This is a genomic window from Paenibacillus tritici, from assembly GCF_018207515.1.
Classification (GTDB): domain Bacteria; phylum Bacillota; class Bacilli; order Paenibacillales; family Paenibacillaceae; genus Paenibacillus_AQ; species Paenibacillus_AQ tritici.
Window position 1 is genome coordinate 346,027 of the sequence record NZ_CP073365.1, and the last position, 57,352, is coordinate 403,378.

General features: G+C 54.0%; 56 protein-coding genes (2 of these 56 running past the window's edge). 41 read left to right on the forward strand and 15 right to left on the reverse strand.

Annotation, left to right across the window (positions count from 1 at the left end; all coding sequences use genetic code 11):
* The 3 genes in view from KDC22_RS01560 to KDC22_RS01570 are tightly spaced (each overlapping or abutting the next) and all read left to right on the forward strand, a layout consistent with a single transcriptional unit that may run on beyond the window.
* Nucleotides 1-305 carry the 3' portion of a bifunctional transcriptional activator/DNA repair enzyme AdaA gene (locus KDC22_RS01560; RefSeq protein ID WP_211721852.1) on the forward strand. It extends 286 nt beyond the left edge of the window, so the window shows 305 of its 591 coding nt (coding positions 287-591); its start codon lies beyond the left edge, outside the window; the stop codon is at nt 303-305.
* Entirely contained in the window at nt 286-870 is a 585-nt protein-coding gene (locus KDC22_RS33700; RefSeq protein ID WP_211721853.1) for a methylated-DNA--[protein]-cysteine S-methyltransferase, read from the forward strand. Before KDC22_RS01560 ends, KDC22_RS33700 begins: the two co-directional genes overlap by 20 nt.
* Complete coding sequence (locus KDC22_RS01570; RefSeq protein WP_211721854.1) at nt 851-1,750, forward strand: DNA-3-methyladenine glycosylase family protein; 900 nt, start codon at nt 851-853, stop codon at nt 1,748-1,750. The genes KDC22_RS33700 and KDC22_RS01570 overlap by 20 nt, the downstream gene beginning before the upstream one ends.
* Before the next feature lie 113 nt (nt 1,751-1,863).
* On the opposite strand, the gene KDC22_RS01575 is transcribed toward KDC22_RS01570, so the two are convergent.
* Nucleotides 1,864-2,289: a VOC family protein gene (locus KDC22_RS01575; RefSeq protein WP_211721855.1), complete on the reverse strand. Its 426-nt coding sequence runs from the start codon at nt 2,287-2,289 to the stop codon at nt 1,864-1,866.
* A 115-nt stretch (nt 2,290-2,404) separates the two neighbouring features.
* Here KDC22_RS01575 and KDC22_RS01580 point away from each other — a divergent pair, with 115 nt between their 5' ends.
* Nucleotides 2,405-3,364, forward strand: a complete 960-nt coding sequence (locus KDC22_RS01580) for a helix-turn-helix transcriptional regulator (protein WP_211721856.1) — start codon at nt 2,405-2,407, stop codon at nt 3,362-3,364.
* Between the two features lie 197 nt (nt 3,365-3,561).
* On the opposite strand, the gene pdxR is transcribed toward KDC22_RS01580, so the two are convergent.
* Nucleotides 3,562-4,980 carry a MocR-like pyridoxine biosynthesis transcription factor PdxR gene (pdxR, locus tag KDC22_RS01585; RefSeq protein WP_343221903.1) on the reverse strand — a complete coding sequence of 473 codons (1,419 nt, stop codon included), beginning with the start codon at nt 4,978-4,980 and terminating at the stop codon, nt 3,562-3,564.
* Between the two features lie 124 nt (nt 4,981-5,104).
* Here pdxR and KDC22_RS01590 point away from each other — a divergent pair, with 124 nt between their 5' ends.
* From KDC22_RS01590 to clpB, 4 genes are all read left to right on the forward strand, one after another.
* On the forward strand, nt 5,105-5,656 hold the full coding sequence (locus KDC22_RS01590; protein WP_211721858.1) for a GNAT family N-acetyltransferase: 552 nt from the start codon (nt 5,105-5,107) through the stop codon (nt 5,654-5,656).
* Between the two features lie 214 nt (nt 5,657-5,870).
* Nucleotides 5,871-6,344, forward strand: a complete 474-nt coding sequence (locus KDC22_RS01595) for an Hsp20/alpha crystallin family protein (RefSeq protein WP_173135243.1) — start codon at nt 5,871-5,873, stop codon at nt 6,342-6,344.
* Nucleotides 6,345-6,637: 293 nt separating this feature from the next.
* Nucleotides 6,638-7,642, forward strand: coding sequence for a DnaJ C-terminal domain-containing protein (locus KDC22_RS01600; RefSeq protein ID WP_211721859.1), 1,005 nt, complete (start codon nt 6,638-6,640; stop codon nt 7,640-7,642).
* A gap of 102 nt (nt 7,643-7,744) precedes the next feature.
* Nucleotides 7,745-10,387, forward strand: coding sequence for an ATP-dependent chaperone ClpB (gene clpB / locus KDC22_RS01605; protein WP_211721860.1), 2,643 nt, complete (start codon nt 7,745-7,747; stop codon nt 10,385-10,387).
* 110 nt (nt 10,388-10,497) lie between these two features.
* On the opposite strand, the gene KDC22_RS01610 is transcribed toward clpB, so the two are convergent.
* The gene (locus tag KDC22_RS01610; RefSeq protein ID WP_246553233.1) at nt 10,498-12,414 is read right to left on the reverse strand and encodes a glycosyltransferase family 2 protein; all 1,917 of its coding nucleotides are present in this window, start codon (nt 12,412-12,414) and stop codon (nt 10,498-10,500) included.
* Nucleotides 12,415-12,621: 207 nt separating this feature from the next.
* Between KDC22_RS01610 and KDC22_RS01615 the strand changes: the two genes are divergently transcribed.
* Nucleotides 12,622-13,068, forward strand: coding sequence for a hypothetical protein (locus tag KDC22_RS01615; protein WP_173135219.1), 447 nt, complete (start codon nt 12,622-12,624; stop codon nt 13,066-13,068).
* Nucleotides 13,069-13,170: 102 nt separating this feature from the next.
* On the opposite strand, the gene KDC22_RS01620 is transcribed toward KDC22_RS01615, so the two are convergent.
* Nucleotides 13,171-14,010 (reverse strand): SDR family oxidoreductase, encoded by an 840-nt coding sequence (locus KDC22_RS01620; RefSeq protein ID WP_173135216.1) that lies wholly within the window; start codon nt 14,008-14,010, stop codon nt 13,171-13,173.
* 277 nt (nt 14,011-14,287) lie between these two features.
* Here KDC22_RS01620 and KDC22_RS01625 point away from each other — a divergent pair, with 277 nt between their 5' ends.
* The 8 genes from KDC22_RS01625 (at nt 14,288) to KDC22_RS01660 (ending at nt 20,568) form a co-directional block, all read left to right on the forward strand.
* Entirely contained in the window at nt 14,288-15,262 is a 975-nt protein-coding gene (locus KDC22_RS01625; RefSeq protein WP_425516984.1) for an AI-2E family transporter, read from the forward strand.
* 91 nt (nt 15,263-15,353) lie between these two features.
* Nucleotides 15,354-16,391: a S66 family peptidase gene (locus KDC22_RS01630; RefSeq protein ID WP_211721861.1), complete on the forward strand. Its 1,038-nt coding sequence runs from the start codon at nt 15,354-15,356 to the stop codon at nt 16,389-16,391.
* A 24-nt stretch (nt 16,392-16,415) separates the two neighbouring features.
* Nucleotides 16,416-16,808, forward strand: coding sequence for a hypothetical protein (locus KDC22_RS01635; RefSeq protein ID WP_211721862.1), 393 nt, complete (start codon nt 16,416-16,418; stop codon nt 16,806-16,808).
* Complete coding sequence (locus KDC22_RS01640) at nt 16,808-17,200, forward strand: hypothetical protein (protein ID WP_246553630.1); 393 nt, start codon at nt 16,808-16,810, stop codon at nt 17,198-17,200. Before KDC22_RS01635 ends, KDC22_RS01640 begins: the two co-directional genes overlap by 1 nt.
* Nucleotides 17,201-17,254: 54 nt before the next feature.
* A complete protein-coding gene (locus KDC22_RS01645) occupies nt 17,255-18,079 on the forward strand; it encodes a MerR family transcriptional regulator (protein WP_173135204.1) in 825 nt (274 codons plus the stop codon).
* An 85-nt stretch (nt 18,080-18,164) separates the two neighbouring features.
* A complete protein-coding gene (locus KDC22_RS01650) occupies nt 18,165-18,935 on the forward strand; it encodes an SDR family oxidoreductase (RefSeq protein WP_211721863.1) in 771 nt (256 codons plus the stop codon).
* Between the two features lie 194 nt (nt 18,936-19,129).
* A complete protein-coding gene (locus tag KDC22_RS01655; RefSeq protein WP_211721864.1) occupies nt 19,130-19,510 on the forward strand; it encodes a hypothetical protein in 381 nt (126 codons plus the stop codon).
* 497 nt (nt 19,511-20,007) lie between these two features.
* Entirely contained in the window at nt 20,008-20,568 is a 561-nt protein-coding gene (locus KDC22_RS01660) for a hypothetical protein (RefSeq protein ID WP_211721865.1), read from the forward strand.
* Here KDC22_RS01660 and KDC22_RS01665 read toward each other — a convergent pair.
* Nucleotides 20,531-21,688 carry an MFS transporter gene (locus KDC22_RS01665; protein WP_211723858.1) on the reverse strand — a complete coding sequence of 386 codons (1,158 nt, stop codon included), beginning with the start codon at nt 21,686-21,688 and terminating at the stop codon, nt 20,531-20,533. The genes KDC22_RS01660 and KDC22_RS01665 overlap by 38 nt on opposite strands.
* A gap of 267 nt (nt 21,689-21,955) precedes the next feature.
* On the opposite strand from KDC22_RS01665, the gene KDC22_RS01670 reads away from it, so the two are divergent.
* The gene (locus KDC22_RS01670; protein WP_211721866.1) at nt 21,956-22,537 is read left to right on the forward strand and encodes a TetR/AcrR family transcriptional regulator; all 582 of its coding nucleotides are present in this window, start codon (nt 21,956-21,958) and stop codon (nt 22,535-22,537) included.
* 12 nt (nt 22,538-22,549) lie between these two features.
* On the opposite strand, the gene KDC22_RS01675 is transcribed toward KDC22_RS01670, so the two are convergent.
* Nucleotides 22,550-22,993 carry an SMI1/KNR4 family protein gene (locus tag KDC22_RS01675; protein WP_211721867.1) on the reverse strand — a complete coding sequence of 148 codons (444 nt, stop codon included), beginning with the start codon at nt 22,991-22,993 and terminating at the stop codon, nt 22,550-22,552.
* A 328-nt stretch (nt 22,994-23,321) separates the two neighbouring features.
* Between KDC22_RS01675 and KDC22_RS01680 the strand changes: the two genes are divergently transcribed.
* The 5 genes from KDC22_RS01680 (at nt 23,322) to KDC22_RS01700 (ending at nt 28,918) form a co-directional block, all read left to right on the forward strand.
* Nucleotides 23,322-24,368: a LacI family DNA-binding transcriptional regulator gene (locus KDC22_RS01680; RefSeq protein ID WP_211721868.1), complete on the forward strand. Its 1,047-nt coding sequence runs from the start codon at nt 23,322-23,324 to the stop codon at nt 24,366-24,368.
* Nucleotides 24,365-25,774, forward strand: coding sequence for an extracellular solute-binding protein (locus tag KDC22_RS01685; RefSeq protein ID WP_211721869.1), 1,410 nt, complete (start codon nt 24,365-24,367; stop codon nt 25,772-25,774). The genes KDC22_RS01680 and KDC22_RS01685 overlap by 4 nt, the downstream gene beginning before the upstream one ends.
* A 100-nt stretch (nt 25,775-25,874) precedes the next feature.
* Nucleotides 25,875-26,750: an ABC transporter permease subunit gene (locus KDC22_RS01690; protein WP_211721870.1), complete on the forward strand. Its 876-nt coding sequence runs from the start codon at nt 25,875-25,877 to the stop codon at nt 26,748-26,750.
* 2 nt (nt 26,751-26,752) lie between these two features.
* Nucleotides 26,753-27,625, forward strand: coding sequence for a carbohydrate ABC transporter permease (locus KDC22_RS01695; RefSeq protein WP_246553235.1), 873 nt, complete (start codon nt 26,753-26,755; stop codon nt 27,623-27,625).
* 15 nt (nt 27,626-27,640) lie between these two features.
* Entirely contained in the window at nt 27,641-28,918 is a 1,278-nt protein-coding gene (locus KDC22_RS01700) for a CehA/McbA family metallohydrolase (RefSeq protein WP_211721871.1), read from the forward strand.
* 109 nt (nt 28,919-29,027) lie between these two features.
* Here the strand turns inward: KDC22_RS01700 and KDC22_RS01705 are convergent, their stop codons facing one another.
* The gene (locus KDC22_RS01705; RefSeq protein WP_246553237.1) at nt 29,028-29,438 is read right to left on the reverse strand and encodes a hypothetical protein; all 411 of its coding nucleotides are present in this window, start codon (nt 29,436-29,438) and stop codon (nt 29,028-29,030) included.
* 338 nt (nt 29,439-29,776) lie between these two features.
* Here KDC22_RS01705 and KDC22_RS01710 point away from each other — a divergent pair, with 338 nt between their 5' ends.
* The 9 genes from KDC22_RS01710 (at nt 29,777) to KDC22_RS01750 (ending at nt 38,523) form a co-directional block, all read left to right on the forward strand.
* Nucleotides 29,777-30,469, forward strand: a complete 693-nt coding sequence (locus KDC22_RS01710) for a response regulator transcription factor (protein ID WP_211721872.1) — start codon at nt 29,777-29,779, stop codon at nt 30,467-30,469.
* The gene (locus KDC22_RS01715) at nt 30,466-31,935 is read left to right on the forward strand and encodes a sensor histidine kinase (RefSeq protein ID WP_211721873.1); all 1,470 of its coding nucleotides are present in this window, start codon (nt 30,466-30,468) and stop codon (nt 31,933-31,935) included. Before KDC22_RS01710 ends, KDC22_RS01715 begins: the two co-directional genes overlap by 4 nt.
* A gap of 104 nt (nt 31,936-32,039) precedes the next feature.
* On the forward strand, nt 32,040-33,161 hold the full coding sequence (locus tag KDC22_RS01720; protein WP_211721874.1) for a TolB family protein: 1,122 nt from the start codon (nt 32,040-32,042) through the stop codon (nt 33,159-33,161).
* Between the two features lie 228 nt (nt 33,162-33,389).
* On the forward strand, nt 33,390-33,932 hold the full coding sequence (locus KDC22_RS01725; protein ID WP_211721875.1) for a MarR family winged helix-turn-helix transcriptional regulator: 543 nt from the start codon (nt 33,390-33,392) through the stop codon (nt 33,930-33,932).
* A 111-nt stretch (nt 33,933-34,043) separates the two neighbouring features.
* Complete coding sequence (locus KDC22_RS01730; RefSeq protein ID WP_211721876.1) at nt 34,044-35,498, forward strand: aryl-sulfate sulfotransferase; 1,455 nt, start codon at nt 34,044-34,046, stop codon at nt 35,496-35,498.
* 47 nt (nt 35,499-35,545) lie between these two features.
* Nucleotides 35,546-36,574, forward strand: a complete 1,029-nt coding sequence (locus KDC22_RS01735) for an ABC transporter substrate-binding protein (protein ID WP_246553239.1) — start codon at nt 35,546-35,548, stop codon at nt 36,572-36,574.
* A gap of 22 nt (nt 36,575-36,596) precedes the next feature.
* Nucleotides 36,597-37,373, forward strand: a complete 777-nt coding sequence (locus tag KDC22_RS01740; protein WP_211721878.1) for an ABC transporter ATP-binding protein — start codon at nt 36,597-36,599, stop codon at nt 37,371-37,373.
* Between the two features lie 16 nt (nt 37,374-37,389).
* Nucleotides 37,390-38,169 (forward strand): ABC transporter permease, encoded by a 780-nt coding sequence (locus KDC22_RS01745; RefSeq protein WP_211721879.1) that lies wholly within the window; start codon nt 37,390-37,392, stop codon nt 38,167-38,169.
* Nucleotides 38,170-38,286: 117 nt separating this feature from the next.
* Nucleotides 38,287-38,523 carry a DUF6953 family protein gene (locus KDC22_RS01750; protein ID WP_039300082.1) on the forward strand — a complete coding sequence of 79 codons (237 nt, stop codon included), beginning with the start codon at nt 38,287-38,289 and terminating at the stop codon, nt 38,521-38,523.
* Between the two features lie 430 nt (nt 38,524-38,953).
* On the opposite strand, the gene KDC22_RS01755 is transcribed toward KDC22_RS01750, so the two are convergent.
* The 3 genes from KDC22_RS01755 to KDC22_RS01765 are packed head-to-tail and all read right to left on the reverse strand — an operon-like array spanning nt 38,954 to nt 42,316.
* Complete coding sequence (locus KDC22_RS01755) at nt 38,954-40,036, reverse strand: mannose-1-phosphate guanylyltransferase (protein ID WP_173135154.1); 1,083 nt, start codon at nt 40,034-40,036, stop codon at nt 38,954-38,956.
* Entirely contained in the window at nt 40,029-41,135 is a 1,107-nt protein-coding gene (locus KDC22_RS01760; protein WP_211721880.1) for a glycosyltransferase, read from the reverse strand. The genes KDC22_RS01755 and KDC22_RS01760 overlap by 8 nt, the downstream gene beginning before the upstream one ends.
* Nucleotides 41,135-42,316 (reverse strand): glycosyltransferase family 4 protein, encoded by a 1,182-nt coding sequence (locus KDC22_RS01765; protein WP_211721881.1) that lies wholly within the window; start codon nt 42,314-42,316, stop codon nt 41,135-41,137. Before KDC22_RS01765 ends, KDC22_RS01760 begins: the two co-directional genes overlap by 1 nt.
* A gap of 200 nt (nt 42,317-42,516) precedes the next feature.
* Between KDC22_RS01765 and KDC22_RS01770 the strand changes: the two genes are divergently transcribed.
* The 3 genes from KDC22_RS01770 to KDC22_RS01780 all read left to right on the forward strand — a co-directional run bounded on the left by KDC22_RS01770 (nt 42,517) and on the right by KDC22_RS01780 (nt 44,395).
* Entirely contained in the window at nt 42,517-42,813 is a 297-nt protein-coding gene (locus KDC22_RS01770) for a helix-turn-helix domain-containing protein (protein ID WP_211721882.1), read from the forward strand.
* Nucleotides 42,779-43,726, forward strand: a complete 948-nt coding sequence (locus KDC22_RS01775) for a DUF1861 family protein (RefSeq protein ID WP_211721883.1) — start codon at nt 42,779-42,781, stop codon at nt 43,724-43,726. Before KDC22_RS01770 ends, KDC22_RS01775 begins: the two co-directional genes overlap by 35 nt.
* 84 nt (nt 43,727-43,810) lie before the next feature.
* On the forward strand, nt 43,811-44,395 hold the full coding sequence (locus tag KDC22_RS01780; RefSeq protein WP_211721884.1) for a 50S ribosomal protein L25: 585 nt from the start codon (nt 43,811-43,813) through the stop codon (nt 44,393-44,395).
* A 139-nt stretch (nt 44,396-44,534) separates the two neighbouring features.
* On the opposite strand, the gene KDC22_RS01785 is transcribed toward KDC22_RS01780, so the two are convergent.
* The 3 genes from KDC22_RS01785 to KDC22_RS01795 all read right to left on the reverse strand — a co-directional run bounded on the left by KDC22_RS01785 (nt 44,535) and on the right by KDC22_RS01795 (nt 48,543).
* Nucleotides 44,535-46,883, reverse strand: a complete 2,349-nt coding sequence (locus tag KDC22_RS01785; protein WP_211721885.1) for an ATP-dependent helicase — start codon at nt 46,881-46,883, stop codon at nt 44,535-44,537.
* 51 nt (nt 46,884-46,934) lie between these two features.
* Nucleotides 46,935-47,390: an Imm30 family immunity protein gene (locus KDC22_RS01790; RefSeq protein WP_173135133.1), complete on the reverse strand. Its 456-nt coding sequence runs from the start codon at nt 47,388-47,390 to the stop codon at nt 46,935-46,937.
* A 289-nt stretch (nt 47,391-47,679) separates the two neighbouring features.
* Nucleotides 47,680-48,543 (reverse strand): Cof-type HAD-IIB family hydrolase, encoded by an 864-nt coding sequence (locus tag KDC22_RS01795; protein ID WP_211721886.1) that lies wholly within the window; start codon nt 48,541-48,543, stop codon nt 47,680-47,682.
* 300 nt (nt 48,544-48,843) lie between these two features.
* Here KDC22_RS01795 and KDC22_RS01800 point away from each other — a divergent pair, with 300 nt between their 5' ends.
* The gene (locus KDC22_RS01800) at nt 48,844-50,085 is read left to right on the forward strand and encodes a DUF445 domain-containing protein (RefSeq protein WP_211721887.1); all 1,242 of its coding nucleotides are present in this window, start codon (nt 48,844-48,846) and stop codon (nt 50,083-50,085) included.
* Nucleotides 50,086-50,227: 142 nt separating this feature from the next.
* Here KDC22_RS01800 and KDC22_RS01805 read toward each other — a convergent pair whose 3' ends face one another.
* Entirely contained in the window at nt 50,228-51,334 is a 1,107-nt protein-coding gene (locus tag KDC22_RS01805; RefSeq protein WP_211721888.1) for a glycosyltransferase family 4 protein, read from the reverse strand.
* A gap of 102 nt (nt 51,335-51,436) precedes the next feature.
* A complete protein-coding gene (locus KDC22_RS01810; protein WP_211721889.1) occupies nt 51,437-52,258 on the reverse strand; it encodes a hypothetical protein in 822 nt (273 codons plus the stop codon).
* Between the two features lie 221 nt (nt 52,259-52,479).
* Here KDC22_RS01810 and KDC22_RS01815 point away from each other — a divergent pair, with 221 nt between their 5' ends.
* The 5 genes from KDC22_RS01815 to KDC22_RS01835 all read left to right on the forward strand — a co-directional run.
* Nucleotides 52,480-53,232, forward strand: a complete 753-nt coding sequence (locus KDC22_RS01815) for a C39 family peptidase (RefSeq protein WP_211721890.1) — start codon at nt 52,480-52,482, stop codon at nt 53,230-53,232.
* Nucleotides 53,233-53,471: 239 nt separating this feature from the next.
* Nucleotides 53,472-55,427, forward strand: coding sequence for a type I pullulanase (gene pulA, locus KDC22_RS01820; protein ID WP_211721891.1), 1,956 nt, complete (start codon nt 53,472-53,474; stop codon nt 55,425-55,427).
* 159 nt (nt 55,428-55,586) lie between these two features.
* Entirely contained in the window at nt 55,587-55,913 is a 327-nt protein-coding gene (locus tag KDC22_RS01825) for a PadR family transcriptional regulator (protein WP_076243519.1), read from the forward strand.
* Nucleotides 55,914-55,918: 5 nt separating this feature from the next.
* On the forward strand, nt 55,919-56,908 hold the full coding sequence (locus tag KDC22_RS01830; protein WP_211721892.1) for a permease prefix domain 1-containing protein: 990 nt from the start codon (nt 55,919-55,921) through the stop codon (nt 56,906-56,908).
* Between the two features lie 297 nt (nt 56,909-57,205).
* Nucleotides 57,206-57,352: the beginning of a glutamate synthase subunit beta gene (locus KDC22_RS01835; protein WP_211721893.1), read on the forward strand. The gene runs 1,338 nt beyond the window's last position; 147 of the gene's 1,485 nt are visible here — the first part of the coding sequence; the start codon lies at nt 57,206-57,208; its stop codon lies off the right edge, out of view.

Here is a 57,352-nt window from a genome sequence, read left to right on the forward strand (position 1 = left end):
GCAGCAAGCTGACTCTGCAGTCCATGGCCGCAGAGCTGAAGGTCAGCCCGTTCCATCTGCAGCGGACCTACAAGCGGGTAACGGGCCAGTCGCCTGCGGCCAGACTGGATGCCCTGCGCGCGGAAGAAGCCAGCAGGCTGTTGACGGAGACAGAGACGGGAATGGCTGAAGTAGCCGGGGCCGTGGGATTTCGTACACCCTCCCATTTTGCCGCCTGGTTCGTGAAGAAGACGGGGCTGACCCCTACAGACTACCGCATGAAGCATAACGAAGGAGGAAGACCGCATGAACCCAAGCCGGAATAAAAGTCAAAGTCAAAGCAAAACCGTGATCTATCATCATACCCTGAACCTGGGGAATAGAGAGTGGACCCTATGGGCCAGTGAGAAAGGGCTTATCCGTATCTCTTATCAGGCGGATGAAAGACGCCTGCCGGCTCCCTGGCTGAACCAATATGCTCCGCACAGCGAGTTCCTTGAAGATGCTGTAAGGTTTGAACAGCTTGGCGCCGTGCAACTGCTCCAGCGTTATTTTGCCGGAGAACCGGTAGATTTCAGCAGTGTGGAGCTAGACTTGTGGGGCACACCCTTTCAGCAGGAGGTCTGGCGCGGGCTGCTCACGATCCCGCATGGAGAGGTTGCCAGCTACAAGGAATTGGCTGAACGGATCGGAAGACCGCTCGCCGTCCGGGCTGTCGGCACAGCCAACGGGCAGAACCCGGTGCCGGTTATTGTGCCCTGCCACCGGGTCATCGGCGCGAACGGCACCTTAACCGGTTACCGGGGCGGATTGCAGCTCAAGCAGGAGCTGCTTCAGCTGGAAGGGATTCTAAATGTGAAGGCGGCGGGCCATGAACGATTTGCTTTTTGAGCTGCCGCTGCCGGAGGATTTCAGCCTGGACGCCTGTCTGGAGTACATGAACCGTTCGCCGCTGGAATGCCTGTTCCGCACGGATGAGGCGGGAGTGACCCGGATGTTCAAGCTGGAGGACGGCCCGGTCCTGATCCGGCTTAACGTGTCTGAAGAGAACAGGCTGAGCGTAACTCTGCTCCATGGGTCTGTTCCCGGCGTCCTGGAGCAGGAATGGCTGGCCCGTTATATTGTAGAGTGGTTCGATCTGGACCGCGATCTTACCCCGTTCTACCGGCTGGCGGAAGCAGATCCGCTGCTCCGGCCGCTGGTCAGCCAGCACCGGGGGCTGCGGATTATCGGCATCCCGGATCTGTTCGAGGCATTATGCTGGGCGATACTGGGCCAGCAGGTCAATCTGGCTTTTGCCTACAGGCTCAAGCATCGCCTAACCGAGGTGTATGGAGAATCTCTGGAGCAGGGAGGGCAGACCTATTACCGGTTCCCCGGACCGGAGGTCTTCGCGGAGGTGCAGATCGAGGAATTATGTGCCTTGCAGCTCACCCGCAGCAAAGCGCAGACGATCCTCACGGTCGCCTCGCTGATCGCAAGCGGAGAGCTAAGCCGGGAGGAGCTGCTGGCGCTCCCGTCCCCGGCAGACGCCGAGCAACGGCTGCTGAAGATCCGCGGGATCGGCCCGTGGACCTCGCAGTATGTCCGGATGCGCTGCCTGCGGGACAGCTCTTCATTCCCTGTCGGCGATGTCGGTCTGCAGAACGTGATCAAGTTCCTCACCGGCATGGACCGCAAGCCTACGCCTGCGGAACTGCTCGTCCTGGCCCGGCCCTGGCAGGGCTGGGAGGCATACGCCACCTTCTATTTGTGGCGGGCATTATATTAGCGTGCGCCAAGAATATTGCCGCACACGGCAGCAAGCACTGTCTCACCGGAGATTCCGGGAGACAGTGCTTTTTGTATCCTGCACCTGAAGAATTCACCCGGCCCGACGGAGCTTTATTGCGCCCGCTTCGTGAAGATCTGGAAGCATACACCGTACTTGTCGGTAACCATGCCGAAGGCGGGGCTGAAATAAGCCGGAGCCAGCTCGATATCCACCGTTCCGCCTGCCTTAAGCGAGTCGTACAGCTGCTGCGCTTCATCTGCGGTATCCGCTGTGATACAGATGGTGATGGCATTGCCATAGCTCAGCGGCTGGCCAACCTCCTGATCTGCAACAAAAAACTTGGTTTCGCCCACCAGCAGGACGGAATGGGCAATACGCGCTTTTTCCTGATCGGTCATGGGGGAGTCGGGGTTCTGCGGGCCTTCGCCCACGGTTTGCTTGAAGAGCAGCTCAGCGCCTAGTGCCTCTTGATAAAAGGCAATGGCATCGCTTGCTGTACCGTCCACGAGAATAAAAGGGTTGATTTGCAGGGTCATGTCTAATTCGCTCCTTAGGATGTTCAATTTGCCTTAGCTAACCGGCTTGATTATAGTGTAGTCTATGATAGTGACAGGTATTGTCATAGTTAGAATAATAAATGGAGTGAAGCCTATGTCTAAGTCCAAAAGGCTGCTGGATCTGATGATGACCGTCAACCGCAAGCGGAAATTCACCGTCAAAGAGCTGGCCGACGAATTCAATGTCTCCTCCCGGACCATTCTCAGGGATTTGCAGGAGCTGGGGGAGCTGGGCGTCCCGCTCTATTCCGAAGTGGGGCCGCATGGAGGTTATCAGGTGCTGAACGAAAGAATACTGCCGCCGATTGCGTTCACGGAGGAGGAGGCGGTGGCGATATTTTTCGCCAGTCATGCCCTGCGCCACTACAAGTATCTCCCCTTCAAGCAGGAATCATTATCCGCCCAACATAAATTCTATAACTATATGTCCGGCGATGTCCGCGACCGGATTGACGAGATGAAGAACCGGATTGACTTCCTGACTCCGGTGAGACAGGCGGAATTCCCTTATCTGTCGCTCTTGCTGGAAGCGGCCACCGGGCAAAAGGTGCTGCTGATCCATTATGAATCGAAGGGGCAGAGCAAGGAAAGATGGATTCAGCCGGTAGGCATCTACGCCCATAACGGCTTATGGTATTGTCCGGCGTACTGCTTCCTGCGCGGGGATATCCGTGTATTCCGCTGTGACCGGATTCGCTCTGCCGGATATGACAGTTCGGGGCCGGCAGCACGTGATCTGCGGCATGTTCACCTGGGCAACAAGGAGGTTTACAGCAGCCATGCGGGGCAGGGGGATGAAAGTCTTGTGCGGATGTGGGTTGAATTGGGACATGGAGGCGTTCAAGCCTGCGAAGCCGAGCTATGGTCCTCTCCGCTGCTGCATATCCGCGCGGATGGAACGGGCTGGCTGGAGGGGGAGATCCAGAAGAGTGATCTGGGCTTCTTCGCACGTTTTGCGATCGGCCTCTGCGACGAGGCTACGGTACAAGAGCCGCCTGAGCTGGTGGCGGAGGTAAAGCGGACGCTTACGGGAATGCTGGCGAGATATAAGTAGCTATATAAGAAGCACTAAAGAAATAAACAAAAAGCAAAAGAAGCGGAGGGGAAATTTGGAACTGTAGGAGCGGTAGTGTCCGCCTTTGTCACCGGATTTCATCCGCGAACAGCGGAATAAATCAAGAAATCTGGTGACAACAGCGGCCGGAAGTCCAAATGTTCACCGCAGTGACGATGAAGCTTCAAGTTTAAATCTTAAGTGCGTCTTATATAGTTCAGCCATATCTCCGCCAGCCTGCGGATGCCTTCATCAATCAGATCCTCGGCGATGCCGCCGAATCCCAGAATGAATTCCGGCTCATCGTAATCCGGCTTATCCCACCACGTATATGACATAGGCGTAACACGGATACCTCCGGCTTCCGCTGCTGCTGCGGCCAGCTCCCTTGCTCTGCCCGCTGCGGGAGAGGTCAGGGTCAGGAGAAGATGAAACCCGGCATCCGCTCCGCTGGCGGCTGCGGCATCGCCGAAATGCTGCCTGATCGAGCGCAGCAGCAGGTCATGCTTGCGCTGATAGAGCAGCCGCATCCTGCGCAGGTGTCTCTCGAAATGTCCCCGTTCCATGAAATAATGCAGGGCAATCTGATGCAGCCGCGAAGCCGAATGCTCCAGGTACAGCTCACTTCTCAGGCTGTGATAGAGCGGCAGCAGCTCCTCCGGCAGAACCATATAGTGAATGCACAGGGCGGGGGCCACCGACTGCGCGAAGCTGCACATGTAGATGACTGGACTGTCCGCTATAAGCCCTTGAAGCGCAGGAATAGGCCGTCCATGATAGCGGAACTCCCCGTCATAATCATCTTCTATAATGTAACCGCCCGTGGACCGGGCCCAGTCCAGCAATGCAAGGCGTCTGGCTATCGGCATCGCCATGCCCCGGGGGAACTGATGGGAAGGGGAGATGTATACGGCGTCAGCCCCGCTTGCATACAAATTCTCTACTTGCAGACCGTCTTCGTCCAGCGGAATGGGCATGACCATATAACCGCTGCGTTTGAATGCTGCGGGCAGCAGGTGATACCCCGGATCTTCAATTCCCAGCCCGCTCACCCGTTCTTTAAGCATCAGGCACAGCAGGGAACACAGCGTATACTGGTCGCCGCCGACTACGATTTGCTTCTCTGTGCAGCGCAGTCCGCGGAATTGCCGCAGATGGGCGGCAATGCTCTGACGCAGCGCCGGCTCCCCCTGCGGATCGCCGTACTGGAGCAGGTCCGGATTCGTAAGCTGCTCCTGATAGAGGCTGCGCCATATTTTGTGCGGGAACAGGGAGAAATCATTACGTGATATATGGAAATCATAAGTATACTGCCGCGAATCGCGGGGAGTGATCGGGCGGGCTGCCGGACGTAAGCGTTCACCGTCTTCCGCAGGGCTGTTGCCCTTGTGCACCGGCAGAATATAGTAGCCGCTGCGCGGTTTGCTGGCGATGAAGCCTTCCGCGAGCAACTGCTGATAGGCAAGCTCCACAGGAGTTGCGCTGATTCCGCATAGCGTTGCAAGACGGCGGATCGAAGGCAGGCGTGCGCCGCTCTCCAGGGAGCCGCCAAGAATCGCTTTTGACAAATAATTATAGAGCTGTATGTAGTAAGGCAGCTCACTGTGTTCATTCAAATCGGGGACAAGCAGCATCCTTCACCTTCATTCTGTCCTTCGGAATTAGACGTTTTTGTATATTTTATAGTATGCAGTTCTGGTTTACCATAGGAGCTATTACAACAGGCAGGAGATGACGGGAATGAACAGGCATTCGGGGCTGTTAACAGGAGACAAGGTATATCTGCGCCCGCTTAACGGGGAAGACGCTGAGATGTATTACCATATGTTCTATGGCACGGAAGTCCGCAGATTAACAGGGACGAAGAAGCATGTCACCAAAGAGCAGATTGAGCAATATATCACGCATAAATCAGGAGATGACAGTACGGTGCTGCTGCTTATTGCTCTGAAGGAGAATGATGAGGTCATCGGTGATATCGCCATGGATATAGATGCGGACAACCGCAGCGCTAATCTGCGGATCGCCATCGGGGATGAGCGGCATCAGGGACAAGGGTACGGGCGTGAGGCGCTGCTGCTGATGCTGGAGTACGGCTTCGGCATTCTGAATCTGCATAGAATTGAGCTCGAGGTCTACAGTTATAATGCCCGTGCTGCGCATGTGTATGAGTCTATTGGTTTTGTGCATGAGGGGGTGCGGCGCCAGACGCTGTTCTATAACCATGAATACCATGATGTCGTTATGATGGGGATGCTGGAGAGTGAATACCGGGAACGTTATATAAAGTAAAGCCGAATAAAGGTCAAATAAGGTCAAATATTTAAAAATGCTAAAATTTAACCTAAAAAGTGAGCCGAAACGCCGGATTTTCCCGGATTTTCGGCTTATACCGGTTTTGTCATCCCGGTGGATGCAGACTATAATAAAGCCATAGGTCAGACAAAGTCAAAGTCGAACCCATGACCAAACTAAAACTACAAGTCAAATGAGAGGAGAATGGATGATGTTTGATTTAGTTCCTTTTGGTAAACGCAGAGATGATGCATTTGGTGCGCTGGCTAAATCGCTGAATGAAGTGTTCAATGATGATTTCTTCGCACCGCTGACAAGCTCCACGTTGTCCTTCCGGACGGATATCCGCGAGAGTGAAGGGGCTTATCTGATCGAGGCCGAGCTTCCGGGCTTCCGGAAAGAAGAAATCGACATTGATTATTCCAGCCCTTACTTGACGATCAAGGCCGTGCGCAAAGAAGAAAAGAACGAAGAGAACAAGGAGCATCAGACCGTGCGCCGGGAACGGCGGTATGGTGAATATGTGCGCCGCTTCTACGTTCAGGATATCGCTGAAGAGAGTATCCGCGCGTCTCTGAAGGACGGGGTGCTGAGTCTGGAGGTTCCGAAGCGGCAGAAGCCGCAGGGCAAACGGATTGAGATTCAGGATGGCGGGAATGCTTCAGATCCGCAGCAGCTGGAGTAAGCTGTAGAGGAAGGTTGACTTCCAAGTCTGGTTGGAGCAGCCGCTTTACGCGGGAATCCCGGGCTGAGCGGCCGCCGCCGCTGGCCTATCCGGTTCCTTAGTCGGCAGCAGGATTCCGCCGGGCTTTTCATATAGCACTATCATATCAAGGCGCATTGTAGTGGGGTTACCGGCTATAATGCGTCTTTTCCCCGGAGGAAGGATAGGGCGAATAATCGTCCAGGCCAGGAATAGGCTTGATACAGGACGATATGCAGTAAGAGGTTCCCATTATACGAAAGGAGGAGGTACCGGTGGCGGCAAATTACTATGAGCATCTGGGCGTAGACAGGCAGGCCTCGAAGCAGGAGATCAAGAAGGCCTATCAGAGGCTGGCCAAAAAATGGCATCCCGATGTCAACAAGGCCCCGGAGGCAGAGGCGAGGTTCAAGGAAGCGGCGGAAGCCTATGAGGTGCTGGGTGACGAAGAGAAGCGCAGAAGCTATGATGAGGAGCTTCGCTATGGAACCGGCTACGCAGGGTCGCGGGGGCAGCGGAATCACGGGGCAGCCTCCTCTGCGTCATGGGAATCGCCGTTTGGCCCGGACTGGGGCAGCGGAGCCTCTGCTTCCGGCGGCATCCCCGAGGAGGATCTGTTCGGGATGTTCTTCGGCAGCCGGGGAGCCGCTGAACGCAGCGGCTTCGACTTCTTCTCCGGGAGCGGAGAGGGCCGTTCCGGGGGCAGTTCATGGGCTGATGAGTTCAGTACGATGCAGGCCCAGCTTGAGATTACCCTGGAGCAGGCCTACAGAGGCGGCAATATCAGCGTACAGGCGGCCGGCAAGGACCTGAATGTGCAGATTCCGGCACGTTCAGCCGAAGGGACAGTGATCCGGGTGCCCGGCGGCGGAAGCGGGGCGGGCCAGGGAGGCGATCTGCTGATCTCGCTGCGTCTCCTGCCCCATGATATCTATGAACCGGACGGCGGGGATCTGCTCGGCACAGTTGAGATTGCCCCCTGGCAGGCTGTGCTTGGCGGGGAAGCCAAGGTAGCGCTGCCGGATGGCAGCAGCGTTAAGCTGAAGATCCCCGCAGGTATGGCGAACGGCAGAACGCTGCGCCTCTCCGGCAAGGGTCTGAGACGTTCTGACGGGACGAACGGTGATATCCTGTTCCGGATTGAGATTGTCGTTCCGGCAGAGACATCGGAGGCGGAGAAGAAGCTGTACCGGCAGCTTGCCGATTCCGGCAGCTTCCAGGCCGGGGCGAAACGCCACCCTTCAGGCGGGGCGCAGCGGCGTAGGGCGACAACAGGGTAATCATGAATATAAACGCGCCGGTTTGTTATCCGGCTGAACTGACATATGGAATGCTGCGGCTGGGGCTGCAGCAGCATAAATGAATGGAAAGGCGATGATCCTATGGATTTCAATAAGCTTACCCAGAAGCTGCAGGAAGCTGTTGCAGACGCCCAGTCGCTGGCTGCTTCCGGCGGGCATCAGGAGATTGACAATCTCCATCTGCTGAAGGCGCTGCTTCAGCAGCATGAAGGTCTGCTGCCGCGGCTGCTGCAGAAGATGAATATTCCCGCTGCCGGACTGCTGCAGGATACGGAGACGCTGCTGCAGCGGAAGCCCAGTGTAAGCGGAAGCGGGGCGGGCACGATGCGGCGTTATGCTTCGCCCGCGCTGATCGCTATGCTGGAGCAGGCAGAGCAGGAAGCGGCGAAGATGCAGGACGAATTCGTGGCCGTAGAGCATGCCGTGCTGGCGATGGTCTCGGACTCCGGCAGCGGGAACCGCGAGCTGCGCGGCTTGTTCACAAGCCGGGGGATTACCCGGGAGAAGCTATTAGAGGTGCTGGCGGAGATCCGCGGGCACCAGCGGGTGACCAGCCGCGAGCCGGAAGCCACCTATGAGGTGCTGGAGAAGTACGGCCGCGATCTTGTAGCCGAGGTGCGGGCAGGCAAGATTGATCCGGTGATCGGACGCGATGCCGAGATCCGCCGGGTGATCCGTATCCTCTCCCGCAAGACCAAGAACAACCCCGTGCTGATCGGGGAACCGGGTGTCGGCAAAACTGCGATTGTCGAAGGGCTGGCCCACCGGATTGTCCGCCGGGATGTGCCGGAGGGGCTGAAGGACAAGACCATTTTCTCGCTGGATATGAGTGCCCTGATTGCTGGGGCCAAATACCGCGGGGAATTCGAGGAGCGGCTCCAGGCCGTGCTGAAGGAAATCCGCGAGAGCGACGGACGGATTATTCTGTTCATTGATGAGCTGCATACGATTGTCGGTGCGGGCAAGACCGAGGGAGCCATGGACGCGGGCAACATGCTGAAGCCCATGCTGGCCCGGGGAGAGCTGCACTGTATCGGGGCGACGACGCTGGATGAATACCGCAAATACATCGAGAAAGACCCGGCGCTCGAACGCCGCTTCCAGCAGGTGCTGGTCAGCGAGCCGGATGTGGAGGATACCATTTCGATCCTGCGCGGCCTCAAGGAACGCTTCGAGGTGCATCACGGGGTCAAAATCCATGACAGCGCCCTGGTCGCAGCGGGCGTATTATCGAACCGCTATATTACGGACCGGTTCCTGCCGGATAAGGCGATTGACCTGGTGGATGAAGCCTGTGCGATGATCCGCACGGAGATTGACTCCATGCCAGGTGAGATGGACGAGGTGACCCGCCGTCTGATGCAGATGGAGATTGAGGAAGCCGCGCTCAAGAAAGAAACCGACGAGGCCAGCGGACGCCGTCTGGAGCTTCTCCAGCGGGAGCTGGCGGACCTCAAGGAGAAGCATCTGGGCATGACCGTCCGCTGGGAGAAGGAGAAGTCGGCGATTCAGGGCATCCGCGAGCTGAAAAAGATGTTAGAGCAGGCCCGCAAAGACCTGGTCGATGCCCAGGAGATCTACGATCTTAATAAGTCAGCAGAATTAAGCTACGGCATTATTCCTGATCTGGAGCGGCAGCTGAAGGCTGCGGAGGAAGCGGCACAGCAGGATCAGGAGACCCGGCTGCTGCGTGAAGCGGTGACAGAGGAGGAGATCGCCGATATTGTCTCCCGCTGGACCGGAGTTCCGGTAAGCAGACTGGTGGAAGGCGAGCGCGATAAGCTGCTGCGGCTGGAGGATACGCTGCATGAACGGGTGGTCGGGCAGGAGGAGGCCGTCCGGCTGGTGGCGGACGCTGTACTCCGGGCAAGAGCCGGGATCAAGGACCCGAACCGCCCCATTGGCTCGTTCCTGTTCCTGGGGCCGACCGGTGTCGGGAAGACCGAGCTGGCCAAAGCGCTGGCGGTATCGCTATTCGACCGCGAGGACGGCATGATCCGTATCGACATGTCCGAGTATATGGAGAAGCATAGTGTCTCCCGCCTGGTGGGCGCGCCTCCGGGATATGTCGGCTATGAAGAAGGAGGCCAGCTGACGGAAGCGGTACGCCGCCAGCCCTACACGGTGGTACTGCTCGATGAGGTGGAGAAGGCTCATCCCGATGTGTTCAATATTCTTCTGCAGCTGCTGGATGACGGGCGGCTGACCGACTCGCAGGGCCGGGTGGTTGACTTCAAGAATACGATCATCATTATGACCTCCAATATCGGCTCGCCGCATCTGATTCAAGGCACGGACGACAATGGCGAACTGACGGAAGCCGTCAAGGACCGGGTGATGAAGGAGCTTAGCGGCCACTTCCGTCCAGAGTTCCTCAACCGGGTAGACGATATTGTAATGTTCAAGCCGCTGACGCTGGATGAGACCCAGCAGATCGTGGTGAAGCTGGCGAACGGCCTGCGCCTGCGATTGGCAGAGCGGAATATCGGCCTCACGCTGAGTGACCGGGCGGTCCGCTTCATTGCCGAGGAAGGCTTCGATTCCGTCTACGGTGCCAGACCGCTGAAGCGGTTCATCCAGCGCAGCCTGGAGACCCGGGTGGCGCGGGCGCTGATTGCCGGAGAAGCAGAGGAAGGCTCAGTGATGGCGGTGGATGAAACTGGCGGCGAATTGACCGTGCAGATCACGAGACCGGAGCCCGCGGAGACAGTAAGCTCCGTGTAACCTGGGGTCAGACCACTGTCTCCACAGCAGAGGGCTGCTGCAAATCCAAGAAAAAGCGTTCCGCCTTAAGCTTAAGGCTGGAGCGCTTTTTCTTTGAAATATAAGGGATTTTATTCTTTCCAGGGCACCAGATAAGGCTGCGGGTCAAGGATAGACTCATACTGCTCCTTCCAGCCGTATTGTCCGTTCGGGTCCAGCTGCATATAGCGTAAATATTTCTGCTCGCGGTATTCCGGCTTCGACCAGCCGAGATGCTTCAGACGCAGGTTGCTTAACTGATGGCGCAACTCAAAAATATTCTCCGGCAGCCGCCCGCAATGCTGCGGGAGGTTGTTCCATAGATAGTTGAAGTTCTCCCGGTAGCGGAGCAGGAACGGCCGGTAGCTGAAGTGTGCCCGCCAGTAGAGATCCTCACGGTAATGGGTCTCACTCCAGAAATCGTAGAGCCGGAAGCAGAATAATTCGCAATTGTCCGTGCGCAGCAGAGAATCCACTTCTTCCGGGAACCGGTCTTCAAACATCTCATCCGCATCCAGATTGAGAATCCACTCTGGACGGGTGGCTACCACCGCATCCCACTGCTGCTTGCGCAGCTCCGATTCATGGTGGAATTTGGAGACAGGATTGCAGATCAGATGAAGCGGAATACCCTGAAGGACCTCGCGGCAGATGTCTGCCGTGTCATCCGTACTACCGTCGTCGATGATGACCGCTTCATCAATATATTTGCGGTGTTCCAGAAGGACCTGCCGCAGAAACCGTGAGCCTTCATTCTTGACAATCATGGTGAGGGTCAGCTTGGGCCGGGGGGCAGCAGCGGCCAGGGCTATGGCCGGTGCCACTGCCGGGGCGGCAACCTCTCGGGGAGCGGCTTGCAGTCTCTCAGAGGCTGCTTCCCCGGAGCCGTCCCCGCCTGCTGCCGGATCTGGCTTCTCTGCCCTGTCTGCTTCAGCAGCTTCCAGAGCCGCACCGCCAGTATCGTCGTCCCCGTCCGGCTCCTTGGACAAGCGCCGCCGGGCCTCGGCCTGCGTCCAGAGTGCTTCCCACTCTGCTCCTGCCTCCTGCACCCTTTTGTCAGCGGGTGCAGCCTCTGCATCGCCGGTCAGATCCGCGCCGGCTGCCCCGTGCGCTCCGGCTGGCTCCGCTCCAGCCTGACCCCCCGGTGCTTCGGAGTCGTCAGCGGACTCCTCCTCAGCTATAGCGGTCTCCGCGTCCGATGTCAGCCGGATGAACTCTGCCACCAGGTCCAGATCGCTGTCTCTGTAGAGATGCAGCGCTGGGAAATGGGTGTCCACGAACAGCGGAAGGCCGAGGGCCGCTGCACGGATGCAGAAATGGCGGTCCTCTCCCCAGTAGGAGATGTTGGGGACCCGGTCGTAGCTGACGCCGGACCCGATGGCCCGGCTGCTGATCAGCGTGCAGGCGCCAAGTCCGCCGACCTCGTAGACTCCGGGCTGCTGCATTCTCAGCAGAAATGCGTAGAAGCGGCGCCGGATCTCTTCAGGCGAGAGTTGTTCTCCTGGGAGAACTTCCCACTGGTTGTATTCGTCATGCATCCAGACCTGCGGCTGCATAAGCGTATTAGGCTGCCACTTAGTCCAGAATATTTCGGAGATAATGTCCTTACCTGTACTGATCAGATGCAGCAGCGTACCCGGATGAAGAATGAGATCGGAATCGATCAGGAACAGGTAGTCATAGCCGAAGGCCTCCGCCCGCCGGATCATCAGATTCTTGAAGCCGGCCACCTTCCAGACCAGACTGGAATGCCAGACATGGGTGTTCTCATCCCGGATATAGTCATCACGATAGCCGGAGGCTTGCAGGAAGACGGAACGGCCGCTTTGGCTGGCGAACTGCTGCAGCAGCTCACTGGAGGCTTCATCCTGGTTATCGTCTATAAGATAGTAATCCAGATCAATATGCCCTAAGTTCAGGCGCAGCAGAGAGTTCAGGAATTGCTCCAGGATTGCCGGTTTCTGATGGATCGGGCTGCCCAGCAGCACCCGGATTCTTTTTGAATTCATAGCAGGCCACTCCAGAATAAGCTCAACATGATAGAACATCCCCTTGGATTCGTGAATAGTTGATATGAATTATATGTATTCAATATATTTAGAGAAGTAACTGATTAACCCTCATTCCCCGAAATAAATAGCTGCTTGCGTGAGAACACCTGGATTGCTGTCTGCCCGAAGGCTGTTGTACAATACCGCTTAAAGGGAGGTTATATCATGGGAGATGTACAGAATAAGGTGAAGCTATCGCAATGGGATGCCCTGCTGCTGGAATCGCTGCGTTCGCTGAGCGGGTCTGACGAAGAACTGCTGCGCCGGGTAGGGGAAAAGGATCTGCCGGCGGATGAGAGTGAATACGGGTTCGACTATGGGCAGCTTTCTGCACTTGCCGATGAACAGCCGGAATTGTTCCGCCAGGCTGTCTTGGAGGGCTATCAGATCAAATATAATACCATCCGTGGTATCCGCACCTGGATTGCTGTTGCACTCGGAATCGAAGCGAAGCTGGAGCTTGCGGAAGGCCAGGAAGCCGTGGAGGCAGAATTGACGGAGGCTGAGAGCATCCGGCTGCAGAAGGTATTGTCCTACGGCTGGGAGATTACCGGCGGTTCTGCCTCGGATGGCAGCGCTGGAACGTACTTGATCAAGCCCATTCAGCGTTAGGAGCCGAGAAGGGGTGAAGGATATTCCGGTTCCCCATATATAGAAGAAGCCCTGTCGCTAGGTGGACAGGGCTTCTTCTATATTCTATAGGGGCCGTAGTGATTACATATTCAACTGGATTCGGCGGGTGCTCAGCACTCCGTCCAGTCCGGTAGGGTCTGTGCTGACCTTGCGCGCGACGAATTCTTCGGCCCGCTCCGAGGTGCGCAGGCGCAGCGGCTTGGTCTCCAGCCGGACCAGCTCCCACATGACATCCGCTACGGATTCCGCAGTCTGCGGCTCTACATTCCGCTCCAGGAACGTTCCTCTATAGGCATCGAGGACCGCCTTATATTCGTCTTCGAGGATGCCGCCGGTGCTAGCCACATGCCCCAGCACGGTGTTGTTGAATTCAGTAGCGATGGCCCCGGGTTCAAGCAGAGTGATGTCGATATTGAACTGCGGCTTGTAATAGGTTGCCAGACTCTCCAGCAGCCCTTCCACCGCGAATTTGCTGGCACAGTAGATCTCATTCATCGGTTGGCCAATCAGTCCGCCGACACTGGAGGTCGCCACAATATGGCCGTAACCGGTCTTGCGCAGCAGTGGCAGTGCGGCCCTGATCGTATGCATAACCCCGTACACGTTGGTGTCGAAGACATCCTGGATCTCAGGGAACGGCGCCTGCCCGAGCGCTCTAAGGTAGCCGAACCCCGCATTGCAGAACAAGACATCAAGCTTGCCCTGTTCCTGTTCAATCCGGTCCATGACCTGCTGAATGCTCTCCGGCTGAGTGACCTCCAGCTCTACGAACTGCAGACCGTCCACATCACGGTACCGCTCCTGCTCGCGCTCCAGATGGCGGGTCCCGGCATAGACGGCCCAGCCTTCCTGTGCGAACTTCATGGCGGTTGCGAGGCCGATGCCCGAGGAAGCCCCGGTAATACAGATAACTTGTTTCATAAGAATACAGCCTCCATTTATTTGAAATCTATAGCCTTCACACGTTAAACTTATACAATTTTGCCCATATTATAGCATATAGCAGAGGAAATTCCGGTAAGATGACATAAAGTTTGTTTTTTCGCAGAATTGGGCGGTGCCGAAGTTGCTATATTTGTTTTCGGTACGGTACACTATAATAAAAAATCCTAATCGCCAGCGAATGGAGAGGAACAAGGGAACAATGGATGTATTCAAGCGTTATATTGCAAATTTAACAGTCCGTCGCTTCTTGATTTTGGCACTGATAGGACTGCTGCTGTACAGTATTAGAGACATGCTTAATCTCGTGCTGCTGACCTTCCTGATCGCCTACGTAATGAACAGTTTTCAGGTGCTGCTGAGCAAACGGATCGGCAAATTTGTGAAGGTGAACAGCAAGGTCATTATCATTATATTGTATCTGGCGCTCATCACCATGATTGTACTTGCGCTGGTCAAATATCTGCCCAAGGTATTCTCGCAGATCAAGCAGTTAACCGCATTTCTCGGCACACTAACCTCTGATGATATTCCGCAGAATGAGATTATGCAGTATTTGTTCAATACGGTCAAGGAACTGAACTACCAGAGCTACCTGAATCAAGGGATCGAATACATCTTCAAGATCAGCAACTGGGGAACGACCTTCGTCTTATCGACGATTCTAAGTCTGGTGTTCATCCTGGAGAAGAACAGAATCGTCAGCTTCACCTCACGCCTGAGAGACAGCAAGATCTCCTGGTTCTATGTAGAACTGGAGTACTTCGGCAGGAAATTTATAGCCTCCTTCGGCAAAGTGATTGAAGCACAGATCCTGATTGCGTTGTTCAATACCTTGTTTACAGTTGTGGGGTTATGGATTCTGGGCTTCTTCTTCGAACCCTTCCCGTATCTCTTTGCCCTCTCCATTATGATCTTCATGCTCAGCTTAATTCCGGTCGTCGGCTTCGTTATTTCGCTGATTCCGCTATGCATCATCGGCTACAGCACCGGCGGACTGATCATGACGGTCTATATTCTGGCGATGATTGCTGTACTGCATGTCATAGAGGGATACTTCCTTAACCCGAAGCTGATGTCCTCCAAAATGAACCTGCCGATGTTCTACACCTTAGTCGTGCTGCTGTTCTCCGAGCATTATATCGGCGTATGGGGACTGATTCTGGGGATTCCTATCTTTGTCTTCTTCCTGGATATTCTGGATATCAACCGGGATAAGGAAAAAGCCTGATTCTACATCTATAAACAGCATAAGTGATATTCAGACTGCTAAGGTTTGGGTATCACTTTTTTAATATTAAACAAGCAGGAGGAACTACAAGATGATCAGATATCCGGTTTTAGACAAAAAGACAGTAATTGGTGTAACAGCCCCTTCATCGGGAGTGGGGGAGGAGCTTCGTGAACTGCTTGAGCTTGCCTGTGTGCGGCTGCAGAAGCAAGGTTATGGCGTAGAGTGCGGAGCCACGGCATGGACGCAGGAGAAGGCCAAGTCTGCCCCGGCCAGCGTGCGTGCGGCTGAATTCAACGGGATGATGGCTGACGAGCGCATCGGGCTGGTAGCCCCTCCATGGGGCGGAGAGCTGCTGATCGAGATGCTGGAGCAGGTGGACTTCGGGCAGATGAAATGTAAATGGATTCTAGGCTATTCCGATATCAGTGTGCTGCTGCTGGCGGTAACTCTGCAGACAGGCATTGCTACTGCCCACGGCACGAACTTCATTGATCTGCGTGGAGCAGAGACGGACAGCGTGACGGCCATGTGGGAACAAGTATTGTCTACCCCAAGCGGCGGGTCCGTCGTTCAGCATTCCTCGGAACAGTATCAGCTGGAATGGGGGGGCGGCGAGCCTTCACCCCATGTGTTCAATCTTACCGAAACAACTAGCTGGAAGACGGTAGGCCGTCAGACAATAACCATGCAGGGCCGCCTGCTGGGCGGCTGCATCGACGTGATCCGGCATCTCATCGGCACGCCGTATGGGGATGTGCAGCATTTCCAGCAGCATTTCATCCAGAATGAGCCTATCCTGTGGTATCTGGAGAACTGTGAGCTGGCGGTGACGGATCTGCGCAGATCTCTGGTGCAGATGAAGCTGGCCGGATGGTTCGAGCATTGCTCGGGCCTGATGTTCGGCCGCAGCGCAGCTAACCGCCCTGTGGAGAATTACACCGTAGAGGATGTGTACCAGGAGCTGGCTGTCGAGCTGGGACTGCCGATTGTGTATGACATCGACTGCGGCCATCTGCCGCCGCAGGTTACGCTGGTGAATGGAGCTTTTGCAGAGGTGGAAGTAGCTGGATCAGAGAGCGGGGACCAGAGCGGCAGAGGAAGGATTACACAGTATTTTCGGAGTTGACTAATCGACCTAGGAGGACTTCATATGAGCTATGATCTGATAATTTTTGAGCCGTCCAGTGCACCAAGGGACAAGAAAGAGTTTATGGCTTGGTTCGAGCAGCAAGTACAGTGGTCGGAAGATCATGAATATAATAATCCGTTGGTCTGCTCGGAGCCGCTGCAGCGCATGTACAGTAAGCTATCGGAGCATTTTCCCAATATGAATGTGGATGAGGAAGTTTTTGAAGCTATGGAGGAAGCCGGAACGGACAACCGGTTAACCGACTACTCGCTGGGCACCGACGTCATCTATGCGGCTTTCGCTTATTCTGTAGCCGAAGAAGCCTATACTACCATGCGAAGTTTGGCTGTAGAGTACAAGGTGGGATTTTTTAATGTTAGCAGCGATGACGGCGAAATCATTTTCCCTGATTGATGAAGCTTAAGGAACAGGATGAGTACATGGACAATAAACGGACATACCAACCACTCGATAACCTCTCGTCTGAAGAAGTTATGAACGTTCTAAATAGAAATCAACTGGAGGAGCTTCTCATCCTTCCGCTATCAGTAGGTGAGAATCACCCCAACTGGAAATTTGCCCAAGACGTTTGCGTTCAACTTTCGAACCACGAATCTTCAGGCGTTAGAGCCAATGCTGTTTTGGGGTTTGCGTATATCGCGAGAACCAAAGGACAGCTGGAAAAACACATCGTTAAACCCATTGTACTTAGAGAACTCAGAGAAAATCACGAGTATAGCTGGAGAATAACCGATTCGATTGAGGATATTAATCTGTTTATGAAGTGGAACATGGCTTCTAAATAATGCTCGGAGAAATAAGAATCAACTGGGAAAATAATTCACATAAGGGGATTTAGGATGTTCAAAATTGGGGCGTTTGCGAAACTGAGCGGCGTGACTGTGAAGACATTACGCCACTATGATGAACTCAGCTTGTTAAAGCCCGCTCATGTGGACGAAGAATCGGGATACCGTTTTTATACTGCGGAGCAACTGCTAACGATCCGTCGTATCGCCGGTTTCAAAGAGCAGGGTTTAACCCTTGAGAAGATACGGCCGATGCTCACCGGAACCGACTCTCTGACTAAAGCGGAGCGCACGTTGCTTGAGAAACGAAAGGAGCTGGAGCGCCAGATCCAAGAGGCTCAGCGACAAATTACGGTGATCGATGAACGACTCGTACGGATTGAACGGAATGAGGCGGTTGCGGAGGAAGGAACGTTCTTGGTGCGTAGCGTTGATCCGGTTCTCGTCGCTTACGTCCGCGAGACTCTTCCCAAAAACCAACTGTGTCTGTTGCTCGATGAACTGAAGCAGTATGTCCGCTCACATGGGGAAGAGCCGGACGGTGAGATGACAATTGTCTGGCATCGGAGGAGCGATCGCGATGAAGACCCCTCGGACATTGAGGTCGCTATGCCTGTCTCAAAATCGCTTCCTAATAGCGGCAGGGTGAAGATTCACCAAATGCCTGGCATAAAGGAAGCAGCCTCTTACACGCATCAATGTGACCCGTATAAGGATAATTGCAGGGCAAGCGAGACGCTGCGGGCTTGGATTGCTGGTACGGGTTACCGGCCACTTGAGACGATACCGGTTCGGGAGATTTATCTGACGTCGGACAAAGATATGTATGGTCAGCTACGTTTAGCAGAGGCGATCGTGCCGGTTGAACGAGTCTGAAGAATAGAGTAGAGTCCATTCCTTGACTCTCCCCTTATGAGGAGGGTTTATGATGGGATCAACCCATTATAAGGAGTGGATCTACATGAAATTAAAGCGTTTGGAAGGTCGAATCGCAGTCGTTACAGGAGCCAGCCGAGGGATAGGGAGAGCGATCGCGCTGCGTCTCGCCGCTGAAGGTGCTCTAGTCGCTGTACATTATGGTACACGGAAGGATGCGGCGGCAGAGACGGTTTCTACGATCGAAGCAGCGGGAGGTACGGCTTTTGCCATTTGTGCCGAGTTGGATTCTCTGGAGGGGGTCGATCGGCTTCTTCAGGGTTTGGATGAGGAACTTATCCGCAGAACTGGCATTAACCATTTTGATATCTTAATTAACAATGCCGGTATCGGCACATCCCCATCATTTGAAGAGACGGGTGAAGAGGACTTTGATCGGCTGTTCGCTGTCAACGTCAAGGCGCCGTTCTTCCTCGTCCAGCAATCGATCGGACGTCTTAGAGACGGAGGGCGCATTATCAATATCTCATCTGGAGTGACACGAATTGCCTATCCGCATATCATGGCCTACAACCTAACCAAAGGTGCACTAAATACATTCACCCTACACCTGGCTCAGCTTCTGGGTCCGCGGGGTATTACTGTCAACGCTGTCTTGCCCGGTATAATTGATACTGAAGTCAATTCGTCGTGGCTGCACACGCCCGATGGCCGTTTGTCTGCGGTAGAGATGTCGGCACTTGGTCGGGTCGGCGAGCCTTCGGATATCGCAGACATTGTCGCCTTCACGGCGTCACCTGACGGCCGGTGGATAACGGGACAAATGATCGATGCGACCGGTGGATCACATTTGTAAAACTGATCTAATTTTGTTTTCCGGGTAGGTCTTTGGTATGGCAGAACAAACGGCCGAATGAGACTATACGACGATTATTATTCAATATGGGTTCTGACTGTTGTCATTGCCGGGCCGAATGGGTAATAGAAATGATTAGAACTTTGGAATTGGCTTAATTTGGAACGGGAGCCAAGGAAACGGAGGGGCCAATCATGGCGGCACAGACAGTATCAGGAGTCAGCGGGGTACAGGCTATTCAAGCTTACGGCAGCACACAGAGCGATGTCAGTTCTCTGGAGAAGCAGCGGAACCGGCTGCTGATGGAGCTGGACAAGGTGAATGCGGCGCAGGGCGGAGAGATGCAGACTCCGTATCGCCGGGAGCAGCTACAGCGGCAAATACGGCAGCTGGAGGCCCACCTGGTACAGAAAAGCGGGAGTACCGCCTCGGCTTCATTGGTACCCGCTCCCCCGCTCCAAGACCATACCCCGCCCTGGCAGGCGGAGGGTAAGGGCGGCTTCAAGGGCATCGGCCTGACCGATCCCCGGACGGCGACGGTAGATGCTGACGGCCACTTCGACGCGTGGATATAGCTTAATAGCGAAGGTGCGCGATGCTTCCGGTGATGAGCCGGTTTGCCGTGCCCCGATGAAGGTGCACATGGTATGCTTAATTGTACTCTGTACACCTAAATTGTCTGATGTACCGGCGAATATCTGTTTAGCTGTATTTCGTACAATTAAAAAGCATCTGTACCTTGGTTTTCACCTATTCGGGCAGATTTAGTTGTACAGACTACAGTTATAAGAGGCGAGCCTTCCTTTTCACTGTTTTTAACTGCACAGAATACAACTATCCCTGAATGATCGCTTCGAACGCAGCTTGATAACGTAAAGCGAAAGAAGCGGAGGGGGAATTTGGAACTGTAGGAGCGGTAGCGACCGCCTTTGTCACCGGCCGGAAGTTCCAATGTTCCCCGCAATGACGGCGAAGCTTCATGTTTAAATTGGGCAAAATTCACACAATCAGAGAAGGAAGAAATGAAGACACCGCGCTTCGTTTCTTTCTTCTTTCATGTCTGGAGGGGGAAATGATGTTTCTATATCATTATTTTGATGAATCGGTGGGACCATTTGTCAGTTTATCCGACTTGCCCGTTGATCAGGCACAAGCAGTGCTGGAGACGATTAAACAGACCAAGCCCGGTTCCCAAAGCGCACAAAGACAGGATACATATGTGGAGTACCGGCGCCATTGTGAACAAATTATACGGACGGAATTCAAGAGAAAAGGGGGGCTTGTAAAAAGACCAACCCCGCACTATATGGTAGTTGAACACAGTCCGTGGTTAAGCACCTGGTTTGAACATAGCGCATGTATAAAGATTCCCATTGAAGAATTTGAACGAAACACGATTTCATTTACATACGGCGACTCCATGCCGACATTCAGCCCGAAGGTGAACGACGGAAAAGAATACAGGCATACGCTATATACCTATGACGAGATTCTAACCATCATTGAAAAGTACGGGTTGCCGCAGACCTGGAACAATGACGGCCAATACGGCCCTGAACGGTATATCGAAGCGCATATCTGGAACGATGAACCGGTTAATAAATACCGCGACGGGTCATTACCCAGAATATAAGAGCCAGAGCACTTACGGCTGCACCTAACAAGCACACTCCGTTCCAGCCTGCGTAAGCATAGATAGTGGTAGATGCAATTGCTCCCGTGGCGCTGCCAATGGAATAGAAAACCATGTAGCCGGCAGTAAGCCTGCTGCGTGCCTCAGGGCGCACATTAAGGATCATGCTTTGGTTGGTGACATGCACGGCTTGTACCGCCAGGTCAAGAAGGACAATACCAACGACTAATGCGATCAGCGAGTGCTCCGTATACCGGATGGGCAGCCAGGATAGAAGCAACAGAATCAAGGCCACACCTGTGGTCCTCTGCCCTAAACCCTGATCGGCAAGACGTCCTGCCCGTGCTGCGGCTAAGGCTCCGGCAACTCCGGCGAGGCCAAACGCTCCAATCGCAGTATGCGAGAGAGACAGCGGCGGAGCGCTGAGAGGCAGCACCAGGGAAGTCCAGAATATACTGAACACGGTAAAAATCATCAGGGCCAGCACAGCACGGATTCGCAGGATTCGTTCCTCTGCGAACAGAGTGAACAGCGAGCGGAGCAGCTGCAGGTAGGATAGTGATTCTCTTTTAGACTGATCCTGCGGCAGTATCCTAAGCAGTACACAGACCATGATTAATGTGAACACCGCGGAGACCAGGTAGACAGAACGCCAACCGGCCACGTCGGTTAATACACCTGAGAACGTTCGCGCCAGCAGAATGCCAATGACGATTCCACTTGTCACAACACCGACCGTACGCCCGCGTTCGGCCGGGGCCGCCAGCGTTGCCGCGAAGGCAACCAGCGTCTGTGTCACCACGGCGAGTAGTCCAACCGCAGCTATCCCGATGAATAACACTATGCCGGTGGGGGCAGTGCCAACCACAATCAAGGCCAACACAGATAATAGCATCTGTCCGGTGATCAGCCAGCGTCTGTTCAATAAATCGCCGAGGGGCACTAATAGCAGCAGTCCAAGAGTATAGCATACCTGAGTAATTGTAATCACAATGCCGACGGATGAATGAGTAATACCGAACTCTTGTGCAATCGCGTCCAGCAAGGGCTGCGCGTAATAGATGTTTGCCACTGCCATTCCGCAAGCAACCGCAAATAAGAGCGCAATTCTGCGGGACATTAAGGGGGCGGCCGTTGTGTCTGATGCGGTCAGCTCCTTGTGAGCAGGTTCAATGTGTTCCAAAAGATAACGCCTCCTTATATTTAGATTTGTTAGATGTGTGAAATTACATACTGATCGGTATATAATAGTCCTGATTAATATAAAGTGCCAAGAAGTCAGATGTCAAGTTGTATTTTTAGCCTGCTCCACACATTTGACAGGATGTAATTCAGAGAATAAAATACTAATAACATACTGTTCGATATGAAAAGAGGGGGAATTACTGTGGCCCGGCAACGCGAATTTGATGTGGACAAGGCTCTGGATGCAGCTATGCAGCTATTCTGGGAAAAGGGATTTGAAGCAGCCTCCCTAAGCGACTTGACCTCAAGGATGGGGATTCAGCGTCCAAGCCTATACTCTGCGTTCGGAGATAAAAAGGGGTTATTTGAAGCGGCGTTGCGTAAATATACGAGTGCCCATGCAGCCCATATTCGGACCACTCTGCAAGGCAATGCTTCGGTGAAAGAGGCATTCCGTGTTTTTTTTGAGAATCTGGTGGCCAAGGAATATACAAAAAGCCCCAACTGGGGCTGCTTTTGTATTAATTCAATGGTGGAGCTGGCGCCGCATGATGAGAAATTTGAAATTTTAACCAGAGAACATCAGATGTACCTCTCGGTAATATTCCAGGAAACGATTGAACGGGGAGTGCGCTCAGGTGAGCTTGACCGGGATATTCATGTTAAGGGTCTGGCGCAGACACTGGTGATCTCGCTAATCGGACTTACTGTATTCATGAAATCCCGTCCTGAACGGAGCTTTGTGGATAATTCCGTGAAGGAGATCCTTACCTTGTTAAGGTAACATCGGGTTTATTTACCACTCCGCAAAATTCTCTTCAATCAGCGCCGCGAACGACGCCGCAATAACCTCGTATTCTCCGGTATCATGATCGCAGAGCAGCACCCGGCCTTCGGGATCGAGCAGGATCGGATTGCCCGAGCCGTCCATGGAGAATACAACGCTGTGTGCGAGTATGGCTCCCGCAGGAGTGTCCTTGAAATCCTCGCGGAAGGACAACGTTAACTCAGTGATGCGCCCCTGTCCCATGGAGGAGGCGTTGCTGAAGGCATATACGGGTAGCCCGGCATAAGCGCCGCCGAAGCTTTTAATGAACCGGACATAGTCCCTATCCAGTGAAAGACCCAGCACCTTCTCTGCCGCGGCGATCTGGTCATCCGTTGCCGGTATGCCGAGCAGACTCCGATTATCCTCTCGCGTTAAAAAAAGGTGCAAGCGTTCCATCAGCGCATCATTCATAGTAATTCCCCCATTAAGTATGATATCCCATAATAATAACAAGAGCGGAACACAGGTCAATAGCCCCCGGTTCCGCTCTTTCTATATTCACTCGTTGTTTCTCGCTTTCCCCCTTACACAAAAATAACATTTCGATAATATTAGTCGCACAAAACCGCTTTAATATAAAGCCTGTAAGATATACCGCAGCACTACTGGAATTCCGGCTCAAGACAAGGCCAGGAACAGGGGGCGAATGATGTCCAAGCATTAAACCGGTTTAATGAAATGCGGGAACAAGATTATATAATCCGACTGCACGGGCAGGAGATAAGTGAGGTTTCCTTCTATGGCTACCATTGAGGATGTGGCGAGAGCATCAGGCGTTTCTAAAGGGACAGTATCAAGTGTGTTCAGTAAAAAAAGACCGATCAGCAAGGAAGTCACAGAGCGTGTACTGGCGGCAGCCCAAGACCTTAATTACAAGCCTAATTATTGGGCAAGAAGCCTTGCGAACAAATCGACCCGAATAGTAGGCCTTAATATTCAAGGCGAGAAATTTAAGTTCAGCCAGTTTCACCTCTCGCTTTTAAATGGTGTGTTAAGTGTCTGTTATGAGCAGGGTTACCGGCTGCTCGTCAACACGCTATCCCATACGTATCAGAATCAGCTGGAGCATAGGGTCACAGGTCCTGCCGACGGGGAGATTCTGCTGAACCCGGAAATTAGAGATGAGCGGATCACCGGGCTGCTGTCCGGGGATATCCCCCTCGTACTGATTGGCAGGCCTTCCGCCGAGTTCGAGAACCATATTTCTTATGTCGACAATGACAATGTCAGTATGACCGAGCAGATTACCCTCTACTTGCTTGAGCTGGGGCACCGGAACTTCTTATTTCTGAACGCGCCGGCAGACCGTACAGTTGCAGTTGACCGGGCCAGCGGGTTTCTGGCCGGGGTCATGCAAGCAGGACTTTCACAGTCTTCCTACAACATCCTATATAAGCCTGACCCGGACAATTCTTCCTTTGATTTCGGTTATAAGACAACGCTTAGGGAACTCCGGGCTAACCCGGCAATTACAGCCATAATATCGGATACCGATACGATGGCGCTCGGTGTTTACAAAGCAGCCGGGGTGCTCGGCATCAGTATTCCCGGCCAATTGTCCGTATTCGCCTTCAGTGACGACTCCATCTTCTCTCCCGAATTCACGCCGCCGCTTACGGGGGTCCGCCTCCATGCCGAACAGCTCGGGCGGGAAGCGGCAACTCTGTTGATTGAACGGCTGTCAGGCAACCTCAAGACCGTCAAAAGAACGATTGTCCCGACAGACATGGTTATCCGCAGCTCCTGTTCTGCACCCATTACAAACCTTGGAGGAAATCAATCATGAATAGGAATATGAATGCAGCAAAGGCCTTAGTCTTGGCCGGGACTGTACTATTGTCCGCATGCAGCAATAACAGCAACGCCTCTTCGCCATCGCCAGCGCCAGCAGAGAATTCAGAGGGCGTGAAGCTTGAGATTCTAGCCGGTAATGTGGGAGGCAAGACGCCTGAAGGCAATACCCAATTTGCGCAGGCCCTCAGCGAGAAGACCGGTCTTGAAGTGACACTGGACAAGCCCGCCAGCGATTATGACCAGAAGGTGCTGACCGCACTCAGCTCAGGGGCGAAATATGATCTAATCGAGGTCAGTGACCTGGCCAAGCTGAATGCACTCATTGACCAGGGTGTGGTAACCGATCTGACAGGTTTTGTGCAAGACTCCAAGATATTATCGGACCCATCGGTAATTCCGACCGGTGAATGGGAACAACTTAAAGGTCCGGACGGTAAGATATACGGCGTTTTCTCCAAATTTCAGGGGGCAACCATGCCTATCGTGCGCAAAGACTGGCTGAACAAGCTGGGCCTTCAGGAGCCTAAGACATTGGATGAGCTATACACAGTTCTGAAGGCGTTCAAGGAGAAAGACCCGGACGGGAACGGGCGGGCGGATACCTATGGACTCAGCACTGCGGGGCTGTATGATATTCAGGGGATTATGAGCGCAGCCGGGCTGAAATACAGATATGTGCTGGATAACGGCAAACGTACCCTTCCTTATGCAACCGATGCGGCTATTCCGATGTACGAATGGTTCGCCAAGCTTGTGAAGGAAGGGATTATGGACCCGAATTTCATTACGAATGATACTGCCAAAATGCGCAACCTCTTTCTGACGGACCGCGTAGGGATGGTAACCTACTGGGATGCGTGGGTAGGGATGTTCAATAATCTGAAGCAGCAGGAAGATGCTGCTACAACCTTCCAGGCTGCAGGGATGGCAGGACTTCAGGCGGCGGACGGTACGATACTTATGCGCCGGGGGGACCCGGATTTCTGGATAATTCCTGCCAATGCACCGCATCCTGAGGCTGCTAAAAAGTTCCTCGAATTCTGGAACACAGAAGACGGTATCACACTAGGAAGCCTGGGCGTTGAGGGTTATGACTATGCCTTGGACAACGGGAAGTACACCCTTACTGATATCGGCAAGGAAGCCAACATGGACCACGGCGTTCCTTATTGGTATAACACCACGGTGAAGCCGAAGTTCCCTGCTCTGCCTGGCGTCGAAGACGCTATGGCCCTCTCCAGAGAGTATGCAACCCTTGAACTTTCACTGCCGACATGGCCGGATGCGGAGAAGATTGTGACGAATTACGCGCTCAAAGCCATGGCAGGGCAGATGCCGGCGGGAGAAGCGGTAGAACAGATGCAGAAAGAATTAAAGGCGGCAAACCTAATCGACTAGAATAGACCAGAATCTGCAAGACTTGCAGGGGAAGCGGACTGTGATCATATTTCCGCTCCCCGCTTGTTAGGATTTCATTAAGGCAGGAGGCGGGACAGCCATGAGATTGATCAGGAAAAACTCTATATTGTACATCATGATGCTTCCGGTGATCCTGTACTTCATCATATTTGCCTATTACCCGCTGGCGAAAGGGCTGCAGACCAGCTTCCAGGACTACAAGCTAATGGGCGAACGTCCTTACATCGGCTTGGATAACTATAGACAGGTTATCCATGATCCAACCTTTTGGGATGCGCTATGGAATACGTTGTATATAGGGGGCGGAATTCTTATGGCCGGTTTTTTGGCTCCGCTGTTCATTGCATTGTCTTTGAACGAGGTCATGAAGAGCTGGTTCAAGAGAACCGCGCAGTTAGTGCTGTATGTTCCACATTTATTATCCTGGGTAGTCATTGGCGGGATATTTATTTTTCTGCTGTCTCCTGACAGCGGGCTTGTCAATTTGCTACTGGTCCGGGTATTTGGCATTCAGCCGGTTAACTTCATGGCAGATGAAGCCTGGGCCCGCAATATCATGATTGTTTCAGCCGTGTGGAAGGATATGGGTTACAATTGTATTTTGTTTCTGGCGGGCATTGCAGGAATCAGTCCCACACTGTACGAAGCAGCCCGGATGGACGGGGCAACCAGATGGCAGCAGGTTAGATACGTGACGCTGCCGCAGTTAATGAACACGATGAAGGTCATTCTGCTGCTGAACACACTCGGAATATTCCGGATATTTGACCAGATCTTCGTGATGCGCAATCCGGCGATCGCAGGCAAGGTCGATGTGCTCATGATGTATACCTTTCAGAAAGGCATTATGGAGATCCGTATAGGCCCGGCAGCGGCAGCCAGCTTCTTCGTGGTTTTATTTACACTGGTACTTGCCTCTGTGGTTAGAAAAACGACACGTTTTGATGAGGTGTAATCATGAATATTGAACATATGGAGCGAAGAGGATGGGCGAGCAGGACATTTGATGCTCTAAATGCGCTGTTCTTAATCTTACTGATGTTAACGATGATTATCCCTTTTGCCAATGTAATCGCCTTGGCCTTTTCTTCCGGGATGGCTTCCATGAAGCCTGAGATTATTCTGTTTCCCAAAGAATTCAGCGTAGAAGGCTTCGGGACAGTGTGGAATAGTCTGGATCTGCGGCGCCCTTTCATGAATAGTGTGATTGTCACGCTCACCGGCACGTTTCTTCATGTCCTGCTGTCCAGCCTGGCCGGGTTTGTGCTGATCCAGCCGCAATTGCCCGGCCGAAAAATCATGGTTTCCTTTATTCTGCTGACAATGATGATTCCGCAGGACGCCATGATGATTCCGCTCTATCTGGTGAATCAGGACCTGCATCTTATAAATACGTTAAGCTCCCTGGTCTTGTCGGGCATGATCTCCGGCTTTTCGATTCTGCTCATGCGCAATTTTTTCCTGAATGTCCCCTACGAGATGTGTGAATCGGCGCAGATTGACGGGCTGGGGATGTTCCGTATTTTCACAACGATGTATCTGCGTCTGGCTATCACCGGAGTCGCTACGGTCACCTTGTTTGAATTCGTGAGCCGTTGGAACATGCTCAGTGCACCGGTTCTGTTCATCAACGATAGTACAAAGATTACCCTTCAGGTGGCCCTCAAGTCGATGATCACAGATGCGAGTGCAACATCCGGCAATCTGCTGATAACAACCAATGTCCGGATGGCGGGAATCCTCATTTCGATTCTTCCGCTGCTGGCGGTATATCCGTTCATTCAAAGATATTTCATGAAAGGTCTTATGTTAGGAGCGAACAAAGAATAGAAGGGAGGATATCACATGCAGATTGTCTTGGAGCTGCCTTTGAACAGAAGAATTACAAAAAAAGAAGAGCAGACGTACCTCGAACTCCCTTTTGCAGTAGGGACTGCTGTGGAAAGGATCGAAGTGAAGTATACGTATGAATCCCGGGATGGGGCGGCAGTGATCGATATCGGACTCCGTTCGCCGGAACGGATCATAGGCTGGAGCGGCGGAGCCAGGGAATCATTCTTCACCGCACTCGGCAAAGCGACACCCGGCTACCTGGCGGGTCCGATCGCTGCCGGAGAATGGAAGGTCCTGCTGGGCGCTTACCGCGTACCCGATGGGGGGTGTGAGGTCCATGTGGAGGTGAAGCTCTTTCATAAGCATCCCCGCTGGATCAGGGGCGACTTGCATATGCACAGTGTTCACAGTGATGGTGCGTACACCATCGGGGAGGCGATGCAGTCTTGCAAGGACAAAGGCCTGGAGTTCATGGCCCTCACAGATCATAATAATGCCTCGCAGAATATAGCCGCGCTGGCCGCCGATGATCAGCTCGTGCTTATTCCGGGTGTGGAGTTAACCAGCTATAAGGGGCATTGCAACCTGCTCGGGCATCCGGATGCCTTGGACGATTTTCGTATCCTGACACCGGAGCAGGCCAGGCGGGAATTGCAGCAGGCCACGGACAAGGGAGCCTTTATTTCACTGAATCACCCGTTCTGCACGAACTGTCCATGGGAACTGGGCTTTGACTTGCCCTTTGATGCTGTTGAGGTATGGAATGGGCCATGGCGTCCGATTAACAGAGCAGCCGTCAACTGGTGGCAGGAGCAACTCGCTTCCGGGCAAAAGATTATTGCAGTAGGGGGAAGTGACACACATAGAGTAGAACCGCATGCCCGGCATGGAACGCCTACGGCCTATGTCCGTTCGGAAGCGGAATCGCAGGAGGAGATTCTTCGCGGGATCAGGGCCGGGCACGTAGTGCTCTCCTCCGGCACCTGCGGGACCTTCATCGGCTTATCCATCGGGGAGGCAGGTGTCGGTGACACAGTCATCGTGGATAGCAGGCAGGAATATGAACTGGTTGTGCAAGTGGCCGGTGCGGCAGGAGACCTCGTGCAGCTATGGTCTGACCGCGGCATAGAGCAGGAATGGTCCGTGGAGAGCGGCGGTGAATATACATTGCCGGTGTTAACGGACCGGTTATTCTACCGCGCGGAAGCCATCCGTCACCTGACAGAGATGAATATAACGGTCACCGTCTGCCTGACGAATCCCGTCTACCTGCGCAAGCCTGAACAATAACAACAATAACCCTATAAATAAAGCTGCCCCATCCGCAGTTATATCTGCGGGTGAGACAGCTTTATTTGAATTTAAAAGGTTACCGCTTTCGTCCTGACTGCCGGATCACTCAACCAAACGAGGTCTCGACACTTTGCGTCACAATCTCCCTGAGTTCAGCCTTCTGTGCGGTGAACTGCTGCAAGGTGATGCTTCCGCTCGCCAGTCTCCCTTCGAGCTGCTGGGTCAGCTGTCTGACCTGCAGATTGATGACCTGCTGGATATTACCGCCGTTCTCTTCAGCGATAGTGTGCAGGGATTTGCCGTCGTACAGGGCATCATACAGCTCTTCGTCGGAGGAGGCGCCCAGGTTCAGGCCATCCAGCAGTTCATCGGTATCGGTCACATCTACTGTGGACCATTTGGCAACAGGCAGGGTATGTAAGGCAGGCTTACCCCAGGCCGTTCCTCCAAACGACATCGCTACAATCATCGTTCCAACAATCATTACCCGCTTTATATTCATGCGTTCTATGTTCATATCTGTTATCCTCTTTTCGTGTGTGGTTATATCGTTCAAGGTTCAGGTATTGCGGCGGCTAGTGAACTTCAGCTACATACATCTTACCCAACAATACTGAAATGAAGCTTAAGTCTTCTTAAAGATAACCTAAACTTTTGAGCGTTCCTGAATTGTAGTGTCTTGGGCCGATGAAGGGAATGCTCCCTGCCCAAGGTTTGCCTGCAAGCCTGAACGGTGATTCTAATAGTAGAGCCCGGCAGCCGTCTGCCTTGTTCTTGCTCCTGCTTCTGGATCTGCGTTATTCTTGAAGGGACTGATCCGAACGAAGCAAGCGCCAACGGAAGGATGAACCGCCTATGAAAAAAATACTGGTCGTCGATGATGAACCGGCCATTGTAAGTGCGATTGCCTATGCGCTGCGGCGTGAGGGCTATGAGGTTGATACCGCCGGTGACGGAGAGGAAGCGCTGAGCAAGGCGAATTCCTTCCGTCCGAATGTGATGGTGCTCGATGTAATGATGCCGAAGCTGAGCGGTTATGATGTCTGCCGCAAGCTTGAGGACCGGGATGATATCGGCATTATTCTGCTGACTGTCAAGAATGATATTGTCGATAAAATTGTCGGTCTGGAGCTGGGCGCAGACGATTATATGACCAAGCCGTTCGAGATCCGCGAGCTGCTGGCCCGGGTCAAGGCGCTGCTCCGCAGGCTGGAGAAGAATACAGTAGAGACCCGCAGCGAGCGGATCGAATACGGCGCGCTGCAGGTTCACCCGGACCGGCGCAGCGCCGAGCTGGACGGGGAGCAGCTGGAGCTGACCCCGAAGGAATTCGATCTGCTGCACCTCCTGCTCTCACACCCGCAGCGGGTGTATATGCGCGAGGAGCTGCTGGAGCAGGTCTGGGACATGGACTATGCCGGGGGCACGCGCACCGTGGACATTCACATCCAGCGGCTGCGCAAAAAACTGGGCGAACCCTACCAGAACATCCTCCAAACCGTCTATGGCGTAGGCTATAAGGCCGTGCCTGCGGGGAGCTACCCATGAGAATCAGCATCAAGCTGAAGTTCAGCCTGTTCCTGGCGGTGCTGCTTATTCTTGCCGTCAGCGTGCTGAGCTATTTCGTGCTGCGCGGCGTCGAGCGTAACGAACAGGGCCAGACGGAACGTTATCTGGCCCAGCATGTCACCACTGTCAATCTGCGGGTGAAGCAGACGTATTATACCGGCGCGCGCCTGGAGCCGCAGGCCTTCATGCAGCAGCGGGGCAAGGCGCTGGCTGCCGAGCTGGCCGGGTTCACCGGCCTTGAGGTGACCCTGTATGACGCTCAGGGGCAGCCGGCAGGGACCTCGGCGCAAGGCGGGCCGGGGCCGGGCAAGCCGGATCTCAGCGCGGCGCTGGGCTACGCGCTGAACAATAAAGTCGCCTATCAGAGTGAAGGCGACAGGCTGTTCTATCTGGCCCCGCTCCAGGGGCCGGAGGGGCAGATGGGCGTGGTGCAGCTTCAGTACTCCCTGAAGGGCGCCCGCAGCTTCCAGCAGACGCTGCTGAATCTGTTCCTGACCACGGGCGGAGCGGTGCTGGTGCTCAGCTTTTTGGGCGGGTACCTGTACTTCAACCGCGCTGCGGTGGCGATCGGACGGCTGAAGAAGTCGGCGGAGGATATCCGCCGTGCCGATTATATTGCGGCTCCGCCGGTGCGGCGCAAGGATGAGCTTGGGGAGCTGGCCGAGGGCATCTACTTCATGAGCCGGGAGATCGAGAGCAGTATTGCTGCGAAGGATGAGGAGCGGCGCAAGCTGCAGCTTGCGGTGGAGAAGCTTCAGGCGCTGGAGCAGCAGCAGAAGCAGTATATCGGGAACATCAGCCACGAATTCAAGACGCCGCTGACTTCGATCAAGGCGTATGTAGATCTGCTGAACATGTATGACGACGACCCCAAGCTGCTGCATGATGCCAAGATCAATATTGCTAAGGAGACGCAAAGGCTGTATGAGATGGTGGAGAAGGTGCTGCAGCTGACAGCGCTGGAGAAATACGATTTCGAATCCCAGGCGGAGCTGCTGGAGGTCGAGAGCACACTGCGGGATATCTGCGGGCGTATGCAAGGCAAAGCGGAGCGCTACGGCCTTACGATCACACTTGACGTTAAACCGGCGCATATCTGGATCGACAAGGAAAGCTTCATGCATATCTTCATCAACCTGCTGGACAATGCGATCAAATATAACGTACCCCAGGGGAGGATTCACCTGCACAGCGAGGTCCGGGATCAGCGGGTATGGATTACAGTCCGGGATTCGGGAATCGGCATTCCCGGGGAGTCTCGGGACAAGATCTTCGAGCCGTTCTACACAGTCAACCGTGACCGTTCGAGAGCATCGGGCGGCACAGGGCTGGGACTCTCCCTTGTCCGTAACCTGGTGGAGAAGCAGAACGGTACCATTGCCCTGCTGGAAGAAGGCCCGGACGGGGGGACGGCGTTTGAGCTGTCTTTTCCGCTGGTGTCCTGAAGGAGTTAAGTTTACAACTTGGAAACATTCTGTGTGCGGTTTGGAAATATGCGTCAGGTATGCTTCTGGAAGCCATAGAAGCGAAGAGCTGGAGGGAAGCCTGGATGAATCGTGAGAGCTATAGAGTCTGGGGTAAGACCTGGAGAGTTCTGCTGTGCGGAGCTGTTCTGCTGTCGGTCACTGCCTGCAATACAGAGAATACGGAAATGCGGGAGGTCGTTGAGACATCCGGCCAGAAGATTACCGTCCTCGATAATATCAGCGAATCGGTCTACACTCAGCTGAAGCTTGAAGGAATCCATAAGGTGGAGGGAGTGCGGGGCACCGACTTCGTCAGTGAGGAGGTGATGGTCGTGACCCAAGAGAACCGTAACCTCCCTGCGCAGGTGATTGAAGGCCAGAAACGGTATCCGGTGAATCTCTATCTCCATACCTTCTCCACAGGAGAGGAGACTCCGCTGCGGGAGGGAGAGCTGAATTATGGTGCGCCGCTGCTGTCACCGGACAAGACACATTTGTTCTACAAGGAATTGTATGAAGCTACGGGAGTGGGCTACATAATGGATCTGTCCACAGGCGCTTCCGTGAAGCTGGGTGACGCAGAGTTCCGGAGTGAAGAAGGAACGTGGGCGGATGACGGGCATGTGATTTTTCCGGATATGGAAGGTAATCTTCTGAGCGCTGATGTGAACGGTAAGCTGGAGACTGTACTCAAGACGGGCATGTCTTATGCTCATGAGGTGATTCAGACCGGCAGCCGGATTCTGTATATTTCGGGTGAAGAGAGCCAGCTTAACGCTTATGACAGAGGCACGAAGCAGACCAAGGTGCTGGGGCAAAATGTCGAGTGGGCCATTCCCTCCCCTGACGGGAGCAGGCTGGCCATCGTGGAGCGGATTGGGGCCGGGGAGCGGGTGCTGAAGCTCTGCGATAGCGAAGGCAATGAGCAGTCCCGGCTTGCTACAGGACAGCAGATCTTCGGTACCAGCTGGTCGCCGGACGGCAGCAAGCTGGCTTATGCCATTACGGCAGCAGGTGCTGCGGATGACCAGGAGGACCTGTTCATTACGGAAGTGGAGACCGGGGAGCAGACACCCGTGCTGAATGATATTCATATCGCGGATAAGCTGCACTGGAGCCCGTCTGGCAAGAAGCTTCTGGCTTCGGCAACAGTGCTGAAGGACAGCGCTTATCAGAGCCTTACGTATGTGATTAGTTTGTCGTAACCCCCAAATATCTAACAAACTTTCTATTCACACTTGACAGGTGGGATTAAAGGGGTATATGATAACACCAATAGTTCACTACTAATTAAATGAACAGTGAAGTAATCTAATAAGAAGATGAGATTTGAGCTGATTGGACCGCCAAAGGCTCCCGCAAATATTCCCGTATATGGGGATTTTCCGGGGGTCTTTTTTGTTCCCGCGGATGTACAGCAGAGGAGAGAGGATATGGATGATGCACAACGGGAGCGGCTGGAGGAGGCAGACCATCTGTTCCGTAAAATGGTGCGCAGATTCGTCAAGGAGCGTGACCGGATAAGCGTGGAGGGGATTTCCCTGCCGGGTATGCTGATTCTGCAAAAGATTATCGCTAGCGGTGAGCAGCGGCTCGGCGATCTGGCGGAGCAGCTCGATTTCACCTCGGGCGCCATAACGGCGCTGAGCGATAAGCTGGAAGCCGGCGGATATACGGTGCGTAGGCGTAAGGAGGACGATCGCAGAACCGTGCTGCTTGATATTACAGCCAAGGGCCGGGAGATGGTGGAGCGCAACAGTAACATCGGTGCCCGATGTATTACGCTTCTGTTCGAGGGCTTCACGGATGAAGAGCTGGAGCAGCAGAGCCGTTTTTATAAACGGATTATCGGCAATCTGGAAGGGTTCTCGGAGACCCTGCTGAAGCTGGCACAGCACAATGCGGAAATCCCCGTTCCCCAAGACCCTGGACAGAAGCCGCGTGCAGACACGAACAAGAATTATCTCAGCTATTGAAGCTATCGAAACGAAGTCTATGCTAACCAAACTTAAGCGTTGCTTCCGAAGCGAGTTTTGCGAAGGAAGTCAATGAAGTCAATACTAACAAAACTTTGAGGAGAGATGATCATGGGACATTCAACAATTTATCCGACTGGGGCGACGGTATACAATCCCGCCAAGGCATGGAGCGGCTATACCGTATTTCAGGCAGGCGACGAAGGCGTCGTGCTGATTGATATGAGCGGCAAGGAAGTGCATCTGTGGCAAGGGCTGATCGGCTTCCCTGCCAAAATCCTCCCCGGCGGCTACGTACTGGGCAGCACGGGCAGAAGAGATCCCAAATTCGGCATTCAGGATAATGTGGATCTGGTCCAGGTCGATTGGGACGGCAATGTGGTCTGGAGATACAACAGCTACGAGCATATCGAGGACCCGGGTTATGAGCCGCTGTGGTACGCCCGTCAGCATCATGACTATCAGCGGGAGGGCAATCCGGTCGGATACTATGCTCCCGGGCTTGAACCTTCGGCTAACAGCGGAACAACGCTGATCTTAGCCCATAAGAACCTGCATCATCCTGAGATTTCCGATAAGCAGCTGCTGGATGACACGATTATCGAAGTGGACTGGGAAGGCAATGTGATCTGGGAGTGGGCGGCAAGCGAGCATTTCGCGGAGCTTGGATTCGATCAGGCGGCGCGTAATGTCCTCTTCCGCGACCCCAACACCCGCTCCTTCGGAGACCTGGGCGGAGGTGTGGGCGACTGGCTGCATATCAACTCCGCTTCATACGTAGGGCCGAACAAATTCTATGATAACGGAGACGAGCGTTTCCACCCGGACAACATTATCTGGGATGCCCGCGAGGCGAATATTATCGCGATTACCGACAAGCGCAGCGGGGCTGTCGTCTGGCGGCTGGGGCCGGACTATTCCCTGCCTGAAGTGAAGCATATCGGCTGGATTATCGGCCAGCATCACGCCCACATTATTCCAAAGGGACTGCCTGGCGAAGGCAATCTGCTCGTATTCGATAACGGCGGCTGGGGCGGATACGGTCTGCCGAATCCTTCTTCGCCTTTTGGACAGAAGAATGCGCTGCGTGATCATTCCCGGGTGCTGGAGATCAATCCGGTGACACTGGATATCGAATGGCAGTATACCTCAGCGGAGGCCGGTTTCTCCGTTCCTACCGATTCCTATAAATTCTACAGTCCGTATATCAGCTCGGCGCAGCGGCTTCCGAACGGAAACACGCTGATTACTGAGGGCTCGAATGGACGTTTATTCGAGGTGACGGCGGAGCATGAGCTGGTCTGGGAGTATATCTCCCCGTACACGGACCGCAGGAATACGAATATGGTCTACCGTTCCTACCGTGTACCCTATGCCTGGGTGCCGCAGCTGGCGAAGCCGCAGGAGAATGCCATCGAGCCCATTGATGTATCCAGCTTCAGAGTACCAGGAGCCGCGCCGAAGGGGTCGGATTCCGTAGTAAGTGTAGCAACAACGCTACCTTTTACTGAGGGAGCTACTTGTGTGGCTACTGTGGATGAGGGCAGCGTCCGGAGAACCCGTTAGGTGGTTAGATAAGCTGTAGAAATTCATAGATGAAGAGGTGCGTAGTTTTGAAAAAATTATGGTACTGCTCAGCCTTTCTGCTCTTATCCTTATCTCTGGTACTGGTTCTGTCAGGCTGCAGCTCCAAGGGAGATGCAGCATCGTCCACCGGAGCGGCTAGCGATAAGCAGAAGACTCTGAAGATTAAAATTGCTGACATCAACACGAATCCCACCTTTCGGGTAGCGGCAGATAAAGGCATCTTCGCCAATCACGGCATCGACGCAGAAATCATCAACTTTGGCACTCCGGCGGAGGGTGTGAATGCACTTTTCATCAAGCAGGTGGATGTGGCCTTCGGCGCTGATTTTCCGGTGCTCAATGCCGTCGCCAAGGGGGATTATGCGATTATTGCTTCCGCAGGTCAGGCTACGGATCAGGCAGCGGCGGTATGGAAGCTGTACGTAAGGGACGAAATCAAGTCAGCTGAGGATCTGAAAGGCAAGAACCTAAGCTTCATGCGCGGCACATTTCTTCCGTATCTGTGGGATGAATATCTGAAGGGGCAGGGGATTGCACTGGGCAATGTGACGCTGACAGGACAGGGCGCATTCGACGAAGCCTTCATTGCACTGAAGCAGGGCGATGTGGACGCTGCCTGGTTCAGCGGTTCAGCGCTGACTGACAAGCTGGCTGTGCTGGAGGGTGTGCATGAGCTGACGGATATGTCGGAGACTCCGGTGCGCCTAGGGATGGGGATTGTCGCCGGGAATGAATTTGTGCAGGCTAATCCCGAAGGGATTGGGGAATTCCTGGCGGCAGTTGACGAAGCTTCGGCTTATGCCCAGGAGCATCCGGAGGAAGTGGCTGAGCTCATGTTCAAGGAGTTGAAACAGCCCAAGGAAGCGACGCTGAAGGACCTGCCGGTCAATCCTTGGAAGATAGGGTTCACACAGGCCGCGTATGACAGTCTGGCCGGGCAGAAGAAGTATATGGTCGATACAGGAATCATTAAACAGGATTTCGATCTGGACAGCAAGCTCAGTCTGGACCCGCTGAAGCAGGTGCTGCCGGATAAAGTGACTTACACGAAATAACCTAACCTTCAGGAGGTGCCTCATGTCTTTACCTGCTAAACAGCATACCATCCATATCGAGCAGCTGCGCAAGAGCTACAGCGAGCCTGCGGCCGGGGACGTTCATTATATTATCAAGGATGTGAACCTGGTGATTAAAGGCGGTGAGTTCTTCGTCTTGCTCGGTCCGAGCGGCTGCGGGAAATCCACGCTGCTGAATATGATTGCCGGCTTTGTCTCCAAGTCGGGCGGCAATCTGCGGGTGGACAACGTCGAAGTGGATAAGCCGGGCCGGGACCGGGCGGTCGTGTTCCAGCAGGCAGACTCCTCCCTGTTCCCCTGGCTCACGGTGCGGGAGAATGTAGAGTTCGGACTGCGGATGAAGAAGACGGTCAAGGCAGAGCGTCGGACCATATCAGACCGCTATATCACGCTAGTCGGGCTGAACGGGCATGAGGATAAATTCCCGAAGGAATTGTCGGGAGGGATGAAGCAGCGGGTACAGCTGGCCCGGGTGCTGGCGAATGATCCGGCGATTCTGCTGATGGATGAGCCTTTTGGCGCGCTGGATGCCATGACCCGGCGGACAATGCAAAAGGAGCTGGTGCAGATCTGGCGTGAGACGCACAAGACCGTTATTTTCGTAACGCACGATATTCAGGAAGCGCTGCTGCTGGGTGAACGTATCGGCATCATGTCCGTGGGTCCCTCTTCGAATATCAGCGATATATATGATAATGCACTCCCGTTCCCGCGGGATGTCGCCTCGCCGGAATTCTACTCGCTGTATAACCAAATTCAGAGCCATTTTGAAGAATAGGATCGGGGTGTAATACATGTTGAAATGGGTGGAGCAAAAATGGCTTTCGGTCTCCCTGCTATGGATCGCCGCACTGTGCATCTGGCAGCTTGGCGCCTGGGGGTATGGCCCTGACGTCATCCCCGGGCCATGGGCCACGCTGCAAGGAGGGCGGGAGCTGATCCAAGACGGCACCTTGATGAAGTATATCGGCATCAGCTTTTACCGCGTGCTTGTCGGCTGGGTACTCGGCAGTCTGCTGGCTATTCCGGCAGGGCTGATCATCGGGAAAGTGAACGTCATCCGCATATTTGCCGAGCCGTTCCTGAATTTCATCCGCTTTATCCCGCCGATTGCCTTCATCACACTTTTTCTGGTCTGGTTCGGCATCGGGGAGCAGTCGAAGATTGCCCTGATTATGTACGCGACCTTCTTCATCGTTGTGCTGAACACCTTGACCGGTGTAATGTCGGTGGAGGAGGATAAGGTCCGCTCGGCCCGCAGCATGGGGGCGAGTGAATGGCAGATTCTGCTGCATGTGATTGTGCCGGCGACCATTCCGTATATCTTCACCGGTGTGCGGCTGGCGATGGGAACCTCCTACATGGCTATTATCGGGGCGGAAATGATCGCTTCGAATGAAGGAATCGGGTATCTGATCTGGAATTCACGGCTGTTCTTCCGTACAGACTGGATATTCGTCGGGCTGTTCTGCCTGGGCTTCATGGGCTTCTTCACCGACAGGCTGTTCGGCTGGTTCGGCCGCAAGGTGCTCTACCGCTATGGTGTGGTCAGCGTTGCTGGCCGGAGAAGATAGCGGCTGGAATTACCAGACTTGGCTGTAACGCTGGGAACGGGATTCATTGAAGCGGTTGTATTCGTGCTATAATGGGGAAATGTACAGGCAGGATCAGCAGGAAGGAGCATTACCCCTATGGAAGTAACCGCACAGGAAGTGGCGGAATGGATGGTCAAGGAAATCAAATTTACAGGAACCCTGCATCAGACTGCAGCGATTGAATATGTGAAGGCGAATTTCGGTGAACAATTTGTATTCGTGAATGAGAATGGTAATGCCTCGTTGTCCAAAGAAGTGAAGAAGGCGTTCCGTAAGCTGCACGGCGGGCGGATTGCCTGGGACCGCGACGGGTTCCTCTGGGCCTGGACCTAAGGCTGAACGGGCAGAGGATAAGTATAAGAACATAAGCAGAAACGGCTACGCCGTCCTTGAATAGGACGGCATTCGTTTCAGCGCGAGAAATAGACAAAGGGAGCATTGCTGTAATGGCAGTGCTCCCTTTTGTATGCAAATAGAAATTACTATATTGAGACTTCTGAGCGGTAACTTTTTAAAATCCTGCCCGAAATACAACATTCTCCTCAATACATTGGCTATAAGCCAACATTGTTGTACATAAGGCAGTATTTTTCCCTTTTCGTGCAGTTTAGCAGGACGATTCTTGCAATTTCTACAACAATTCCTCGAACACCCAGCTATCTAATAATCACAGTTGCATAACGTGCAACATTTATGTTAACCGTGCTACTAAGTAATTTTTCTCCATCTTAATAAGAAGTCTTCATTCTGCTGGTGACATCACCTATACATATTCGAGCATGCCCTTGTCCTTGAGCAGATCAACAATGTCTTTGACCGACTGTGCTTTATCCTTGGGGCAGATCATGACGGCATCCCCGGTGTCCGCGATGATGAAGCCGTCTACGCCAATGGTGGTGATCAGCCGCCCGTTGCCATAGATGATGGAATTGCGGGTGTCGATGCCGACATGATTGGCCTTGATAATATTGCCTTCATCATCAGGCGGGAAGATGGCGCCGAGCGCATCCCAGCTGCCGATATCATTCCAGCCGAACTGGCCGGATAGCACCACTACTTCATCAGAACGTTCGAGTATGCCGTAGTCAATCGAGATATTCTGCAGCAGCGGATAGATCCGGTTAATCGTCTCCTGCTCCCGGGCTGTACCGAGCGCTTCACTAATCGGCAGCATCGTATTATACAGCCGCGGCAGATAACGCTTGAAGTTATCAATAATGACCGAGGTTTTCCAGATGAAAATCCCGCTGTTCCAGAGATAATTGCCTGAGGCCAGATACCCCTGTGCCTTCTTGAAATCCGGCTTCTCCACGAATTCAGCTACATCGTATACAGCAACCGGCTGGACGGCGATCGGCTCTTGATCATAAGCAATGTAGCCGTAGCCGGTGGACGGGAAGGTCGGTTTGATCCCGATCGTGACAATGGCGTCACTCTCCATCGCAACGGTGCAGGCTTCGTCCAGCGTAAGCCGGAACTGGGGCTCATCGGTAATATAATGATCAGAAGGCAGGACAACCATTAAGGAATCCCCCTCACTCATCTGCTGGATGGAGAAGGCGGCGAACAGGATGCTTGCTGAAGTATTCCGGGCCACAGGCTCGATCAGAATATTACTCTTCTGCACACTGCTGTGCATGATGCTCTCTAGCAGGACTGCCTGGGTGCGGTTCGTCACAATAACGGTATTCTCCTGCGGGATGATGCCCTTGAAGCGTTCGATCGTATCATTCAGCATAATATCGTTGCCGCTGATATTCAGCAGCTGCTTGGGAATTTCCTGTCTGGACAATGGCCAGAAGCGGGTACCGCCTCCGCCTGCGAGGATCGTTGCATATTTATTCATGGTGAGTCACCAGATGGGCAATCGTGAAGGAGATGATACTCTCCGATCCCTGATTGAGGTTCAGCCCCGAGCTGTGAATCCCGTCGTAGCAAGCCCCGGTCTGGGGATCAATCAGGGAGAGCTGTAAGGAGTTATGTCCCGTGTACCAGGCGTAGCATAATTCAGCCTGCTTCAGATAAGCCGGCTCCTGCAGCACTGCGGCAGCCTCCCGGCAGGCGAGCAGCATCTCGCAGGCTTCGATCGGCTGCTCGTCATAGAGAGCAGGCTTGCCGCCGCGCAGCAGCCAGCCATGGCTGCCGATCGGCTGGTAATAGCCTTCCGGTGCGAAGGTCATGGAGATCAGGAAGTCCAGACTTTCTGTCGCTGTTACACGAAGCTCAGGATTGCCGGAGAGCGTGGCAGCCTTAAGCAGCGCCCAGGGCAGCATCGAATTTCCGTATGTCAGGCTGTCTTCGTACCAGTTCCAGCCCCCGCCTCTGGTATGGTTGTACTGGTCATTCAGCCGGAGCGCTACAGATTCTATAAGCTCTTGAATGTAGGCTTCAGGCAGGAAGTCCCGCTCCTCTTCTGTACTTGGTATATGCGGATAAGGGAAGGAGTAGGTGAGTGCTCCCGGAGTCTCAAGCAAATAGCTGAGGCCGATAACGGCATAGCCCAAGGCCCGGGGAGAGCGCAGGCCAGCGATATGCGGCAGTGCCTGGTTGATCAGATACCGGCAGGTATTCAGCAGATTATCCGGCAGAATGGAAGAGTGGGAGAGTACGAACCCCAGCGCCCAGAGTGTGCGCCCCTGGCAATCCTCGGAGCCGCGCTCCTCCAGGAAGGAACGGCTGTAGTCCATGAAGTTCCGGAAGTTGCCCTCTTCATTCTGGGCATGATGGACGAATGAGAGATACGTATGAATCAGACCGAGTGATGCAGTGTTCTGATTTTGCCGGTACATCAGCACGGCCGCGATTAATGCCCGCGCATTGTCATCGGTCGTGTAGCCCTTGGCACGGTCGGGAACACCGAACTTCGTATGCTGGAAAATGCCTGTGTCATCGGTTATTTGGCTCAGATAGCCGGGTTTGAACTGTAACACCGCAGGTGCCTGCATCAGATCACGCTCCGGTCAGCCGGTATGGCAAGGGCTAAGATGTCCTGAAAGATGGCGGCATAGGTCTTCGCAACCTCACTCCACATCATTGTACTGCCGAGTGCCTGTGTACGCTGTTCCATATCCCGGACTTTGGCCGGACTGTCCAGCAGCTCCAGAATGCAGGCCTCCAGGGAAGCTGAATCGCGGAATTCCGCCAGCAGGCCTCTGCCTCCGGCAAGCATCTCTTCGGCATAGCGGTAAGGGGTGGAGATAATCACTCTGCCATAGCCTACTCCATAAGCGAGCGTTCCGCTAACGGCCTGTTCCTTGCCGAGATAAGGGGTCATATATATATCCGACATCACCAGGGACTCGATGACCTCTTCCTGGGTCAGCAGCTTGTCGACGAACAGCACATTATTGACCAGGTCTAACTCGTGCACGAGATCGGTCAGCTTTTGACGGTATACTTCACCGATCTCCTGCTTGACCACCGGATGCGTCTTGCCCCAGATGATATAGAGCGCGTCAGGATGCTGCTTCACTACACTGCTCATAGCCTCAATCGCATATTCAATGCCCTTGCCGGGACTGAGGAAGCCGAAGGTCGAGAGGATTTTGCGTTCGCCGAACTTGTATTGGAGCTTCAGCTCTGCACGGCTGGAGGTCTGGACAAACGGAACGCCGTGATGAATGAATGCTATTTTGGCGGCATTAATATGATAGACAGAGATCAGATCCTCAACCGTGGACTGGGCCATGGTGACCACCTTGACGCTTCCTTCGGCGAGCCGGGTGATAATCTCATGCTGCTTGGGGGTAGGCTTGGTTAAGACAGTATGGAAGATAACCACGTAAGGGACCTCAAGCTCCTTCGTGAACTGTAGCAGATATTCGCCGCTCTCTCCGCCGTAGATGCCGAATTCATGCTGAATGACTAGCAGATCGGTATCTGACTGGTTGATGTCCCTGGCTGATTCTATATAATCAGATAGCTGATGTTGGTTAATTTCCCGCATGACCTGGTCCGTGTAACGGTAGTTCCCGTTGTTATTCATGGCGATAATGCGCGGTTTGTTGAAGCCCTGAAGCTTCGTGAATTCATCCAGCAGATCCTGGGTGAAGGTAGCAATTCCGCATTCTCTAGGCAGGCTGGTGGACAGGAAAACAATGTTTTTGTTGCGGTTGCTGTGGTTCATAATAGAAAGCCTCCCTATGATTATCGAACTTTTGGGGACAAAAAAAGAAAATAAAGAGGACTTTATTTTCCGGGGATGAGTGGTATAAAATTTTGTTTCTGCAAATTATTTCCTGTTACAACTATACCATGACCATTTAATCTTGTCAATTTATTGACTCCTTTGAAATCACCGGATATAGTGATGAAGGAGGTGTATGGATGCCAGTCATACGCAGTAAATTGAGTGAGGTTATGGAGAAGCATGACCCGAAATTATCGATCCGCAAGCTAGCGAAGGACATTAATTACCATTTCGATTCCGTCAGGCGGATGTACAAAGACGAGATGGTGCAGTATCCCCGGGATCTGCTGCTGAAGCTGTGTACGTATTTCAATATTCAGCCCGGAGAATTGATCCGGATGGAATCCGATGAGAACGATTGGGACATAGATAAGACAAATGAATATGAGGAGGAAGGCAATGACAAGGAGCCCGGCGAAGACAGCAACCTGTAATGAACTGCTGGATACCTTTTATGCCAATCTCCGTACCGTGCACGTGGAGAAGCTGGTCTTCTCCGGTGTGGGCGGGCGTGATGTCTACAACATAACGGCTCCGTTCCAGCATGACGGGGAGGAAGTAATCTTGGGAAGAGTTGAGGAACGGGATAGCGAGTTCTCTCAAGTCTTCTTTTTTACATCCGGCGGAGATGGGGTATGGGTTCCCCGTGCGCATACCCATACCTATAATCTGCAGGACCCGTGCGTAACCCGTGTTAAGGGAGAACTGATTGTCGGCGGAGTTGAAGTGATTTCGGCCGGGGATAATCCGCAAAAAATAGTCTCATGGGTTACCCAGTTCTACCGGGGATACCGGATCGACTCGCTTCATCACTTCGCCTCTGGTCCGGAGCTGATGAAGGATATCCGGCTGATCGAGCTGCAGGATGGCAGACTAGGCGTACTTACCAGGCCGCAGGGAGAGCGGGGCGGCAGAGGGCAGATCGGCTTCACCGTGATTGATTCACTGGAGGAGCTACATGAACAGACCTTACTGGAGGCAGAGATTCTGCAGCATCAGTTTGTGCCGGAAGAGTGGGGCGGAGCCAATGAAGCCCATCTCCTGCGCAATGGCCATATCGGTGTGCTCGGGCATATCGCCTGCTTCGACCGCTCCGGGCAGAAGCACTACTATTCCATGGTGTTCTCGCTTAATCCGGGTACCTTTGAAACCACTCCGGTCAAAATCATCGCGGCCAGAAGCGATTTCCCTATCGGTCCGGGCAAACGTCCCGAACTCCAGGATGTCATCTTCAGCGGCGGACTGGTACGCGGAGCGGACGGCCGGGCGGTATTGTCTGTAGGCGTCAGCGATGCGGAAGCTTACAGAATCGAGATTCCTGATCCCTTTGCCGAATATGAAGTCTGATTGCCGCAGGTTTGACTAGATTCTATGGTCATGTTACACTTGATATGACAAGAATTTATGGTCTAAGAGAGCGGGAACCAAGCAATGAGTAAATTTATTCAACTAAGCAATCGTACGTCTGACACGAAGTCCAACCTGAATGTGGCAAGACAGCAGGGCCGCATCCCGGCTGTACTGTACGGAATTGGTAAAGATACTCTTAGTCTTGAAGTGAACGAGAAGGAATTGCTGGAAGTGCTGAGAACGAATCCGCGGGCGATCCTGCAAGGGAAATTGACCGACGGTACAACCGTTCCGGTAGTGGTTCAGAACATCCAGAAGCAGTCGATGTCCGGTAAAGTGCTGCATATTGATTTCCAGCATGTGAATATGAGCATCAGCATGGACAGTAAGGTGACTATTCATTTTGCAGGCGAAGCTGCCGGCGTCAAAGAAGGCGGCGTTCTGCAGGTGGAAATCTATGAAGTAGAAGTCCGCTGTATGCCGGGCAATCTGCCCACTTCCATGGAAGTGGATATCAGCAGCCTTGCCATCGGCGACCAATTGCTGGTGTCGGATCTGATTTTCCAGGATGGCATTGAAGTGTTGACTGATCCAAGTACTGTCATGATTCAGATCAAGACTGTACATGAAGAAGCTGAAGAACCGGTAGTTGTTACTCCGGCTTAAATACAAGAATGACGAAATAACCCCTTTCAGCAGGATTAGCGGGGAACTCATGGGTGAATGAGTCCGCTGTTCTGTGCTGCAAGGGGTTATTTGTGTTGTCTATCAGACTGGAAATTCCGCTGTAGCAGCGAAAGGCCTGTTATACAGGGACTTCCCGGGTGCTCTTCTCCATCGGGGACTTGCAGAGCGGGCAGGGCTTCGAGGCCAGATGATCCTCGGCGCCGCCTGCCTTCATCCGGGTCCAGCCCGGGCAGGCCTTGCCGGTACATGTCCAGACCGGGACGGTCTGCGTTCTCGCTGCGGCCGAACCCGGGCTGGAACCCGTAGTATAGCTGCTGCGCACGCTAGGGGGTCTGCCTCCAGTGGCCGGAGCAGGCGCTTGCGGCTGAACGGCCGAACGGAAGGCTGAGAGCATGAAGCGCGAGACCTCGGCCTTCTTGCCCCGGTGCCTTGCGGGCGAGCTGATGAACAGCTCCTCCTTGGCCCGGGTAACGGCAACATAGGCGAGTCTGCGTTCCTCCTCCAGCAGCGCGATGCCCGCTTCGGCTGCGGCTCTGGCCGAAGCCGTGCTGATCACCGTTACCGAAGCCTTCCCTGGCTTACGGTCCTTGGGGCGGGCCTCCTCCAAGGCGGAGCTGTGCGGAAGAATGCCCTCGGAGGCTCCAATCAGAAAGACCACGGGGAACTCCAGCCCTTTGGATTTGTGGATGGTCATGAGCGCAACCCGGTTGCCCTGCTCCTTCAGTCCCGGCTGCCGGTTCAGCTCATTGCGCTCCGTCACGTTGCTGATGAACTCGAGGAACAGCGGGATCGTGCCGAACCGCTCCGCCGATGCCTCAAGCTCATCCAGCATCTCCTTCAGCGTCTCGCGGTGCAGGGTGGCCTGATGCCGCTCGCTGCCTTCGATGAAGTAATCATAGAAGACAGTGCGGATCTGCCGGATTGCCTGCACCGGCGTCAGCTCGCGCAGGCCGCGGATCAGGTCCAGCCGCTCGCGCAGCTTGACGCCTTTGAAATCCTCCATGCCCGGCATCGACAGCAGATGGATCAGCGGGCCTTGCTTCGCCTGCACGGCCTCCATGCGCCGGATATGGTCCATTCCCTTGTCCCGGCTTATATAAAGGGTCGGCAGAATATTCTCCATGGCGGCGAAGTCCCGGCGGTTGACCGACAGGCGCAGGTGATCCAGCACCGGGGAGATCAGCCAATGCTCGTAGAGCAGCTGGCCTTCGCCATAATCTATATATGGGATATCGCGCAGCAGCAGCAGCTCCAGGATTGCCCGGTTGCTGCTCGTAGCGCGGTATAACAGGGCGAAATCCCGGTATTCCCTGGCTCCGCTCTCAATTTCACGCTCAATATGCTCCACAATCTGCCCGGCTTCGTCATCCGCCGTTAGCGGACGCAGATAACGGGGCGGCTTGCCGGTGCTGCGGGCTGCTTGCAGCGTCTTGGTCCGGCGCCGTGAATTATGGCGGATAATTCCGTTGCCGAGGCCGATGATCGCCGGACCGGAACGGTAGTTAATATCCAGGGTGATCACCTTTGCCTGCGGATACAGCTTCTCGAACTCCAGGATGAACTCGCTGCGAGCGCCGTTGAAGGAGTAGATCGTCTGGTCATCGTCCCCGACCACCATCAGATTATCCTGCGGATGTGCAATCATCTTCACCAGCTCATATTGCAGCGCGTTCGTATCCTGGAACTCATCGACCATGACATACTGATACTGCTGCTGCAGCTCCCGCAGCAGTCCCGGCTGTTCCCGGAGCATCCGGTAGGCGATCAGCAGCACATCGTCGAAGTCGATTTTGAAATGGTCGGCCTTCCACTGCTCATACCGCGCGAGAATGGCCTTCACTTCCTTCTCCGCTTCGGTAGCCTCCGGCAGATGCTCCGGCAGGCCCATATTCATCTTGCAGGCGGAGAGCAGCGTGAGCAGATTCTCCGGGGGATAGGCATCCTTGGGCAGTCCAAGCTCACGCATAATCTGCTTCAGCAGAATGTGCTGGCGGCGGGTCTCGTGAAAAATCTCCTGCCGCAGCCCCTGCCGCCGCAGGAAATATAGAAAGAACGAGTGGAATGTGCGCGCCTGCAGGCGCGCGGCATCCCCCTCGTGCACCCCGGGCAGCAGGGCGATCCGCTCACGCATCTCTGCTGCTGCCTTGCTGGAGAAGGTCAGCAGCAGCAGACGGCCGGGGGCGATGCCGCGCACAGACAGCAAATACCCGGTTCTGCAGATCAGCACCGAGGTTTTGCCGGAGCCTGCTCCAGCCAGCGTCAGCAGCGGTCCGAGATGATGCCGCACCGCTGCGATCTGCGGCGGGTTCAGCAGAATGCCGCCTTCCTCCAGCCTGCGGAAATAAGCCGCGTCGCTGTCCCCCGGCTGTACCGTCTCCCGGCTTGTCCGGGCGGAGGCTACCTTCGCCTGAGGTATATTCTCACCGCTGGCCCCCAGCGGGATATTATGAAATATGAGCTTGTTCATTGAGTTCACCTTCATTTGCTCCTTGAGTCAATTTGACCAGTATATCCCGGATCATTTCAGTCTGGCAAGAATGTAATTCACCTTGCGCTCGTACAGCCGGGGCTGATCCTCCTTGATCTCCTCCAGCAGGAAGGCCAGGCATTGACGGATTCTTGGCGGCATACGGACTGCGATCTCTGCATAATCCTTGCGGTAGCTGTCATCCTGCAGAATTCGTTGATTCAGCACAATCGCCCAGTTGCGGGCATGCTCCAGCATCTCCGGCAGCGACTCCAGCAATTGGGTCAGGTACATCTCCATCTGGACACTCTCTACAAAATGAACCAGGCTGAACATCATTTCTTCCTGCTCGGTATCATCATCGAATACCTTGAAGATCTGGTGAATGACGGCATCCTCCGTATCACCGGCCAGACTCTCCAGCGCCTGATCGAACTGCTCGCATTCCAGCTCAGTGCGCAGCAGCCGGTTGTCATACAGCCGGGCAATCCCGGGGTATAGGTCCATAGGTGATTCCTCCTAAGCAAAAAATAACGCCATTTTTCATATAGTCCAATTTTTGACAGCTAAGATTAATATATTGGACAAGGATTAGCTGATTCTAGCAGCTGTACAAATATAAGTGAGGTCTGGAGGGATATCATGTTTATTCCTGTTCTGATGGAATTATCCACAGCCGAGCGGCTCACGCTCATGCTATATCTTGCAATCAACCTGGGTGCTATATCATTGTGCTGCTTCCGGCGCTCAGGAACCAACCGCCGCTAAGAAGAGCAGCCTTCACCAAGAAGGCTGTTCACCCCTTATTCAGAAGATGCCGCAGTCCCGCTGCTACACCATTCTCTGTATTGCTTGACGTAATGAAGTCGGCAGTTTGCTTAAGAACGGGTGCGGCATTCTCCATGGCAATCTTGTACCCCGCCATCTCAAACATAGGCAGATCATTGTAGCTGTCGCCCATAACGGCCACTTGCGCCGCAGGAATGCCATAACGGGCAGCCAGCAGGCTTACCCCGGCGCCTTTATTCGCATCCGTATGATTGATCTCAACATTATTGACATGCGATGCGGTAATAATCAGTCCGGGAATGGCGGCGAACCGCGTAGAGGCTTCTTTCAGCAGTTCACGGTTCAGGGAGAATACCAGGGTTTTGTAGATCAGATTCTCCTCTTTGCTCCAGATTTCCTCCATATTCTCCACATAGGTTACCGCCGCCTGCTGGAACTGCTGGTCGATCATCGCTTGAAGCAGCCAGCCCAGCTCCTCCGGCACCTCATCTTCCTTAAGGGAAGCCAGCTTCTCCAGCTGTACCCGCTTATCCAGCTCTACATATACGTTATCCTCTGTGTACACCTCATAATACAATTCAGGTATTTCGTTCATCCAGCACAGCGCGGGAATAATATCCTGTTTGTTCAGCGGAGTGCTTGCCGCCACGCTCCGGTCAGACAAGGTGACAACGGCACCGTTAAGACTCACCACGGGACACTCCAGATCAGCCAGCCGCAGCTGCCGCTCAGCATCCATGTAAGACCGGCCTGTAGCGATAATCACGATATGTCCCAGGCTCTGTGCGTGAAGAATGGCCTCTTTGTTCTCCTTACTGATTTCCCCCTCCTCATTTAGCAGTGTCCCGTCCATATCCAGTGCAATAAGCATAATTGTATATCTCCTGTCCTGTCTATTTATTGTAGGTACCCCTTCAAGGGTGTGAGAGCTTTGCCTGTATTTTATCATTATTTATCTGAAAATTAAAAATCAAAGTATTCGTTAGCAGCCTTTCAGGACAGACTGGTTGCTGGCAGGCAGTGTGCGGGATTTTCAGAAAAGAGTATTCGCGTGGTACAATAAAAGGCAGGCCTGCGACCTGGTAACCTGGGGGGCGCCTGCTGAATGCGATATGGACGATTTCCGGGCGAAGGCGGCTCGGGTTCGTTAGGTAAGGGGGATAATATACTTATGAAATCCAGAAATTTAGCTACAATATCTCTTGCGATTATGGCCTGCGGATTCCTGTTCACCTTGTTTCTGCCGGAGAATCTGGCGGTTATTCTGCTGAGAGGAGGCTTTGAGGCAGGGCTCGTCGGAGGAATCGCCGACTGGTTTGCCGTAACGGCCTTGTTCCGTCATCCGCTGGGTCTGAGAATTCCGCATACCTCACTGCTGCTGAAGAACCGGGATAAGCTGATCCAGTCCCTGATCTCTGCGATGGAGAATGAGCTGCTGAATAAGGAGAGCATTGAGAACAAGCTGCGCAAAATCAATATAATCTCCATAGGCGCCACCGTGCTGACACGGTTCTTCTCCAGAAGAAAAGCGCGTATGGAAATGCTGGAGCAGCTTAAGGGATTCGTGCTGCGGCTTCCGGTGGAGAATGCAGTTCCGTATCTTCAATCGGCGGCCGCAGCCTATCTGCGTGAAGCCAAGCTTGGCGTAGCCGCAGATTCCATTGCTACCAGTCTGATGAATGACGGCAAGGACATTGCCGCTCTTGATTTCGCGCTGGAGGGGATCTCCTCCTGGAGCGGGCGCCCGGAGACGCGGGCGATGCTGGGCAAGATCGCCAGCGAGAAGCTGGCCGAGGTGAAGCTCGGCGGGCTGAAGGGGATGGCCTTCCAGGCTTTTGTAGGATTCGTGGATGCCGACATGCTGGGTGAAATGCTCCAGGGTATGGTGCAATCGACCATCCGTGACTTCAAGGAAGAGGATAGTCCTTACCGCGAGGAGGTCATCCGGGAGATCCGGGTGGCTCTGTTCCAGCTGTTAAGCGACGAAGAACGGATCGAATCGCTGAGAACCTGGGCGCTGAACGAGCTTCAAGGGGAGGCTGCCGCCACATTTCTTCTTCAGCAGCTCGAAGGGCTGCGCGGCAAGGCGGTCTCGCTGCTGGATGAAGACCGGGCACGGGGCGGCCGCAAGCTGTTCTGGCTGTATGCCATGCTGGTCCGGCGGATCGGCCGGGAGCAGGAATGGATTCAGACTTCCGAGGAGCGGATTCGCGGTACGCTGATCTCCTTCGTAGAAGCTAATCATTACCGGATCGGGCAGCTGGTCAAGGAGAACCTGGATCAGATGGATGATGCCTCTCTGGTGAATATGCTGGAGGAGAAGGTCGGCAAGGATCTGCAATGGATTCGTGTTAACGGGGCCGTGTGCGGCTTTGTGGTAGGGCTTGTGCTTACAGTGATCCAGTTGATCTGATCATGGAATAACATAGAACAGGACAGAGGCAGCAAGGCGTTCCCCCGGGCCATCCGTGAAGATGGCACCGGTGTGGGCGCTTTGCTGCCTCTTTCATTTGAACTATCGCCAATAATGGCGCTGTACAGACAGCCTCCTCTGGTTATTGTGAAGGAACCAGCTTAAGGTAGATGTTCTCCAGCAATTCAACGGTATGCTGCCATTCGTACATCTGCAGAGCATCGTTTCTTCCCTGCAGTCCAATGCTTGCGGCAAGAGCCGGATTACGGCCGATCTGCAGCATGAGCCTGGCAAAAGGAGCAGGGTCCCTGTATTGCTTCACCAGGTAGCCGTTACGGCCCGAATCAATAATCTCCCGGATTCCGCCGTTGCTGGAGGCGATGACCGGCAGGCCGGAGGCCATGGCCTCCACATTGACCAGCCCGAAGGCTTCATGGCGCTGGGAGGGACAGATGAAGCAGTCGGCTGCCTGGTATAGACTGTGAATCTCCTCGTGCGGGATATTGCCGAGGAAGGTCACCTGGACGCCCAGCCGACGGGCGAGTGACTTCAGCTGCCGCAGATACGGCGGCTGCCCTCTGCCTGCGATCAGCAGCCGGGCAGGCATATGCTGCTTCAGGCGGCGCATGGCCCGGATCAGCACATTCACTCCCTTGCGCGGAATGACCCGGCCCACGAACAGGACCGTGAAGCCGGGAGGGAGACCGTACAGCGTACGGAGGCGTGCCTTCTCCTGTGATGACACAGGGATGAAGCGCGACAGGTCCGCTCCCAGAGGAACAACGCTAAGCTTGCTGCGGATGCCGGGGAAGCGGCGGGTAAGCCGCTGCTGTAAGGAGCGGCTGTTGGCTGCGACCGCGTCTGCCAGGGCAAGGCTGCGGGCAATTTCGGGCCTGGCGGGCACGAACGTCAGAGAATGGAGGAACGCCAGCACCGGAGTGCCGGGGTGCTGCCGCTTCACGGCAGCCAGCAGCAGCGGCCGGTTATCAATCTGAATAAGATCATACGGCTCGGCGGCTTCCAGATATCCGAGGACGGAGCTGCGGTACCGGGAAGGGGTGCCGGAAGGCAGCCGGATGAACCTTACTTGCTCGGTCTCGGCAGTGTCAGGGAGTCCGGGGGCTCTCCGGCTCACAATGGTTACCTTATGTCTCCGGGCCAGTCTCCGCGCGATATTCCAGATGCAAATCTCCACAGAGCCGTTCCCTGGAACTGCGAACTGTTCCGGTGCAATAAGGCAGATGCGCATTGTGGATCTCCCCTCCCGCTGCATAATAGGTGATGTCCTTAACCTAACATATGCGTTCATGCCTGAGGAAGACACTGAAGCCGCAGAGAGCCGTCTGTCACTCTAGCTCCTGGTCTGCTTAAGAGTGGCGGCAATGACTCCGGCGACAGCCTGCTCATACTCTATAATCTTCAGCTTACCGGCTGCAATCTGCCTGTACCCGGAGACCATAGAGGATAAGGATTGCCCGGCCAGGGCTGGATTCTGCTTGCGGATTGCCGATTTGAAATCACTCCAGTCTGCGGTAAGCCGCTTGTTCAGCGCAGAGACTGCGCTTTTCTGCGACTTGATGGCGCTCTGCGGTCTGTCAATGCCTGCCAGGGTCTTGCGTGCTGCGGCCATCCGGCGGGTGCGGGTATCCTTCGCGGCCTTGAGCAGTGCCTCCTTGTCGCGTATCTCCTGGCGGGCTATTTGGACAAGCAGCTTCATGGCCTCAGACTGCGCCTTCAGGACGGAGTTCAGCGTCTTGTCCTTCAAGCCTTTGAGCAGCGAGATCCGCTTGTTGAGCGCGCTGTATTGATCGAACAGCGGCTGATAACGTTCCTTGGCACTGGCGACGGCTGCGCTCTGCCGTGTCACGGAAGCCAGATCAATGTTCTTGATGGACTCCCGGACTGCATTCAGCGCCTCTGCATTCTGATCGTGAAGAGTCCGGATCTGCACCTCCCGGCTGTCATATTGGGCAGACAGGGCGGTTAGTTCACTGAACTGGCTCTTCAGCCGGGCACGGACAGTACTATCCGCCGTTGCCGCCGTCAGGTCAAAAGAAGCCTGGACAGATGAGGTGATCACCGTTGCCGATGCAGAAGCAGAACCGGCAGGGGACGTCAGGACAATGATCAGGGACAGCAGCAACAGGAAGCCAGTCTTATACAACTTGTTCATTTCATTCCTCCGTTTGTTGTCCATGTCCCGGAAGCACAAAGAAGCACCCGCAGCAGAGGCCAACAGGCCTCTGTTACGGGTGCTTCCAGCGTAACGAGTCATGAATATGTATTTAACTTTTAATATAGGGACAAATTCTAGATTAGTCAATATTTACAATTTTAACTGTCTCTGTGCAAGGGAGGCTCCCGTTTCATTCCGTGCCTGTCTTAGCGTATACTGTGAGAGTAGAACGACAAGCGAAGAACAGCAGAGGGTCTGCAGCAGCGCGGGGCCCCCAGATGAAGGAGGCCGTATATAATGGAACACTTGGATGGGCGCTCTATTCAGAACATTATGAGGCTGCTATGAGCCGGAAGCCTTCTGGTCCGCGGCTCAAGGCAGAGGCGTATACCCAGTGGGAGACGGGGGTCGCTGCGCCTTCCTCTGCCTGCGGTCCGGCAACCATGGCCGCTCTTTTGGAATATTGGCACTCGCATAAGGGCAGGGTGTTTGTTCCGGGGTTCCGTCATTTTGGCTCCAAGGCCGCGCATATCAACTACATCTATACCCATCATGGCGGCACGCCCTGGGGAATGAGCGTACGCAGCTTTGTCAGAGGCCTCCGGGCGTATATCCGTCAAGCGGCTCCTCCTGGAGATGACCGCAACAGACGGGTTAAGGTATCCGTATTCAACGATATCGGGCGTTACAGAGCCGAGATTGATGCGGCGCGGCCTGTAGCCCTCAAATTCGATAAGTGGTTCAGCTTCCGCTGGCGGGGAAGCTATGTCTATGATTATCATTGGGTGCTGGGAATCGGTTATGAGGATCAGGCGGACGGCTCCTGTGCGCTCGTTGTCCATGACAACGGGGTGCGGCATCCGGGCGGCGCATATACCCCGGGCCGAGAACGGCAGATTTCGTATACAGCGAATACAAGCATACTTACGATGGTCTCGCTGGATCTGCCGGGAAGTCAGGAAGTCCCGTAAGCCCGGCGGCATATTGGCAGACAACCATAATCAACAGGGGTGCCAGGGTTACAGAGCGGACAGGGCGGGCAGAGCAGGTACCGTCCTCTTTCTGCTTTTCGGCATCCTGGTGCGGTTGAGTTCAAACGTTTGCACTAAGGAGAAGATTAGGATAAAATTTCATATGGAGAGAAGAAGTATTGTATAAATACCAGGAGTTGTGCCGTATATTTAGTTAAAGGTAAAGGAGGCGGTCTGCCTTGTCTGTACAGAAAGAAATGAAGGAACCGATTGATTACGGGGACCCGGCGGCTACCAGCGGAATATCCGTCTTTGACCGGAATTTCGACGAGCTGTTCAGCTATGACGGAGGTGATCTGGGGCTGAGCTATTCGGCAACCGGCTCTGCGTTTTGTTTGTGGGCCCCAACTGCCCAGGAAGCAGAACTAATACTTTATAAGTCTTGGCAGGACGCGGCGGGCCGGCGAATCCCGATGATCCGCGACGTTAGGGGAACCTGGAGAATCAACGTTCCGGGTGATCTGGACGGGATGTTCTATACCTATAGTGTGCGTATCGGTGATCTATGGAATGAAGCGGTGGACCCTTACGCCCGTGCTGTTGGTGTAAACGGGGACAGAGGTGCCATTCTTGATCTGCGCAAGACTGATCCGGAGCGCTGGACGCCGGACAAACCGCCACTCCATGACCCGGTGGATGCGGTGATCTATGAGCTTCATCTGCGTGACTTATCGGTTCATCCTGCCAGTGGAATTACCCATAAGGGACAATACCTGGGTCTTGCAGAGGCGGGAACCCGTGGTCCGGGAGGGATTGCCACCGGCCTGGATCATATTGCCTCGCTGGGCGTAACCCATGTGCAGCTGATGCCTGTCTATGATTATGCCACAGAGAGCGTGGATGAGACCCGCCTGGATGAGCCGCATTATAACTGGGGATATGATCCCAAGAACTATAATGCTCCTGAAGGCTCCTATGCCTCAGATCCATATGTTCCGGGCCTGCGGATACGTGAGCTGAAGACGATGATACAGGCGCTGCACGACAGGGGCCTGAGAGTCATCATGGATGTTGTCTATAACCATGTCTATGACGGGTTCCGCGTGAACTTCGCCAAGCTGGTTCCCGGATATTATCTGCGTTATACCAAGGATGGCCGGTTATCTAACGGCTCCGGCTGCGGGAACGATGTCGCCTCCGAGCGGAAGATGATGTCCCGCTTCATTGTGGAGTCTGTGCTGTACTGGGCCAAGGAATATCATATCGACGGCTTCCGCTTCGATCTCATGGGGCTTCTTGATACCGGTACGATGAACGAAATCCGCCGCCGTCTGGATGAGCTGGACCCCTCCCTGATCACCATAGGTGAAGGATGGGTGATGGATACGGCGCTGGCGGAGGATCTCCGGGCCAACCAGCGCCATGCCAATGAGCTGCCGGGCATCGGACACTTCAATGACGGCTTCCGGGATGCGGTGAAGGGCAATATATTCCTGCATGACCAGAAGGGCTTCATCAGCGGCGGCATCGGCTTCGAGCGGAATGTGAAGGCGGGGATTGCCGGAGCCATCTACTACGGGCCGGGCTTGGGGCAATACGCACAGGAGCCGGAGCAGTGTGTGAACTTCGTGGAATGTCATGACAATCATACGCTGTGGGATAAGCTGCTGCTGTCTACACCAGGGGTGGAGGAGGAGCAGCGCCGCGCTATGCACCATCTGGCCTCGGCTATGGTCCTGACGAGTCAGGGGATTCCCTTCATCCATGCCGGGCAGGAGTTCCTCAGAACTAAGGGCGGGCTTGAGAACAGTTTCAAATCACCGGTGGAATATAATTGGCTGGACTGGGAACGCTGCGCCGCCAACGCGGAATCTGTTGATTACATGAAGCGGCTGATCGCGCTGCGCGCTGCCCATCCGGCCTTCCGGCTGCGGACTGCCGAGGAGATCCGTGATCGGCTGGTCTTCGAGGAAGCTCCGGCGCATTCAGTGGCTTACACGCTCCGTGATCATGCCGGCGGAGATTCCGCGCAGCATTTGTACGTGCTGTACAATGCCAACCCGCAAGGGGTCAGCCTAAGTCTGCCCGAGCTGGGCGAATGGAGCATTTTGTTCGGCGAAGAGCATATCGGCGGGCTTGCGGGCGGTATTTTAGCGGCTGATGGAATTGGAATGATTGTACTGGCAGTGATCTAAAAGAATACATTGTACCGCAGAAGCAGACTGCCCCGGCAGTCTGTTTTTGGCGTGCTGATAATACAAAATATAAAGAGAAAAAAACTACTTCATCTGTCGTAGTAATTATGCTACAATGAACCTAATTACTACGACAGATGAAGTATAGGAGGCAGGCAATTGATCAGCAGTGACGTTATCCGGGGATACAACGATACGATGATCCTCTACATGCTTCTGGATGGGGAATCGTACGGCTACGAGATCTCCAAGAATATACGGAAGCTCTCGGAAGAGAAATACATTATGAAGGAGACCACACTATATTCCGCATTCACCCGGCTGGAGAAGAACGGATATATTGATTCCTTTTATCTGGATGAGACGTTCGGCAAAAGACGCACCTACTACCGCATCACTCCCCAGGGCCTGGCTTATTACCGTACCAAATGCGAGGAGTGGCAAGTCACCCAGGAAGTTATTAACAAATTCATAAAGGAGCTGTGAGGAACTTGGATACAATCATAGGATATCTGAACAATATGTTCGCTTCCCTGCCCAGAACGGAACAGATGCACAAGCTGAAGCAGGAGCTGCTCGGCAACATGGAGGAGAAATATTATGAACTGAAGCATGACGGGAAGTCGGAGAATGAGGCGGTAGGCATCGTTATTTCCGAATTCGGCAACATTGATGAGCTGGTCAGTGAGCTGGGGATCGGGGAGATCCATCAGGAAGAGAAGGTTGCGATGTTTCCCGAGCTTACGGAGCTTGAGACAGACGAATTCATTGCTGCCAAAAAAAGATCCGGCCTGCTTATCGGGCTGGGCGTGGGACTGATCATGGTGGGCGCCGGCCTGCTCATTCTGATTACAAGTTTGGCCGAGAACGGGTTTATGCGCTCTGTGCTCTCAGAGGATGCCATGAGCGTGATGGGAATCATCTTCTTCTTGATTCTGCTGGTTCCTGCCATTGCGATGTTCATCTACAGCGGATTGAAGCTGGAGAGGTTCAAATATATGGAGTCCGGGTTCAACCTGCCCTACCATCTGGAAGCAGAGATTCAGCATAGGCAGTCTGGATTTGCTGCAACGTACACGCTGTCCCTCATTATGGGAGTCTGCCTGATCGTCCTGTCGCCAATTGCTGTTTTTGTGGCTTCTGCCTTCGGGGATGACGCTTCCTCATATGGGGTTGTAGTCCTGCTTGCTGTGGTGGCTGTATCTGTCTTCCTCTTTGTCTATTACGGGAATATCCGGGGGGCCTACCAGATGCTGCTGAAGACCGGAGATTTCAGTACAGCCAAGAAGGAGGGGGAGGAGGACCGGGTAATCGGCGCGGTTGCCTCGATTGTCTGGCCGCTGGTCACCTGCGGTTTTCTGGTCAGCGGGCTTGTGTTCAATATGTGGCATATTAACTGGATTGTGTTCCCTGTGACGGGAATCCTGTTCGGGGTGTTCAGCTCCGCCTACAATCTGCTCAAGAAGAAGGATGCCGCCTGAATTCCGGTCTCTGAACCGCCTGCTGTAAAAGGGTGCTGTAAAAGGTGACATTGCTCATGTTCGCGCTTAGCGGATAGGTGGTAATATGAAGGCATTTATTCCCCTTATTTGAGCCGTGCAAGAGTCTGTACCGGGGTAATATCAACCCCCGTTGCAGCCTCTTGCTTCGCTGCTTTACAGTGACAGAATAACGGCCGGTGACTGAAGAGTATGCCTCTTTTTGAAGCCGGATGTGGGCATGAATGCCGCTAGACACAGGATCGGCGGCCAATCAGAGAGACTCGGAGGATGACAGGGATGGGTAAAACAACCGGATTTATCGAATATCAGCGGCGGACGCCTGCTGAATGTGAGCCTATGGAACGGATTAAGAACTGGAATGAATTCTCGGTTCCCATGGAGGAAGAACAGCTGCGGGAGCAGGGGGCCCGCTGCATGGATTGC

Coding starts and splice junctions, on each gene's coding strand:
- KDC22_RS01765 (WP_211721881.1), bottom strand. CDS start 42,316: ATGAACCACAGCAACCGCAACAAAAACATTGTTTTCCTGTCCACCAGC.
- KDC22_RS01700 (WP_211721871.1), top strand. CDS start 27,641: ATGCAGATTGTCTTGGAGCTGCCTTTGAACAGAAGAATTACAAAAAAA.
- KDC22_RS01610 (WP_246553233.1), bottom strand. CDS start 12,414: ATGAATTCAAAAAGAATCCGGGTGCTGCTGGGCAGCCCGATCCATCAG.
- KDC22_RS01755 (WP_173135154.1), bottom strand. CDS start 40,036: ATGAATAAATATGCAACGATCCTCGCAGGCGGAGGCGGTACCCGCTTC.
- KDC22_RS01680 (WP_211721868.1), top strand. CDS start 23,322: ATGGCTACCATTGAGGATGTGGCGAGAGCATCAGGCGTTTCTAAAGGG.
- KDC22_RS01655 (WP_211721864.1), top strand. CDS start 19,130: ATGGCGGCACAGACAGTATCAGGAGTCAGCGGGGTACAGGCTATTCAA.
- KDC22_RS01790 (WP_173135133.1), bottom strand. CDS start 47,390: ATGGACCTATACCCCGGGATTGCCCGGCTGTATGACAACCGGCTGCTG.
- KDC22_RS01715 (WP_211721873.1), top strand. CDS start 30,466: ATGAGAATCAGCATCAAGCTGAAGTTCAGCCTGTTCCTGGCGGTGCTG.
- KDC22_RS01575 (WP_211721855.1), bottom strand. CDS start 2,289: ATGACCCTGCAAATCAACCCTTTTATTCTCGTGGACGGTACAGCAAGC.
- KDC22_RS01640 (WP_246553630.1), top strand. CDS start 16,808: ATGAAGCTTAAGGAACAGGATGAGTACATGGACAATAAACGGACATAC.
- KDC22_RS01660 (WP_211721865.1), top strand. CDS start 20,008: ATGATGTTTCTATATCATTATTTTGATGAATCGGTGGGACCATTTGTC.
- KDC22_RS01620 (WP_173135216.1), bottom strand. CDS start 14,010: ATGAAACAAGTTATCTGTATTACCGGGGCTTCCTCGGGCATCGGCCTC.
- KDC22_RS01615 (WP_173135219.1), top strand. CDS start 12,622: ATGGGAGATGTACAGAATAAGGTGAAGCTATCGCAATGGGATGCCCTG.
- KDC22_RS01580 (WP_211721856.1), top strand. CDS start 2,405: ATGTCTAAGTCCAAAAGGCTGCTGGATCTGATGATGACCGTCAACCGC.
- KDC22_RS01590 (WP_211721858.1), top strand. CDS start 5,105: ATGAACAGGCATTCGGGGCTGTTAACAGGAGACAAGGTATATCTGCGC.
- KDC22_RS33700 (WP_211721853.1), top strand. CDS start 286: ATGAACCCAAGCCGGAATAAAAGTCAAAGTCAAAGCAAAACCGTGATC.
- KDC22_RS01750 (WP_039300082.1), top strand. CDS start 38,287: ATGGAAGTAACCGCACAGGAAGTGGCGGAATGGATGGTCAAGGAAATC.
- KDC22_RS01725 (WP_211721875.1), top strand. CDS start 33,390: ATGGATGATGCACAACGGGAGCGGCTGGAGGAGGCAGACCATCTGTTC.
- KDC22_RS01770 (WP_211721882.1), top strand. CDS start 42,517: ATGCCAGTCATACGCAGTAAATTGAGTGAGGTTATGGAGAAGCATGAC.
- KDC22_RS01760 (WP_211721880.1), bottom strand. CDS start 41,135: ATGCAGGCACCTGCGGTGTTACAGTTCAAACCCGGCTATCTGAGCCAA.
- KDC22_RS01720 (WP_211721874.1), top strand. CDS start 32,040: ATGAATCGTGAGAGCTATAGAGTCTGGGGTAAGACCTGGAGAGTTCTG.
- KDC22_RS01705 (WP_246553237.1), bottom strand. CDS start 29,438: ATGAACATAGAACGCATGAATATAAAGCGGGTAATGATTGTTGGAACG.
- KDC22_RS01795 (WP_211721886.1), bottom strand. CDS start 48,543: ATGCTTATTGCACTGGATATGGACGGGACACTGCTAAATGAGGAGGGG.
- KDC22_RS01775 (WP_211721883.1), top strand. CDS start 42,779: ATGACAAGGAGCCCGGCGAAGACAGCAACCTGTAATGAACTGCTGGAT.
- KDC22_RS01740 (WP_211721878.1), top strand. CDS start 36,597: ATGTCTTTACCTGCTAAACAGCATACCATCCATATCGAGCAGCTGCGC.
- KDC22_RS01695 (WP_246553235.1), top strand. CDS start 26,753: ATGAATATTGAACATATGGAGCGAAGAGGATGGGCGAGCAGGACATTT.
- KDC22_RS01785 (WP_211721885.1), bottom strand. CDS start 46,883: ATGAACAAGCTCATATTTCATAATATCCCGCTGGGGGCCAGCGGTGAG.
- KDC22_RS01745 (WP_211721879.1), top strand. CDS start 37,390: ATGTTGAAATGGGTGGAGCAAAAATGGCTTTCGGTCTCCCTGCTATGG.
- KDC22_RS01690 (WP_211721870.1), top strand. CDS start 25,875: ATGAGATTGATCAGGAAAAACTCTATATTGTACATCATGATGCTTCCG.
- KDC22_RS01645 (WP_173135204.1), top strand. CDS start 17,255: ATGTTCAAAATTGGGGCGTTTGCGAAACTGAGCGGCGTGACTGTGAAG.
- KDC22_RS01710 (WP_211721872.1), top strand. CDS start 29,777: ATGAAAAAAATACTGGTCGTCGATGATGAACCGGCCATTGTAAGTGCG.
- KDC22_RS01570 (WP_211721854.1), top strand. CDS start 851: ATGAACGATTTGCTTTTTGAGCTGCCGCTGCCGGAGGATTTCAGCCTG.
- KDC22_RS01805 (WP_211721888.1), bottom strand. CDS start 51,334: ATGCGCATCTGCCTTATTGCACCGGAACAGTTCGCAGTTCCAGGGAAC.
- KDC22_RS01810 (WP_211721889.1), bottom strand. CDS start 52,258: ATGAACAAGTTGTATAAGACTGGCTTCCTGTTGCTGCTGTCCCTGATC.
- KDC22_RS01635 (WP_211721862.1), top strand. CDS start 16,416: ATGAGCTATGATCTGATAATTTTTGAGCCGTCCAGTGCACCAAGGGAC.
- KDC22_RS01685 (WP_211721869.1), top strand. CDS start 24,365: ATGAATAGGAATATGAATGCAGCAAAGGCCTTAGTCTTGGCCGGGACT.
- KDC22_RS01630 (WP_211721861.1), top strand. CDS start 15,354: ATGATCAGATATCCGGTTTTAGACAAAAAGACAGTAATTGGTGTAACA.
- KDC22_RS01665 (WP_211723858.1), bottom strand. CDS start 21,688: ATGTCCCGCAGAATTGCGCTCTTATTTGCGGTTGCTTGCGGAATGGCA.
- KDC22_RS01800 (WP_211721887.1), top strand. CDS start 48,844: ATGAAATCCAGAAATTTAGCTACAATATCTCTTGCGATTATGGCCTGC.
- clpB (WP_211721860.1), top strand. CDS start 7,745: ATGGATTTCAATAAGCTTACCCAGAAGCTGCAGGAAGCTGTTGCAGAC.
- KDC22_RS01675 (WP_211721867.1), bottom strand. CDS start 22,993: ATGAATGATGCGCTGATGGAACGCTTGCACCTTTTTTTAACGCGAGAG.
- KDC22_RS01595 (WP_173135243.1), top strand. CDS start 5,871: ATGTTTGATTTAGTTCCTTTTGGTAAACGCAGAGATGATGCATTTGGT.
- KDC22_RS01780 (WP_211721884.1), top strand. CDS start 43,811: ATGAGTAAATTTATTCAACTAAGCAATCGTACGTCTGACACGAAGTCC.
- KDC22_RS01650 (WP_211721863.1), top strand. CDS start 18,165: ATGAAATTAAAGCGTTTGGAAGGTCGAATCGCAGTCGTTACAGGAGCC.
- KDC22_RS01730 (WP_211721876.1), top strand. CDS start 34,044: ATGGGACATTCAACAATTTATCCGACTGGGGCGACGGTATACAATCCC.